The organism is Pseudoalteromonas sp. SG44-1, assembly GCF_014164315.1.
In the GTDB taxonomy this organism is placed as follows: Bacteria; Pseudomonadota; Gammaproteobacteria; order Enterobacterales; family Alteromonadaceae; genus Pseudoalteromonas; species Pseudoalteromonas rhizosphaerae.
Window position 1 is genome coordinate 1 of record NZ_JACJEW010000023.1, and the last position, 54,421, is coordinate 54,421.

Annotated in this window: 47 protein-coding genes; 19 read left to right on the plus strand and 28 right to left on the minus strand. The window is 40.3% G+C overall.

Annotated elements, in window-relative coordinates:
- Positions 1 to 624: 624 nt before the first annotated feature.
- From H5187_RS11990 to H5187_RS12005, 4 genes are read right to left on the minus strand one after another with little or no spacing between them, the layout of a single operon-like run.
- Entirely contained in the window at positions 625 to 3,027 is a 2,403-nt protein-coding gene (locus tag H5187_RS11990) for a GNAT family N-acetyltransferase (RefSeq protein ID WP_145241669.1), read from the minus strand.
- On the minus strand, positions 3,027 to 4,223 hold the full coding sequence (locus H5187_RS11995) for an MFS transporter (RefSeq protein ID WP_145241671.1): 1,197 nt from the start codon (positions 4,221 to 4,223) through the stop codon (positions 3,027 to 3,029). The genes H5187_RS11990 and H5187_RS11995 overlap by 1 nt, the downstream gene beginning before the upstream one ends.
- Positions 4,220 to 5,536, minus strand: a complete 1,317-nt coding sequence (locus H5187_RS12000; RefSeq protein WP_145241673.1) for a lysine N(6)-hydroxylase/L-ornithine N(5)-oxygenase family protein — start codon at positions 5,534 to 5,536, stop codon at positions 4,220 to 4,222. Before H5187_RS12000 ends, H5187_RS11995 begins: the two co-directional genes overlap by 4 nt.
- Positions 5,529 to 7,115, minus strand: a complete 1,587-nt coding sequence (locus tag H5187_RS12005; RefSeq protein WP_259398814.1) for an aspartate aminotransferase family protein — start codon at positions 7,113 to 7,115, stop codon at positions 5,529 to 5,531. Before H5187_RS12005 ends, H5187_RS12000 begins: the two co-directional genes overlap by 8 nt.
- Before the next feature lie 129 nt (positions 7,116 to 7,244).
- Between H5187_RS12005 and H5187_RS12010 the strand changes: the two genes are divergently transcribed.
- Complete coding sequence (locus tag H5187_RS12010; protein ID WP_182797912.1) at positions 7,245 to 9,332, plus strand: TonB-dependent siderophore receptor; 2,088 nt, start codon at positions 7,245 to 7,247, stop codon at positions 9,330 to 9,332.
- Positions 9,333 to 9,347: 15 nt separating this feature from the next.
- Positions 9,348 to 10,091, plus strand: coding sequence for a siderophore ferric iron reductase (locus H5187_RS12015; protein ID WP_182762622.1), 744 nt, complete (start codon positions 9,348 to 9,350; stop codon positions 10,089 to 10,091).
- 59 nt (positions 10,092 to 10,150) lie between these two features.
- Here H5187_RS12015 and glmU read toward each other — a convergent pair whose 3' ends face one another.
- The 21 genes from glmU to rpmH all read right to left on the minus strand — a co-directional run bounded on the left by glmU (position 10,151) and on the right by rpmH (position 29,998).
- A complete protein-coding gene (gene glmU, locus H5187_RS12020; RefSeq protein ID WP_145241677.1) occupies positions 10,151 to 11,509 on the minus strand; it encodes a bifunctional UDP-N-acetylglucosamine diphosphorylase/glucosamine-1-phosphate N-acetyltransferase GlmU in 1,359 nt (452 codons plus the stop codon).
- Between the two features lie 317 nt (positions 11,510 to 11,826).
- Positions 11,827 to 12,249 (minus strand): F0F1 ATP synthase subunit epsilon, encoded by a 423-nt coding sequence (locus H5187_RS12025; protein ID WP_145241679.1) that lies wholly within the window; start codon positions 12,247 to 12,249, stop codon positions 11,827 to 11,829.
- Positions 12,250 to 12,262: 13 nt separating this feature from the next.
- Positions 12,263 to 13,648: a F0F1 ATP synthase subunit beta gene (gene atpD / locus H5187_RS12030; protein WP_145241681.1), complete on the minus strand. Its 1,386-nt coding sequence runs from the start codon at positions 13,646 to 13,648 to the stop codon at positions 12,263 to 12,265.
- 33 nt (positions 13,649 to 13,681) lie between these two features.
- Positions 13,682 to 14,542 carry a F0F1 ATP synthase subunit gamma gene (gene atpG, locus H5187_RS12035; RefSeq protein ID WP_145241683.1) on the minus strand — a complete coding sequence of 287 codons (861 nt, stop codon included), beginning with the start codon at positions 14,540 to 14,542 and terminating at the stop codon, positions 13,682 to 13,684.
- A gap of 60 nt (positions 14,543 to 14,602) precedes the next feature.
- A complete protein-coding gene (gene atpA, locus H5187_RS12040) occupies positions 14,603 to 16,144 on the minus strand; it encodes a F0F1 ATP synthase subunit alpha (RefSeq protein WP_145241685.1) in 1,542 nt (513 codons plus the stop codon).
- Positions 16,145 to 16,158: 14 nt separating this feature from the next.
- A complete protein-coding gene (atpH, locus tag H5187_RS12045; RefSeq protein WP_145241687.1) occupies positions 16,159 to 16,692 on the minus strand; it encodes a F0F1 ATP synthase subunit delta in 534 nt (177 codons plus the stop codon).
- 15 nt (positions 16,693 to 16,707) lie between these two features.
- On the minus strand, positions 16,708 to 17,178 hold the full coding sequence (atpF, locus tag H5187_RS12050; protein WP_145241689.1) for a F0F1 ATP synthase subunit B: 471 nt from the start codon (positions 17,176 to 17,178) through the stop codon (positions 16,708 to 16,710).
- Positions 17,179 to 17,230: 52 nt separating this feature from the next.
- The gene (atpE, locus tag H5187_RS12055; RefSeq protein ID WP_009838908.1) at positions 17,231 to 17,464 is read right to left on the minus strand and encodes a F0F1 ATP synthase subunit C; all 234 of its coding nucleotides are present in this window, start codon (positions 17,462 to 17,464) and stop codon (positions 17,231 to 17,233) included.
- Positions 17,465 to 17,532: 68 nt separating this feature from the next.
- The gene (gene atpB / locus H5187_RS12060) at positions 17,533 to 18,375 is read right to left on the minus strand and encodes a F0F1 ATP synthase subunit A (protein ID WP_145241691.1); all 843 of its coding nucleotides are present in this window, start codon (positions 18,373 to 18,375) and stop codon (positions 17,533 to 17,535) included.
- 15 nt (positions 18,376 to 18,390) lie between these two features.
- On the minus strand, positions 18,391 to 18,771 hold the full coding sequence (locus H5187_RS12065) for an ATP synthase subunit I (protein ID WP_145241693.1): 381 nt from the start codon (positions 18,769 to 18,771) through the stop codon (positions 18,391 to 18,393).
- A gap of 142 nt (positions 18,772 to 18,913) precedes the next feature.
- On the minus strand, positions 18,914 to 19,831 hold the full coding sequence (locus H5187_RS12070) for a ParB/RepB/Spo0J family partition protein (RefSeq protein WP_182731923.1): 918 nt from the start codon (positions 19,829 to 19,831) through the stop codon (positions 18,914 to 18,916).
- 17 nt (positions 19,832 to 19,848) lie between these two features.
- Entirely contained in the window at positions 19,849 to 20,634 is a 786-nt protein-coding gene (locus tag H5187_RS12075) for a ParA family protein (RefSeq protein WP_145241697.1), read from the minus strand.
- 14 nt (positions 20,635 to 20,648) lie between these two features.
- Positions 20,649 to 21,269, minus strand: coding sequence for a 16S rRNA (guanine(527)-N(7))-methyltransferase RsmG (gene rsmG, locus H5187_RS12080; protein WP_182718517.1), 621 nt, complete (start codon positions 21,267 to 21,269; stop codon positions 20,649 to 20,651).
- A gap of 15 nt (positions 21,270 to 21,284) precedes the next feature.
- On the minus strand, positions 21,285 to 23,174 hold the full coding sequence (gene mnmG, locus H5187_RS12085; RefSeq protein WP_145241701.1) for a tRNA uridine-5-carboxymethylaminomethyl(34) synthesis enzyme MnmG: 1,890 nt from the start codon (positions 23,172 to 23,174) through the stop codon (positions 21,285 to 21,287).
- 428 nt (positions 23,175 to 23,602) lie between these two features.
- A complete protein-coding gene (gene mioC / locus H5187_RS12090; RefSeq protein WP_182718516.1) occupies positions 23,603 to 24,052 on the minus strand; it encodes an FMN-binding protein MioC in 450 nt (149 codons plus the stop codon).
- Positions 24,053 to 24,689: 637 nt separating this feature from the next.
- The gene (locus H5187_RS12095) at positions 24,690 to 25,478 is read right to left on the minus strand and encodes an isocitrate lyase/phosphoenolpyruvate mutase family protein (protein ID WP_182797902.1); all 789 of its coding nucleotides are present in this window, start codon (positions 25,476 to 25,478) and stop codon (positions 24,690 to 24,692) included.
- Positions 25,479 to 25,894: 416 nt separating this feature from the next.
- Positions 25,895 to 27,259 (minus strand): tRNA uridine-5-carboxymethylaminomethyl(34) synthesis GTPase MnmE, encoded by a 1,365-nt coding sequence (gene mnmE / locus H5187_RS12100; RefSeq protein WP_145241707.1) that lies wholly within the window; start codon positions 27,257 to 27,259, stop codon positions 25,895 to 25,897.
- A gap of 126 nt (positions 27,260 to 27,385) precedes the next feature.
- Entirely contained in the window at positions 27,386 to 29,020 is a 1,635-nt protein-coding gene (yidC, locus tag H5187_RS12105; protein ID WP_145241709.1) for a membrane protein insertase YidC, read from the minus strand.
- A gap of 8 nt (positions 29,021 to 29,028) precedes the next feature.
- On the minus strand, positions 29,029 to 29,304 hold the full coding sequence (gene yidD / locus H5187_RS12110; RefSeq protein ID WP_064668255.1) for a membrane protein insertion efficiency factor YidD: 276 nt from the start codon (positions 29,302 to 29,304) through the stop codon (positions 29,029 to 29,031).
- 126 nt (positions 29,305 to 29,430) lie between these two features.
- Positions 29,431 to 29,856, minus strand: a complete 426-nt coding sequence (gene rnpA, locus H5187_RS12115; protein ID WP_145241711.1) for a ribonuclease P protein component — start codon at positions 29,854 to 29,856, stop codon at positions 29,431 to 29,433.
- Between the two features lie 7 nt (positions 29,857 to 29,863).
- Positions 29,864 to 29,998 carry a 50S ribosomal protein L34 gene (rpmH, locus tag H5187_RS12120; RefSeq protein ID WP_004335215.1) on the minus strand — a complete coding sequence of 45 codons (135 nt, stop codon included), beginning with the start codon at positions 29,996 to 29,998 and terminating at the stop codon, positions 29,864 to 29,866.
- A gap of 507 nt (positions 29,999 to 30,505) precedes the next feature.
- On the opposite strand from rpmH, the gene dnaA reads away from it, so the two are divergent.
- From dnaA to H5187_RS12165, 9 genes are all read left to right on the plus strand, one after another.
- The gene (dnaA, locus tag H5187_RS12125) at positions 30,506 to 31,897 is read left to right on the plus strand and encodes a chromosomal replication initiator protein DnaA (protein WP_145241713.1); all 1,392 of its coding nucleotides are present in this window, start codon (positions 30,506 to 30,508) and stop codon (positions 31,895 to 31,897) included.
- A gap of 13 nt (positions 31,898 to 31,910) precedes the next feature.
- Positions 31,911 to 33,014, plus strand: coding sequence for a DNA polymerase III subunit beta (dnaN, locus tag H5187_RS12130; RefSeq protein ID WP_149983170.1), 1,104 nt, complete (start codon positions 31,911 to 31,913; stop codon positions 33,012 to 33,014).
- A 6-nt stretch (positions 33,015 to 33,020) separates the two neighbouring features.
- Positions 33,021 to 34,115 (plus strand): DNA replication/repair protein RecF, encoded by a 1,095-nt coding sequence (gene recF / locus H5187_RS12135; RefSeq protein WP_145241717.1) that lies wholly within the window; start codon positions 33,021 to 33,023, stop codon positions 34,113 to 34,115.
- Positions 34,116 to 34,127: 12 nt separating this feature from the next.
- Positions 34,128 to 36,554 (plus strand): DNA topoisomerase (ATP-hydrolyzing) subunit B, encoded by a 2,427-nt coding sequence (gene gyrB / locus H5187_RS12140; protein WP_182797903.1) that lies wholly within the window; start codon positions 34,128 to 34,130, stop codon positions 36,552 to 36,554.
- A 143-nt stretch (positions 36,555 to 36,697) separates the two neighbouring features.
- Positions 36,698 to 37,600, plus strand: a complete 903-nt coding sequence (gene glyQ, locus H5187_RS12145) for a glycine--tRNA ligase subunit alpha (protein ID WP_145241722.1) — start codon at positions 36,698 to 36,700, stop codon at positions 37,598 to 37,600.
- Between the two features lie 2 nt (positions 37,601 to 37,602).
- Positions 37,603 to 39,672: a glycine--tRNA ligase subunit beta gene (gene glyS / locus H5187_RS12150; protein WP_182797904.1), complete on the plus strand. Its 2,070-nt coding sequence runs from the start codon at positions 37,603 to 37,605 to the stop codon at positions 39,670 to 39,672.
- A gap of 61 nt (positions 39,673 to 39,733) precedes the next feature.
- Positions 39,734 to 40,183 (plus strand): hypothetical protein, encoded by a 450-nt coding sequence (locus H5187_RS12155; RefSeq protein ID WP_182718510.1) that lies wholly within the window; start codon positions 39,734 to 39,736, stop codon positions 40,181 to 40,183.
- Between the two features lie 202 nt (positions 40,184 to 40,385).
- Complete coding sequence (locus H5187_RS12160; protein ID WP_149983174.1) at positions 40,386 to 40,853, plus strand: DUF3015 family protein; 468 nt, start codon at positions 40,386 to 40,388, stop codon at positions 40,851 to 40,853.
- Positions 40,854 to 40,980: 127 nt separating this feature from the next.
- Positions 40,981 to 42,702 carry a DUF4105 domain-containing protein gene (locus H5187_RS12165; RefSeq protein WP_259401725.1) on the plus strand — a complete coding sequence of 574 codons (1,722 nt, stop codon included), beginning with the start codon at positions 40,981 to 40,983 and terminating at the stop codon, positions 42,700 to 42,702.
- A gap of 30 nt (positions 42,703 to 42,732) precedes the next feature.
- Here the strand turns inward: H5187_RS12165 and tusA are convergent, their stop codons facing one another.
- From tusA to fadB, 3 genes are all read right to left on the minus strand, one after another.
- Positions 42,733 to 42,972: a sulfurtransferase TusA gene (gene tusA / locus H5187_RS12170; RefSeq protein ID WP_182718508.1), complete on the minus strand. Its 240-nt coding sequence runs from the start codon at positions 42,970 to 42,972 to the stop codon at positions 42,733 to 42,735.
- Positions 42,973 to 43,175: 203 nt separating this feature from the next.
- Positions 43,176 to 44,345, minus strand: a complete 1,170-nt coding sequence (fadA, locus tag H5187_RS12175; protein ID WP_149983177.1) for an acetyl-CoA C-acyltransferase FadA — start codon at positions 44,343 to 44,345, stop codon at positions 43,176 to 43,178.
- 4 nt (positions 44,346 to 44,349) lie between these two features.
- Complete coding sequence (fadB, locus tag H5187_RS12180) at positions 44,350 to 46,509, minus strand: fatty acid oxidation complex subunit alpha FadB (RefSeq protein WP_182797906.1); 2,160 nt, start codon at positions 46,507 to 46,509, stop codon at positions 44,350 to 44,352.
- A 194-nt stretch (positions 46,510 to 46,703) separates the two neighbouring features.
- On the opposite strand from fadB, the gene H5187_RS12185 reads away from it, so the two are divergent.
- From H5187_RS12185 to H5187_RS12220, 8 genes are all read left to right on the plus strand, one after another.
- Entirely contained in the window at positions 46,704 to 48,590 is a 1,887-nt protein-coding gene (locus H5187_RS12185; RefSeq protein WP_182740623.1) for a transglycosylase SLT domain-containing protein, read from the plus strand.
- An 88-nt stretch (positions 48,591 to 48,678) separates the two neighbouring features.
- Positions 48,679 to 50,001 (plus strand): Xaa-Pro dipeptidase, encoded by a 1,323-nt coding sequence (pepQ, locus tag H5187_RS12190; RefSeq protein ID WP_182797907.1) that lies wholly within the window; start codon positions 48,679 to 48,681, stop codon positions 49,999 to 50,001.
- Between the two features lie 68 nt (positions 50,002 to 50,069).
- Positions 50,070 to 50,684 carry a YigZ family protein gene (locus tag H5187_RS12195; protein WP_182797908.1) on the plus strand — a complete coding sequence of 205 codons (615 nt, stop codon included), beginning with the start codon at positions 50,070 to 50,072 and terminating at the stop codon, positions 50,682 to 50,684.
- Between the two features lie 51 nt (positions 50,685 to 50,735).
- Complete coding sequence (locus H5187_RS12200) at positions 50,736 to 52,187, plus strand: TrkH family potassium uptake protein (protein ID WP_182718503.1); 1,452 nt, start codon at positions 50,736 to 50,738, stop codon at positions 52,185 to 52,187.
- A 54-nt stretch (positions 52,188 to 52,241) separates the two neighbouring features.
- Complete coding sequence (locus H5187_RS12205) at positions 52,242 to 52,922, plus strand: flagellar brake protein (RefSeq protein WP_182740626.1); 681 nt, start codon at positions 52,242 to 52,244, stop codon at positions 52,920 to 52,922.
- 452 nt (positions 52,923 to 53,374) lie between these two features.
- Positions 53,375 to 53,587, plus strand: a complete 213-nt coding sequence (locus H5187_RS12210) for a calmodulin (protein ID WP_182718501.1) — start codon at positions 53,375 to 53,377, stop codon at positions 53,585 to 53,587.
- A gap of 77 nt (positions 53,588 to 53,664) precedes the next feature.
- The gene (locus H5187_RS12215; RefSeq protein ID WP_145241750.1) at positions 53,665 to 53,883 is read left to right on the plus strand and encodes a calmodulin; all 219 of its coding nucleotides are present in this window, start codon (positions 53,665 to 53,667) and stop codon (positions 53,881 to 53,883) included.
- A 148-nt stretch (positions 53,884 to 54,031) separates the two neighbouring features.
- A complete protein-coding gene (locus tag H5187_RS12220; RefSeq protein ID WP_145241752.1) occupies positions 54,032 to 54,244 on the plus strand; it encodes a calmodulin in 213 nt (70 codons plus the stop codon).
- Positions 54,245 to 54,421: the final 177 nt, after the last annotated feature.

Genomic DNA, 54,421 nt, shown 5'->3' on the forward strand with positions numbered 1-54,421 from the left:
CCGCCAGCGTTCAATCTGAGCCATGATCAAACTCTTCAATTAAAAGTTTTTTGTCTTTCGACAGCTCAATGAATTCTGAATTTATTTAATATCTTTCGATATTGAATTGACTGTGCCGAAGCAACTTATAATAAGTTACTTCTGTTGGTCACTCAGTTTCAATTGAGACTCTAAATTTTTTGCTTTGCTTAGCGAACTAAGCTCGGCTGTTAGAACTCAATCTGTACGAGTGCCCACACAGATGATTGCTTTATATTGTTAAAGAACGCTGCGGTTAAAGTTAAACTTTATCTCGCTAGGGCTGCGCATATTACGCTTTCCTATTTTTTTGTCAACACTTAATTTTTAGTTTCTTTTAAAAGATTTCAAAGCTAAGTTTTACTCGACTTACTTACCGTTTGTTCAGCGCTTTTCATTGCTGCCTGCCGGGTCAGTGGATGCGCATTATAGGGATATTCTTGAGGCCGTCAACGCTTTATTTCAGTTTTATTAAATTAATTAACTATTTGCTCAAAAGGCATACAAACAAGGCGTTGCAGCGTTATTTTCGCTTAAATTTTCAGCTATGAGAGCAACCAAGCTGCGCATACAGACCTGATCCATCTCATAGCTAAATAGCAATTATTAAACTGTTGCACTGTTATCTTTTTTAATTGGATTAAATGCGGCTATCGGATTGATTAATTTTCCTTCAAATTTAAGATTTTTTGCCGGATCTGCCAAATCTATCATTTGCTGATTATTACTTAACTGTAATCGGTTTAAACACGACAAGGTAAAATCAGCACTAAATAGATCATACTTGATAAACTTATCTTTTAGTTCTGGGTGTGATTGTTGATAGCTAATTACACACTCTGCAACTTGTTGCCAAAAGTCTCGTTCTGAATAGTCGTTTTGCTGATCAAGGATATCAGCCACGAACCTAAAGAAACAATCAAACACATCTGTAAAAATTGACAACACTTTTAATTCATCGGGCACATCCACAGTTAAGCGTTGAATATTATCCGCCAGTACTAAATCTTTATTAAGAATAGCTATCTCCTCGGCAATATCTTTCATTATTGCTTTGGCTGGAATGTTGTTCTCAAGTAACAGGATCAAGTTTTCACCATGAGGCATAAAGACTAAGTCATGGGAGTAGAAACAATGAAGGAGTGGATCTAAGTATGCTTTTAGATATTTAGCAATCCATATATGAGTACCTATCTTGGCTGATTTTATCAAAGCAGGTAATAACGCTTGTCCTTGATTATCTATATGCAGCAGCGACGCCATGGTCATTAAGCGCTGATTACTCTTTATCTTTGGCATTGGGCTTTCACGCCAAAGTGCAGAAAGCATTTTTCGATATGGACTGTATTGATCGGTTGCGGCTTCTAGAGCGTGATTATAATAACCAATTGCTGCAACCTCACGCAGAATTGTAAAACCGGATCCAGCTAAGTACGGATCCTGTGATACTACTTGTGCTACCCAATCGTTAATTGCGGGAGTTGCACTCATATAATAAGGCGATAAACCACGCATGAATCCCATATTCAAAATTGACAGTGCGGTCTTTACATAGCGTTTATGCGGATGTGTTTTATTGAAAAAAGTACGAATAGACTGCTGCGGCTGATATTCATCTTCACTGTATCCTAAGCAAACCAAATGCTGATCAGCAATATCGTTAGAGAATAACGACGCGAGTTTATTAAACCACTGCCAAGGATGAACGGGGAAAAAAAAGTAATCGTCACTATTTACTCCACGCGCTAATAGCTTTTGCTTAAATGACTCTATGGTGTGCGTCGATAGCTCTTGCGTTATGAGTGTTTGATAATCTAAATCATCGGTGGTCGAAAACACCACTCTATCTTTATGCGCACCTAGCCAAACCAACTGTAAGTGCGCGCCAGTCTCTGGTGCGTATTGGCGATAATCATTGGTATCAAACCCTATTCGACCATTGTTTGCTATAAAGCAAGGATGACCTTCCGTCATCGCACTCTCTACCTGTTGAAAATCCGCAGTGGTGAGTTGCTCGGCAGTCAATGCTGGCAGCTGATGCTTATAAGCACTGCCATATAAAGTACTGGCTATTTCTTCTAAATAAGTAGGCAGCATAGCTTGGCTGATACCTAAACTATGTTGTAACTCACAAATAAAGGCGATTGAATCGAGCTCGGCTACTTGGTTATCTATTTGTTTTTCAATTGAGTCTGCTGCTATATGCCAGTGATTCAAATACCCCAGCTTGGCTTTAAAGCGATAAACAATGCTTTCTTTGTCTGTACTGAGCTCAAAATATTGCCAATCTGCATCTTCATTGGTCAATTGCGGTTTTATCAGCCGCTCATGAGCAAACTCACTCAAAGCTTTGCGAACATGTAACCTATTTACATGCCGCCATAGCTGTGGCGTTAAATGACTGACGGCTTGCTCTGGGCTCAGGGGAATGTGCTTCATAGTATTATCCTTATTTAATGCGTGATAAAAGTTATCACGCGTGCAAAATGCGAGATGTGCGGTTTTATGAGTTAACCTAACCGCAGATTGATAACGAAAGCCGGCTTTAGTATTCAAACAATGAATTTTGTTATTGCGAATATCGGGTTCAACAATAACGCGCTGATTTTTGTCATTAGCAAAAATGAAATTCATCACCAGTTGAAACACCGACCAAGTAAAGCCATGCACCTTGTTATTGCTTTGGGCAATCAGAATGTGCATGCCAATATCACCTGCTTTGACGGGGTAATGATTACCTATTTCATCTAATAGAGGGTCATATAACTCAACTAAAAAACACGCGCTATTGTTTGCGTAGCCGATATAAATATCACTATGTGCTAACAGGCTTAGATATTCTTGCTGTAACTGCTCAATGGTAAATTCCTGCATGCCCCAAAACTGCGCATGAGGCTGAGTAACCCACTGGTGAATTAACGCGAGATCTTGTGCAAGGCTAAATGGCCTTAAGCTAAGCTCTGCGATATTAGTAAACTGCTGACAAAAAACAGCTGCTGTAATGGACATTATTGAGCCCTCGTGGTCGATGCCAGATTGGCGCAAGGAGTATGGCGTCGACTTTGCTTGCTCAGTAGCCATAAACAACAAGCAGATATAGCGAGCCCACCAGCGGCGACCCAAAAAGGTATTACTAAACCAGAGCTTTTAACCAGCAAACCCGCGCAGTAAGAAGCTAAAAGTACACCTAAGCTTTGGCAAAAACTGACTTTACTAAAATCTTCAGCGTACTTGTCTGGCGTACTCACTTGGTAAAGCAGCAGATCAAGACGCACAATAATAATGAATAGCGATAGACCGAACAGGCAGCGTCCTGCGATCACTACTAAGTAAAGAGGGCTGGCTTGTAATGCAACGCCTGTAATGATCAACATAAAGACAACTAATAAGTTGATGGGGTTGCGATTTGTGTGCTGCCGCCAATGATTAAAGCACAGCGCAAGCAATGCCATAAAAGCAGGGATAGAAAACACAACACTCGCTAGGACGATACTGGAGGTGTCGCTAATACTTTGCCAATATGCCGCAAAAAAAGGCCGGATCAAAAAAGCACTAAAGTAAAAGCACAACATAACAATGCCAAGTTGATATACAGGCCAACGACTTGATGAAGTGATTGATGTTTTTGCTACTGGAGGCGACTGATTTTTACTAGGCGCTAATCTTATGAGATAGGCGCACACAAAAACCTGAGTAAAATCGCTTAGAGCCATTATTAAAAATGCGGCTTTGCCAGGAAGAGCCGATAACACAAAGCCACCAGCAAGTGCGCCAAGTATGGCGCCAAAGTGCACCACAACACTAAGCATTGCAATCGTCGCAACGTGATTTTTTTTCGCTTCCAAGCTCATTAAGTATGGATAAACCAGTAAATAGCTGGCTTTAAAAGCAAACATAGCCATGGAGGAAAACCAAAACCAATTTAAGTCGCTAGCAAAAAAGCTACTGACACTAAATACACCCGCAGCAATTTGGCTATAAACCAATAAAGGTAGCACATTAATGTATTTACTAATGAAGGCCCAAATAGGAAAACATACCATGACAACAAAGCAGCTGGCAGCAATGTAAGTGCCAACATAGGCAGGGTCACTTATATTAAATACCGCACTAAAGAAAGTAGGATAAAACGGCAATAACATTGAATCACTGAGCACTGCAAATACCGTTACCGCGATCAACAAAACTTTAAACTGCTTACTCATGCGCGAAACTGCTCTACTTCGTCGCTTAACTCATAATTGGGCGCAGCAAACTCCTGAAAAGCTATTTTACGTTCTATTGGATAATATTCATGTCCGGTGATCGCACGAATAATACAAGAGTTGCGATAACATGCCATGCCTAAATCAGGAGTCACAAAACCATGGGTGTGTTGCTCTGTATTTTGTACAAAAATACGTTGATGCTGCTTGTCTATTGAGTAATTACGAGCAACTTGATAAAGCCCCGCGTCGTCACTATCAATGCAATGACTGATCCCAGCTAAAAAGCTCGGTTGGTAAGACTGATAACCCGTTGCAAAAATAACGCTTTGGGTGTTTAGTGAATAACCTTGCTGCTGTTCAGTTTGCTCTAAGCTAAGTTCAAAACCCTGCTGGTGGCTCAGGTAGGTCATATCAATCAATGCCGAGTTTGTGTGCAAGCTTACTGGCAATTTAGCTGTTAGCCGTTTGCTATAAAGCAAATCAAAAATATTGTTGATCAATTCGCTATTAATACCTTTATAGAGATTATGCTGACGACGATTTAACTGCTGGCGTTTTTGTTCTGGTAATTGATAAAAATAATCAACGTATTCTGGTGAGGTCATTTCTAACGTTAATTTAGTGTATTCGAGCGGATAAAACCGTGAAGAACGAGTAAGCCAATTTAGTTGATAATCATGCTGATCAATCTCTTGTAATAAATCATAAAAAATCTCAGCGGCACTTTGCCCGCTACCAATAATGCTGATCGACTGTTTTTGCTGTAATTGACTTTTATTGGCTAAGTAGTTGCTAGAATGAATAACCCCCTCTTGCAACTTAAATGCTTGAGCACATTGAGGATGACGTGGCACCGGCCCGGTGCCTAACACTAAATGTTTAGCTAGATACACTTGTTCTGCTGTTTGTACTATATAAATATCTTCGTCTTGGCTGTACTCAACATGCTGAACCTCTGAATTAAAACGTATATTAGGCAGCTGCTTTGTTGCCCACTGGCAATACTGATTATATTCTTGGCGAAGTAAGAAAAAGTTTTCTCTAATATAAAAAGAATACAGTCGACCTTGCTGCTTTATATAGTTTAAAAAGCTATAAGGGCTAGTAGGGTCAGCAAGCGTTACCAAGTCAGACATAAAGGGGGTTTGTAAACTTACCTCAGGAAGCATCATGCCTGGATGCCAATTAAACTCAGCTTTTTTATCTAAAAAGAGGCTGCTGACTCCTTCAAGTGGCGCAGTTAAACATGCCAGACTTAAATTAAATGGCCCTAAACCAATACCAATAACATCATAAATGGACTTATCCATAGCTAACTTCCTCCAGTGCAAGACTTAAAGGAGCATGTTCGTTCGCTAAATCACTTGCTAAGTATTGATAACCATATTGCTTTATAAGCCTTACAACTTGCTGGATATCATTGATAGTGGTGGCACAGTTCAGTAAGGTGAACTTTAAATATTGTTTATCTGCTACCTTAGTTGCCGCGATCAACGCCTCACCTTGGCGAGATAACTGTTTACGAATATATTTATTTACGGCGTCCAATTCACTATCTGTAGCACCGCTATCGCCAACAAAACGAAATACCAGTGTACTTAACTGCGGCTGATGAATAATTTCAATATCTGCTTCAGAGGCTAATAACAAATAACCTTGTCGTGCTAAATGCATCACTTGTTCAAATGCTACACCTAAGTTTTGAGCTCCTACCGTACGCAGTGAAAACCACAACTTTAACGCATCAAAACGTCGTGTGGTTTGAATGCTCTTATTGCATAGATCTGGCGTTCCCGCTTGTTGCTGACTTAATGGGTTTAAATATTCGGCATGATAAGTAACAACTGATAGATGTTGCTTATCTTTTACAAAAAAAGCACTGCAGCTAACAGGCTGAAAAAATGACTTATGGTAATCAATAGTGACCGAATCTGCGCATTCAATACCCGCTAACTTGTGTTTATTATTGGGCGTTATTAATAAGCCCCCGCCATAAGCAGCATCAACATGAAGCCACGCACCACAGCGCTTAGCTATTTCAGCTATCTGCGTTAATGGATCGATACTACCAAAATCAGTTGTTCCAGCTGTTGCAACGATGGCCATAACGATATCGCCTTGTTGCTGACAGTCTTCGATTGCCTGATTTAAAGCGGTCATATCCATTCTAAAATATTCATCACACGGAACGCTTACAACAGCATCGTAACCAAGTCCTAAAATTGCGGCGGCTTTTTGAATACTAAAATGGCTAACTTTTGAGGTGAAAATTTTTAGTCGTTTAAAGTCGTGTGGTAAACCTTGCTGTTTATTAGTATGCCCTGCATATAACTGGCACTGAAAATCACGAGCTAACAACATCGCCATCAAATTAGATTGCGTACCACCACTGGTAAATACGCCATCAGCTAGCTCACCAAGCGCTAGTTTTGAGAGTGTCCAATCTACGATACTTTGTTCAATAAAAGTGGCACCACCACTTTGATCCCAGGTCTCTACAGCAGTATTAATCGAAGTAGCGAGCAATTCAGCAAGGATACTTTGATAAACAATCGGACAATTTAAATGCGCGAGATAGCGTGGATTATTAAAATAAACAGCATCTTTAAGATAAAGCTGAGCAACTTCTTCTAGTGCGTCCGGTATATCAAACAGCGGTTGATTAAGGTCAATACCAATAAATTTTTTAGCTAGCTCCTGCGGTAATATACCGCTAAATGGTTTTTGTTGTGTTGCGATTGTTTGCTCCAACAATTGCATAACCTGCTCAAGACCTATTTTAAAATTATCTATATTTTCCTTATTAAACATTGAATTAAGCATTGAACTTGCTTCATTAGTTGAAGCTTGCTGCTGTGAATCCGCCAGTAACACATTTAACTGAACCATGAGCACGATCACCTTTAATTGAAAACAATTGATAAATCCAAATGAGAATGTATACTAATCGCGTTTCCAATAAAGTGTCAATGGTTTAATTCTAGTAAAATTTAAGGAGTGATTGTGTTAAAAAAATCAATGTTTGGACTATCTGCAATATCATTATGTTTAATGAGTAACTATGGGTTTGCTGCAGAAAAGCCAGCCGCAGACGAAATAGAAAGTATTGAAGTATATGGAAAAAGTTATCGTTCAACAGGGACCAAATCGAGTTTGACGCCGATTGAATCGCCTATGAGTTTTGAGGTTTACGACAATAAATTACTAGAGTTACGCCAAGTAGATACCGTTAATGAAGCATTGCGCTATGTTTCTGGGATCACACCTGAAAATCGCAGTACAGTAACGATTTTTGACCAATATACGATTCGTGGTTTTGAAAGTTACCGTAATTTTTACGATGGTTTACCGCTGCAATACAACCTAGCTTATAACTTAGCTCCACAAGTAGATGCGTATGCAACACAAAGTGTCGAAATTTTAAAAGGCCCAGCATCGGTTTTATACGGATCGGCACCTCCAGGTGGCATGGTTAACCAAACAGCAAAAACGCCACAAGCATCCTCTGAGCACAATATTAGAGCCCGAATTGGTAGCAATAGCTTGGCTGAATTAGCTTTAGATAGCACAGGCGCTATTACCGACGGCGTTAATTATCGCTTTATTGCAATTGCCCGTAGCCGCGACGGCCAACAGCAAACAACCGAAGAAGAAAGAATCACCATTGCGCCCTCAGTAACTTTTGAGATAAGTGAGCAAACAAGCTTAAACCTTAACTTATATTATCAAGACGATCCTAAAATGGTGCCATCAACGCCATTACCCGCGAAAGGCACACTTTACGAAGCCAGTTACGGTAAGTTAGATGCTGATGCGTATGCTGGCGATGAAAACTGGGCTGAGTTTGCTCGTGAAGTCACTATGATCGGGTATAAATTAAATCATGAATTTTCAGATTCAATTTCGTTTTTACAAAACTTTCGTTATACCAATGCCGATGCCACGCAACAAAATAGCTATGACTTCGGCTTAGCGGATGCAGATAAAATTTTAACTCGTACTGCCTATAAAACCATTGAAGACGCTGAAGGCTTCGTGATTGATAACCAACTCGCTGTGCAATTTGGTTTAGCGAATACTAATCATCAGCTATTATTTGGCTTTGAATATCAAACCCTTGATTCTACATTTGACTATGCCGACACTTTTGGTGCAAATACGCCAACACTTGATTTATCAAATCCAGATCACAGCCAGTTTAATGCAGCTACTACAGCCGCTTTAGATAGCTATCGTCAATTTAGCCGTTTAGAGCAATCTCAACGCGGTTTTTATCTTCAAGATGAGATAAAGCTCGATGCGCTGACAGTGATTGCTGGCCTTCGTTATGATAATTACTACAGTGTTACAGATGATACGAAAAGCGGTATATCTAGTAGTCAAGAAATCGATCAAAGCGATACCACTTTTCGTATTGCAGCAATTTATACCTTTGATAATAACATTGCTCCTTATGCCAGTTACTCAGAATCATTCGAGCCCACTTCGGGGGTAGATACCTTAACTGGCAAAGCATTTAAACCAACGACCGCAGAGCAAATTGAAGTCGGGATGAAATATCACAACAATGATGCAACAACTAAAGTAACCGCGGCCTTTTTTGATTTGCGCAAACAAGATGTGGTGGTTAACACTCCAGACTTTATGAAATACACACAAAATGGTGAAGTACAATCGAAGGGTTTTGAGATCAGTGTTTATCAGCAACTCACTGACACTCTTGATGTTACTGTAAATCTAACAGATATGGATGTTGAGGTAATAGATAATCCACAAAACCCGGCATTGGAAGGTAAAACACCAATTTGGGTAGCAGAGCAACAAGCCTCAATGTGGTTAAATTACTTCTTTAACGATGCACTGGAATTTAATGGCGGTGTACGTTATGTCGGTGAAAGTCAGTTAGATGCCTTAAATTCCGATACAGTACCGGGTTATACCTTGCTTGATGCTGCCGCTAGCTATCGTTTTAACGACAGCTATAAAATCGGTTTAGCCGTGAGTAACTTAACAGACAAACGTTATGTGGGTGCTTGTTTTGATATAAATGGCTGTTGGATGGGCGCTGAGCGCAGTGTTGAGCTTAGTTTAAACGCCTCATTTTAAGTATTTAAACTCGTTATGAACGCTGAACAACTCGCCCTTAGTAAGCTGTTAAAGCTTGCTAAGGGCTACCACAGTGCTTTAAAAGTACCAGAACAATCAACAGATTGGCTCGATATACAATCGAGTTCATTGCTGGTTGCAAGGTTACACCAGTATTGGCAGCAGCAATACCCCGCTGCTGGGCGCAGTTATTGGGCAATCAAAAGCTGGGGAATGCTGTATTGGCAACCTGTCTATTTAGCGCTTATCAGCGTTCATGAACTTAATATGAGCTTTTCTTTGCAAAACTTTAAGCAACACTATCAGCAAGGTGTTATTGCAGGGCTGCAACTATCCACTATAAAAGCGCAGTACCATCAAAACCAGCAACAGGCAGTAACGGATATGGCTGCCCATTTGAAACGCTATGTTGTTAAGTTACTCACAGATTTAAACCTCGTTGCAAGGCTTAATGAGCGTTTGGCGATGCCCTTATTAGCTGACACGCTATTAGCAATACTACTACTTCATGCAAAGCGAAAGCCGCAGTTTAATATTCAAGTAATGGCAGCGCACTGGTTGCATGCTCTCGATATCTCAGAGGCGGGGGAGTTTATTATGCTTACAGCTTGCTCAGACTCATTAGCATTAACGCGAAAAACATGTTGTTTGCATTACCAAATAGGTAATGTTGCAAAGTGCGCTAATTGCCCAAAACAACCTCAGCAAATTAAAGTTCAACGGATGCAACAGGAGTTAATAGCAGTATGTTACAGCTAAATAAAAAGCAAAAAGCGAGTATAAACTCGCTTTTCTAGCTAAGGTAAACACTACTGCGCTTACTTTTTAACTGGGCGTTTCCAACCGGTTAAGTTGCGCTGTTTTGAACGTGCGATTGCTAGCTGTTCATCTTCAACGGTGCTAGTGATCACAGAACCTGCACCAACAGTTGCTGTTGCGCCAATGTTTACCGGTGCAACAAGCGATGAGTTAGAGCCAATAAAGGCATTATCACCAATAATGGTTTTGGCTTTATTTACGCCATCGTAGTTACAGGTAATAGTACCGGCACCAATATTTACTTTTTCGCCAATTTCAGCATCGCCTAAGTAAGAAAGATGATTTGCTTTAGAGCCTTTGCCTAAACGGGTTTTTTTCATCTCAACAAAGTTACCAATATGCGAGTCTTCTTCCATAATCGCACCTGGGCGCAGACGTGCATAAGGCCCCAAAGTACACTTGTCGGCTACGCTTGCATCATCAATTAAGGTATTAGCTTTAATAATTACGTTATCGCCAATCGTACAATTTTTAAGTACGCAGTTAGGGCCAATTTCAACGTTATTACCAAGAGTAACTTTACCTTCAAAAATAACGTTTACGTCAATTAATACATCTTCACCAGTTGTCACTTCGCCGCGTACATCAATGCGAGCAGGGTCGGCAAGCGTTGCACCATTAAGCATTAACTGTTCGGCTTGCCACGACTGATATGCGCGTTCAAGGCCTGCAAGTTGTACGCGGTTATTTGCACCTTCAACTTCCATTGGATGATCTGGTTGTGCTGAGCTTATCTCTACACCTTCACTGTGCGCCATTGCGACTATATCTGTGAGGTAGTATTCACCTTGCGCGTTTTCGTTAGATAAGTTGCCTAACCAGCTTTTCAGCAGTTTACCGTTTACAGCCATAATGCCAGTGTTTACTTCGTTAATAAGTAATTGCTCTGCGCTTGCATCTTTTTGCTCAACAATACCCACTAGCTTGCCATCAACACGTAACATACGGCCATAACCATTAGGGTTAGCTAAATTAACAGTAAGCACGGCTAAGCCGTTTTTAGGTGTGGCAGCGAGTAAACGCTCAAGGGTTGATTGCTTTGTCAGTGGTACGTCACCGTATAAAACCAATACAGTGTCTTCATCATTAATATGTGGGTTTGCTTGTGCCACTGCATGGCCAGTACCAAGCTGCTCAGCTTGAAGTACCCAGTTTACATCGTTGTCAGCAAGTTGTTGTTGTAATAATTCGCCGCCATGACCAAAAACTAAGTTAGTAGATGTCGCACCGAGTGCTTTAGCATTATCGATAACGTGTTGCACCATAGGTTTACCGGCAACTTTATGCAGCACCTTAGGTAGAGCAGAGCGCATACGAGTACCTTTACCCGCAGCAAGAATTACAGTAGTAAGTGACATTAAAACAATTTCCTTCTTTCTTTGTTTTATTGAAATAAATAAGCGCGTGTAAATTCAAAAAGATTACGTAAGTCACATCATGTGCACTTACTCAATGGCAATCTAGCAGTAGCCACTGAATCTAAGCTGAAATCACAACTTGCTTTGTATTAGTTATATTGTAACGGGGATCGATGAAGGATATAAGTAAAAATAATGATAAAGAGCTGTAAAAGTAGAGTTTAGAAAAATGATAGCGTTCTAATAAAATAACAATGCAGTATATTTCAAGCACAAAAAAGCCCACATAAAGTGGGCTTTTTGAAAACCAGATAGGCTTACTTTTTACGTAATTGCTGAATAACGCGTAGCTGTGCAATTGCTTCTGCAAGTTGTACTGCTGCTTGTTGATAATCTAATTCAGCGGCTGAAGAATTCGCCATTTGCGCTTCAGCTTCACGTTTAGCTGCTTCTGTTGCTTGTTCGTCAAGGTCTTCACCACGAACCGCTACATCAGCCAAAATAGTCACTATGTTCGGTTGCACTTCTAGAGTACCACCAGCAACATACATTACTTCTTCGTGACCAAATTGCTTTACTAAACGTACCATACCAGGTTTAAGGGCAGTCAATAGTGGCGCATGTCCTGGGTTTACACCTAGTTCACCTTCACTACCGCTTACTTGAATCGATTCAACCAGACCAGAGAATAACTTCCGCTCTGCGCTTACTACGTCAAGATGTACAGTCATAGCTGCCATACTACCCTCCTAATTACATGTTTTTGGCTTTTTCTTGAGCTTCTTCGATAGAGCCAACCATGTAGAACGCTTGCTCTGGCATATCATCAAATTCACCGTTTAAGATGCCTTTGAAGCCAGCAATTGTGTCTTTAAGTGACACGTATTTACCCGGTGATCCTGTGAAAACCTCTGCCACGAAGAATGGCTGAGATAGGAAACGTTGGATTTTACGTGCACGAGATACAAGTTGCTTATCTTCGTCAGAAAGCTCGTCCATACCTAGGATTGCAATGATGTCTTTAAGTTCTTTATAACGCTGAAGAACTGTCTGAACGCCACGTGCTGTATCGTAGTGCTCTTGACCAATTACTAATGGATCAAGTTGACGTGAAGATGAATCAAGTGGGTCTACCGCTGGGTAGATACCAAGTGACGCGATATCACGCGAAAGTACTACTGTTGCATCTAAGTGAGCAAACGTTGTTGCTGGAGATGGATCCGTTAAATCATCCGCAGGTACGTATACCGCTTGGATTGAAGTGATTGAACCCGTCTTAGTAGATGCGATACGCTCTTGCAGTACACCCATTTCTTCAGCAAGTGTAGGCTGGTAACCTACCGCTGATGGCATACGACCAAGAAGTGCAGATACTTCAGTACCAGCAAGTGTGTAACGGTAGATGTTATCTACGAAGAAAAGTACGTCGCGACCTTCGTCACGGAACTTTTCAGCCATAGTAAGACCTGTTAACGCTACGCGTAAACGGTTACCTGGAGGCTCATTCATCTGACCGTATACAAGCGATACTTTATCAAGTACGTTTGAATCGTTCATTTCATGGTAGAAATCGTTACCCTCACGAGTACGCTCACCAACACCGGCGAATACTGAGTAGCCGCTGTGCTCGATTGCGATGTTACGAATAAGTTCCATCATGTTTACGGTTTTACCAACACCGGCACCACCGAATAAACCAACTTTACCACCTTTAGCGAATGGACATACAAGGTCGATTACCTTGATACCAGTTTCTAAAAGTTCTACTGAACTTGATTGCTCTTCGTATGAAGGCGCTGCACGGTGAATAGACATACGGTCTTCTTCGCCGATTGGACCAGCTTCATCGATTGGCTCACCAAGTACGTTCATGATACGACCAAGCGTTGCTTTACCAACTGGAACTTGAATCGCTTCACCTGTGTTTGATACTAATGCACCACGGCGTAAACCGTCAGTAGTACCTAGTGCGATAGTACGTACCACACCGCCACCTAGCTGTTGTTGAACTTCTAGAGTCAAACCAGCTAAATCGCCATCTGTTATTTTTAACGCGTCATATACGGCTGGCACGCTGTCTTGTGAAAATTCAATATCCACAACGGCGCCGATAATTTGGACGACCTTACCTAAACTCATGTCTATTCCTCTCGTTAATCTTTGCCCGAAGCATTAAACTGCTGCTGAACCAGAACAAATCTCACTAATTTCTTGTGTGATTGCCGCTTGGCGAGCCTTGTTATAAACAAGCTGTAACTCATCCATAAGGTCGCCTGCGTTATCAGTTGCAGCTTTCATTGCAACCATACGGGCGGCCTGTTCAGAGGCAGCATTTTCAACTACACCTTGGTATACTTGAGATTCCACAAAACGAACCATTAATGTATCCAAAATTGCTTTTGGATCTGGTTCGTAAATGTAATCCCAACGGTGTGCAAGTTCTTTGCTTTCGTCTTTTGGCAAAGGCAACAACTGATCGATTGTTGGCTCTTGCTTCATGGTATTTACAAACTTGTTGTAAACCACATACAAGCGGTCTAATTTGCCTTCATTGAATGCTTCTAGCATTACTTTTACCGGACCAATTACGTCGGTAATAGAAGGCGCATCGCCTAACCCTGATTTTTTGGCAAGTACTGTTCCACCAAAACGGTTAAAGAAAGTGCCGGCTTTTGAGCCCATAACTGCGAAATCTGCAGAAACACCTTTTTCTTTCCACGCTTTGATATCTAAAGATACTTTCTTAAACTCATTAGAGTTTAAGCCACCACATAAACCACGGTCGGTAGAAATGACGATATAACCAACGCGCTTGACCTCACGCTCTTCCATATATGGATGGCGATATTCAAGGTTAGCATTAGCAACATGACCGATCACTTTGCGTAAATTTTCAGCGTACGGACGGCTTGAAGCCACTCGTTCCTGTGCCTTTTTCATTTTAGACGCAGCAACCATTTCCATAGCGCTAGTGATCTTTTGAGTATTTTTAATACTACCGATCTTGCTTTTAATCTCTTTTCCGCTGGCCATGACTCTTTCTCCGAATCAAGGTGTGCTTTAGCGAACTAAAGCGCACCATTTATAACTAAATTACCAAGTTTGCGTAGATTTAAACTTCTCTAGAAGTTCTTTAAGCTGCGCTTCGATCTCGGCATTGTAGTTACCAGTTTCATTGATTTGAGCCATAAGCTCTGCGTATGTGCTGTTTGCATAAGAAAGTAACCCAGCTTCGAAATCCATGATTTTAACGATTTCGATATCTTGAAGGTAACCTTTCTCTGCTGCAAATAACGACAAAGACATTTCAGCAACAGACATTGGCGCGTACTGTTTCTGCTTCATTAGCTCTGTTACACGCTCACCATGCTCAAGTTGAGCACGAGTTGCATCATCAAGGTCAGACGCGAACTGCGAGAACGCAGCTAATTCACGATACTGAGCTAGGGCTAGACGAATACCGCCACCTAGTTTCTTAACGATTTTAGTTTGTGCAGCACCACCAACACGCGATACCGAGATACCAGCATTTACTGCCGGACGGATACCTGAGTTGAATAAGTCAGTTTCTAAGAAGATCTGACCATCGGTGATAGAGATAACGTTAGTCGGTACGAACGCAGAAACGTCGCCGCCTTGAGTTTCAATGATTGGCAATGCCGTCAATGAACCTGTTTTACCTTTCACTTCACCATTGGTGAACTTTTCAACGTACTCAGCGTTTACACGCGATGCACGCTCAAGAAGACGAGAGTGAAGATAGAATACGTCACCTGGGTATGCTTCACGACCTGGTGGACGCTTAAGTAGCAATGAGATTTGACGGTAAGCAACTGCTTGCTTTGATAAATCATCATATACGATTAATGCGTTTTCACCACGGTCACGGAAGTATTCACCCATAGTACAGCCCGCGAACGGTGCTAAGTACTGAAGTGCCGCAGACTCAGAAGCAGATGCAACAACTACGATAGTATTTGCTAATGCACCGTGCTCTTCTAATTTACGTACTACGTTAGCAATAGTAGATGCTTTTTGACCAATCGCTACGTACACACACTTAACGCCTGTGTCTTTTTGATTGATGATTGCATCGATTGCTAGTGCAGTTTTACCTGTTTGGCGGTCACCGATCACAAGTTCACGTTGACCACGACCCACTGGGATCATCGCATCGATAGATTTATAACCAGTTTGCACTGGCTCATCTACTGATTTACGTTCGATTACACCCGGTGCAATTTTTTCTACAGGTTCAAAACCGTCGTTATCTAAAGCGCCTTTACCGTCGATAGGTGCACCTAGTGTATTTACAACACGACCAAGTAAACCAGCACCAACAGGAACTTCTAAGATACGACCAGTTGTGTATACTTTTACGCCTTCTGTAAGGTCAGCGTATGGACCCATTACTACTGCACCAATTGAGTCACGCTCAAGGTTTAGTGCGATAGCATAACGGTTGCCTGGAAGCTCAATCATTTCACCTTGCATACAGTCAGCAAGACCGTGGATGCGAATGATACCGTCAGTAACAGATACAATTGTACCTTCGTTACGAGCTTCACTTACAACTTCGAACTTCTCAATACGTTGTTTGATCAGATCAGAAATTTCAGTGGAATTAAGTTGCATGCTCTTCTTCCCAATTACGATTGTAGTGTAGTGGCTAAACGGTTTAATTTACCGCGAACAGTGCCGTCGATTACTGTGTCTCCAGCCTTAATCATAAGGCCACCAACAAGAGATTCGTCAACACTACAATTCAGCTTAACTTTGCGTGCGAAACGTTTTTCAAGTGCCGCTACCAGTGTTTCTTGCTGCGTTGCAGCAAGGGTTGTTGCAGAGGTGATGTCAACATCAATCTCTTTATCGTAATCTGCTTTAAAAGCAGAGAACAATTGTGCAACAGCTGGTAGGGCGGTCAAACGTCCATTTTCAGCCATCACCTTTACAAGGTTTTGACCGTATTCGTTGAGTTGCTCTGCACAAACAGAAATAACAATTTCTGATTGCTTATCAGCAGAGGCGCTTCCAGTTAGGAATTGAGCGACTTGTTCATTTTTCGCCACTTCTGAAGCAAAAAACAACATATCATTCCAACTCTCAACTACGCCTTTTTCAACGGCAAATTCAAAGGCCGCTTTAGCGTATGGGCGAGCGATTGTAGTCAATTCAGACATGCTCAGACCCTCCTATTAAAGCTCAGCTACAAGTTTTTCAACAATGTCGCTGTGCGCGGCTTCATTGATTTCGCGCTCTAGAATCTTCTGTGCGCCGATAACCGCTAAAGTAGCAACTTGCTTACGCAGTTCTTCTTTAACACGGTTACGCTCGGCTTCAATTTCAGAATGACCTTGAGCAATGATGTTTTCGCGCTCGTCGTGACCACGAGATGTCTCTTCGTCTACGATTTGCGTTGCACGCTTCTTAGCTTGCTCGATGATTTCAGCAGCTTGTGATTTAGCTTCTTTAAGTTCTGCAGTTGCTTTTTTACGAGCAAGTTCAAGATCTTTTTCAGCTTTATCAGAGGCCGCTAAACCATCTTCAATTTTTTTCTGGCGAGCTTCAATAGCACCGTTAAGTGGTGGCCACACAAACTTCATGCAGAACCAAACAAAAACGATAAATGCTATTAATTCGCCGAGTAGAGTAAGGTTTAAACTCACAACCACTCCTCCTTAGTCAATAGTTGATCGCGGATAAAGTATTTTTTCAATATTAAAGTGCGAACAACATGTATAGACCAATACCTACACCGATCATCGCGATAGCATCGATAAGACCCGCTACGATGAACATTTTAACTTGTAGTTGTGGTGCAAGCTCAGGTTGACGAGCAGCAGACTCAAGGAATTTACCACCTAAGTTACCAAAACCGATAGCAGTACCTAAAGCACCAAAACCGATAAGTAACGCTACAGCGATATATTTAAGACCTAGTACGATTTCCATTGTTTTCTCCGATTAATTTTCAAAGTTTAAAGTTTAAGTAAAAAAATCTTTATTGAACTGACGTCTGATTAATGATCAGTTGACGCCATGCTCAGGTATACAATTGTTAGCATCATGAAAATGAATGCTTGCAATACGATTACGAGAATGTGGAACACAGCCCATACGAAATGCAGTGGTAATTGGAATAAGCCAATCGCTGCAATCAGAATGAAGATCAATTCACCTGCGTATAAGTTACCAAATAAACGTAGTGCCAATGAGATTGGCTTAGCAAACAAGGTTACTAGCTCTAGTAACAAGTTTACTGGAATAAATAGTGCTTGAACCACTGGGTTCTTAACGTTAAACGGTTGTAATGTAAGTTCTTTAACAAAACCCATAACGCCTTTAACGCGAATCGAATAAAAGATGATAAGTGCGAATACACCTAAACCCATTGCTAACGTTAAGTTAAGATCGGTTGTAGGTACCACTTTCATATAAGTATGCGATTGACCGCTTGAAATAACATCCCAAGACTCACCACTAATCAATGCCGCAGCAGTTGGTAGGAAGTCAACAGGTATTAAATCCATTAAGTTCATCAAGAATACCCAGACAAAAATTGTCAGAGCAAGAGGGGCAATTAGTTTACTTTTACCGTGAAAGGTATCTTTCACGTTAGAGTCAACGAATTCTACGACCATCTCGATAAAGCACTGAAATTTACCAGGAACACCAAGCGTTGCTTTATTCGCAGCGCGCTTGAAGATCCATAGAAAGATCAATCCTAAACCGATAGACCATGCGAGGGTATCGACATTAAGTACCATCCACCAATTGTTAGGGTCGTCGGATAGACGCACCTGACCGTTGGTTAGGTGGTGCTTGATGTAACCCGTTAGAGTTAGCTCTTCACCTGCAGCCATGTTATATCCCAAAAGTTAATGATTAAAAAAAACTGGCGCGAACAATCCAACGAACATCACTAATATAAAACTACAAAAAAATGGCAAAAAGATTACCGGATACAGTTTAAATATCAGCGCAAACAAAAAGATTGTTAGCAAAAATTTTAATCCGTTGCCGCGTTTAAACGAGGCAAACACTTGTTTTGCTTTACTAGCACCCATATAACGGAATGCATAGATAACAAATACAAAATTAGGGAGCACCGCTACAGTGCCTCCAGCGATAGCTGAAAGGCCGGCATCTACTCCCCAACCAACAAAAATGATTACAGCAGCAACTAATGCTACAACACCCTGAAGACATATTAATTTTAATGCGGCAAGCCGATATGGCCTCGCTAACTTATTTGTCACGTTTAGTTAACCTTAGTGGCAATCTAATTGTCAGGGCATGAAAACTGGCGAAATTATACTGATTCCTACCAGTTTTGCAACTTGAGTCGGTGTATTGTGGTGCAAATTTGCGACGAATGTCTCTTTTTGGACATGATATTTATTAATGCTCGGAATTCTCTGCATTTATACGGCTTAAAATTCCATCTAACTCTTCTAAGTTAGTATACGAAATAACTAAGTTTCCTTTGCCTTTTTTGTTGTAGTTAATTTCAACTTTAGCACCCAAGTTTTCGGCTAACTGTTGTTCTAACTGTTTGACATCTGGATCTTTTTCGAAAGTTTCTTTTTTAGGGGCAGGTTCAATAATTGAACGAACTAATTTTTCTGTTTCGCGTACAGTTAAAGCCTTTGCTACAGCCAGTCGAGCAGCATCAGATTGTGCTTCACCTTCAAGGGCTAATAAACAACGCGCATGACCCATTTCAATATCGCCATGTTCCAACAATATTTTAACATCATCATTAAGGTTATTTAGTCGTAATAAATTAGTTACCGTCGTGCGTGATTTGCCTACGGCATCTGCCACTTGTTGGTGAGTTAATTCAAACTCAGTTAACAAACGGTGCAATGCAACCGCTTCTTCCATGGCATTTAGATCTTCGCGTTGAATATTTTCAATCAATGCGATGGCCACCGCAGCTTCATCAGGCACATCTTTAATGATACATGGTACTACGTCTAGCTTAGCTATTTGTGCAGCACGCCAGCGACGTTCACCAGCAATTATCTCATAACTGTTTTCTGCTACTGGACGAACTACAATTGGCTGAATAATCCCTTGCGATCGAATTGAGCTTGCTAGCTCTTCAAGCGCTTCTTCGGACATGTCTTTACGTGGCTGATATTTACCTGAGTGTAAAAACTCAATCGGTAGCTTTTGCAGTTCACTACTGGTTGGCTGAATAATTACATCCTGCTCACTCACGTTGGGTTGTTCAGTGCGGGCACTCGGTGCTGGTTTTGACGAGCTTAATAAAGCATCGAGTCCTCGGCCTAAACCGCGTTTTTTAGCAGACATGTTCTTTTTACCTCAAGTTAGGCGACGATTGGGGATATTTTTTCTTTTCTGCGTAACATTTCACCGGCAAGTGCTAAATACGCTTTAGCGCCACTTGATGCCCGGTCATAATACATTGCGGGTGCACCAAAACTCGGCGCTTCAGCTAAACGTACATTACGTGGGATCACGGTGCGGTATACTTTATCGCCAAAATGTTGTTTAAGCTGCTCAGATACATCATTGGCCAAACGATTACGCGGATCGTACATAGTACGTAAAATCCCTTCAATCTGTAGTTTTGGATTAACTAACTTGGCTAATTGCGTAATTGTGTCCATTAATGCGGTTAAGCCTTCAAGCGCATAATATTCACATTGCATAGGCACTAAAATTGAATCCGCGGCCGCCATTGCATTCACCGTAAGCATGTTCAGCGATGGTGGGCAGTCGATAAAAATAAATTCATATTGATCAGATATTTTTTCAAGGGCATTGCGAAGTCGTACTTCTCGAGCATAAAGCTCCATCAGTTTAACTTCGGCGGCGGTAACATCACCATTGGCAGCAATTAAATGATATTCACCAGAGGTTTCTTTAGTAACAACTTCTTCAATTGGTTTATCTTCGATTAATAAATCATAAATTGTTGCCACATCGCCGTATTTGTCTACGCCGCTACCCATGGTTGCATTGCCTTGCGGATCGAGATCAATAAGCAACACTTTACGTTTAGTTGCAGCCATTGATGCCGCGAGATTAACTGCTGTGGTGGTTTTACCCACACCACCTTTTTGGTTTGCTATTGCGATGACTTTTGCCACAGTATCTCTGATCCCTAGTCTTTAGAAAGAATAATTAAATGTCTTTGCGCATCTAATTTTGGTACTTCCAAGGTGATTTTTTGCTCGAACTTAACACCTGCTGGTAAAGATTCTAGCTCTTCACTTGGAAATACGCCTTTTAAGGCAATAAACTTACCTGAATGATCAATCAAGTGCGAACACCAGTCAACCATATCTTGTAAAGATGCAAAAGCACGACTCAATACACCATCTAATTTAACACTTGGTTGATAATCTTCAACTCTAGACTGCACCGGGGTTACATTTTTCAGACCTAGCTCATGTTTTACCTGCATTAAAAAACGCACGCGTTTACCTAAACTATCTAATAAAATAAATTGTGTATCAGGTAATGCAATAGCTAATACGATACCCGGAAGGCCAGGACCCGTACCAACATCAATATAATGATGACCGGGTAGGTGAGGTGCAACAACTAAGCTATCCATAATATGCTTAATCATCATATCCTCAGGTAAACGCACTGAGGTTAAATTATAAGCTTTGTTCCATTTGTTGAGTAACTCAACATATTGAACCAATTGTTGCTGTTGTTTTTCAGTTAGCGCAATATCAGTTTGCGCTAACAAAGTAGTTAATTGTTGCTGTAACACAGTATTCCTTAATGACTACGCAATTTTACGTAGTAAGCCTTGCTTCTTCAGATAAACTAATAATAGCGAAATAGCAGCAGGCGTGATACCTGAAATACGTGATGCTTGACCGATTGTATCAGGACGCGCCTCAGTTAATTTAGCAACCACTTCATTTGATAGACCCGATACGATCGAGTAATCATAATCTTTAGGCAAAATAGTTAACTCATGACGAAGTTGCTTATTGATCTCTTCTTGCTGACGAGCAATATAACCTGCGTACTTAGTGTGGATCTCAACTTGCTCTAACGCTGTTGCATGATCAAACTCAGATCCTAATCCTTCGATCGCCATTAGATCGTTATAACGGATCTCAGGGCGACGTAATAATTCTTCTAAACTTGCTTCTCGGGTTAATGGTGTTTTAAGTAAACCATTAACTTGATCAATTACAGCGTGATCTTTATGGATCCAAGTTTCTTTGATCCGTTGAGATTCTTTTGCAATGATATCCATTTTTTCATTAAATGCTTGCCAGCGCTCATCGTTAACTAAACCAAGTTCACGACCTTTTGCTGTTAAACGAATATCAGCGTTGTCTTCACGTAGTAACAAACGGTATTCAGCACGACTAGTAAACATACGGTACGGTTCTTTGGTACCTAGTGTAGTTAAATCGTCGATTAATACACCGACATAAGCTTCATCACGGCGCGGTGTCCAAGGCTCTTTACCTTGCACTTGCAATGCTGCATTCATACCGGCAATTAAGCCTTGTGCACCGGCTTCTTCATAGCCTGTAGTGCCATTGATCTGTCCAGCAAAGAACAAACCATCAATAAATTTGGTCTCTAATGATTTCTTTAAATCGCGTGGATCAAAAAAGTCGTACTCGATAGCATAGCCTGGACGGCAAATATGTGCATTTTCAAAGCCAGTGATTGATTGCACAATCTCTAATTGCACATCAAATGGCAAACTAGTTGAAATACCATTTGGATAAAGCTCATAAGATGTTAGGCCTTCAGGCTCAACAAAAATTTGATGTTTGTCTTTATCTGCAAAGCGAACAATTTTATCTTCAATAGAAGGACAGTAACGTGGACCAATCCCTTCAATAACACCTGAGTACATAGGTGAACGATGTAAATTATTGCGGATCACATCATGAGTTTTTTCATTGGTGTATGTGATGAAGCAAGAAATTTGTTGTGGATGATCTAACTGCTTACCCATAAATGAAAACACCGGTGTTATAGCATCACCAGGTTGTTGTTCCATTTTACTAAAATCAACTGTACGGGCATCAATACGTGGTGGCGTTCCAGTTTTTAAGCGATCAACACGAAATGGTAATTCACGTAAACGATTTGCTAATGCGATTGAAGGTGGATCACCAGCGCGACCACCTTTGAAGTTTTCTAAGCCAATGTGAATTTGGCCACCAAGGAAAGTGCCTACGGTTAATACCACAGAAGGTGCGCTAAAACGCAGTCCCATTTGAGTAACAACACCGGTTACTTTATTATTTTCAACAATCAGATCATCACATGATTGCTGAAAGATCTTCAGGTTATCTTGGTGTTGTAAAATATCTTGAATAGCAGCTTTATATAAAGCGCGATCTGCTTGTGCACGAGTAGCTCTTACTGCAGGTCCCTTTGAAGAATTTAAAGTACGGAATTGAATACCGCCTTTATCAATTGCTTGGGCCATTGCACCACCTAGTGCATCAATTTCTTTAACCAAATGACCTTTGCCAATACCACCAATTGCTGGGTTACATGACATCTGACCAAGGGTATCCATATTGTGAGTCAGCAGTAGGGTATTCATACCCATACGTGCAGCAGCTAACGCAGCTTCTGTACCTGCATGTCCACCACCAACAACAATAACATCAAAATTTTCGTGAAAAATCATTTCGGGATCCTACTTAATCAACCAGCAAACTTTCAAGGGGGAGCGTATTCTACCTATAAATTTACAGAAGATAAATGATTAAACTGTGGCCAAGATCTAAGTAAATGATCTCTAATAATATAAAGGATCTTTTAAAGAGATCTTTTATTACTGTTACTACTACTGAGCATGATTTCTGTTGATAAGGTTTAGTTTACTTATTAAAACATAAAGTTAGATCGGATCTAAAGGTGTTAATATGATCGGATCTAACTGATTATAAGCTCTGATCAAAAAGGCTCTTTATGCACAGGGGGTATTGGATCAGATCTTATCCAATGGATAACATAGTCTTAAAACGCAGTTAGATCATAGCTTATCCACAATCTGATCTAAATACTCAGTAAATTGTGGGTAACTTTAAATTTGGATCTAAACTGTGATCTTAATTAAATACGGTTTATTTGCTCGATCCAGCTTGGTAACCAAGCTAATGCGGTGTCTTCTGGTAGTTCTTCATCAAGAATATTCAACTCTAAGCGCTCTGCTATACATTGCGCGCCTTTACTTACTAAAAGTTGTTCTAGATTACGGCCAGCGAGGTTATAGGTATCATAACTAGTGTCACCTAAGCCAATAACACTAAACTTTAATCCTTTTAAATCATTGACTTGATTAATATCTTCAACAAAGGATAAAAGGTTCTCAGGGTAATCACCAGCACCATAAGTAGAAGTACACAATAACCAGATAGTATTTTCTTGGTTTATCTGTGAAAAGTTAGGTTGATCATGAACTTCTGTAGTGATCCCTTGAGTAACTAACTGCTCTGCTAGTTGCTCACCTACATACTCAGCAGATCCCATTTGGCTGCCTATAATGATATTAACGGAGTTCATAATTCTATTTGATCACACAACTGCTTACTTATAGGCTTATGATAACTGAGTTTACTCAGCAGTAAAGCCTTGAATGGAAGTTTGTATAAGTATTTAAAGTACGATTTTTGATGTTTCTTATTTTTAATTCGTAATTATTTGATATATATAAATAAAATAAAGTATTCCAATATGTAATCTTCTGATCAAGCTGTTGATAAAAAGTGGGAAAGCTGGGTAGTAACAACATAAGATCTTATTTTTATTTTACTAAGATATTGATTTTACGTTTTATGAGTGGTGAATTTTCGTTTCATTAAGAGTTTTAAAACGAGTGATCAGAATGTGGATAGATCGCCTGTTGATAACGATCGTTTTGGCTATAAATTAATTTATGAAATGCCAAAAAATATTTCAAGTAGGGTGCTAAATAAGTAATTAGTGGCAATTAAAGTTGATTTAGTGGGTTTATTGCTCGATTTATACTGTTTGAGCTAATAAATTGAGTACTTTTTATATGCCTCTCAGTTAAAAATGATCAAAAAAGCCCAAATTGTGGATAACAATTTGAGCTTGTGCTGATCAATTTCTAAATTAGTTACTATTTTTATCACTAATTATGATTTTAATTTTGTATAAATAGCTTTTAAAACTCCGATTAGAATAAATGATCGCTACTTTTTGTGCTATTAAAAGTACTGCTAGCGGTAAAAATATAGGCTTTTGTGGCATCAAATAGTGCATTACCAAGCGTATATCTTTGCACGCCATGTGCAAATAATGAACTGCTATTACTACTATTATCGCAAAGAAAATCACTTTTTAATGGCTGTGCCATCACGTTAAGTGGCACCTTAAGTGTCGTTGTTATTTGCTTTATTGCTGTTAAATCGGATAATCCAGGGATAAAAATACCATCAACGCCAGCATCTTGATAAGCCAAAGATCGAGTTATTACATGTTCAAGAGAATCCATATTTTGGCTGTAGCAATCAGTTCTAGCATTGATAAATAGCTGTGAAAAACCATACTTTTTAAGTGTGTTTTTAATCGCTTTAAGGATCTCTACTTGGTGTTCTAGGGAGCTTAACTGAGCTGTTTTTTTATCTGAATCCTCAATATTAATACCGACAGCACCTAATTTGGCTACGGCCAAAACATGCTGACAAATAGTGCTTACGTCATTACTGTAACCTGATTCAATATCCATGGAAACAGCAATATTAACAGCATCGATTATTGGTTTTAGCTGACTTATAAACTCCTCAAATGAGCATTGTTCGCCATCTTCTTGACCTCGAGATTGGGCCATCCCCCAACTTGTTGTGGCGATAGCAGCAAAACCAGCATCAGCTAATATACGAGCGCTTAATGGATCCCACGCATTTGGTAATAAAAATAATTGCTCTTGTTTATGTAATTGATGAAAGGTTTGGTATTTATTCATAATGATCTCAAAAGTGAATTTCATTATGACTATAAAAAGATTACGGTGACTACGCTGGCCAAATTCGGCACTGAACGTAAATTTTAAGCTCGTTGTAAAAACCTAAAAGGCAGTGATAGCGACGGATAATTTGGAGCGGTTGGTCAAGTCTGGTTATTAAATAACGACTTGTATTTTTTATTGAATACAGCTAATACCAATCGTGTAAAGTTACTGACCATTTATAGCGACAGATAAATATAGTGATAACAAGGCGTAAATTTTGACATGTAGTTGTTCTACTTGAAAAAATTATAACGCAGTTAGCGCTTTATGTAGCTCGCTAGAATGGTTAAATATTTAAGTCGATTGGTATAATAATATACTGGTTTTTGAAGGGGACTAAGAGTGCTTATATAAGCACCCTTAGTTTTTAATTATTTACCGATACAAAACGAGCTGAAAATTTTGCCAAGTAGATCGTCAGAGGTAAATTCACCGGTGATCTCGTTTAAGTAGTTTTGTGTTAAACGTAGTTCTTCAGCTAGGATCTCACCGGCAATATGCATCTCTAATTGGTCTTTGCCAGTTTGTAAATGATGAGCTGCGCTATCGAGTGCATCTAAGTGACGACGACGGGCCATAAAGCCGCCTTCGGTAGCTCCCTGAAAACCTATACATGCTTTTAAGTGAGTACGAACTAACTCTATACCATCAGCATTTTTAGCACTTAAGCTGATCACTGGATATTGCTGGTTTTCGCTCATACCTACTTCGTCACCCGATAAATCGGCTTTATTTCTGATCACGGTTACGCCCATACCGGCAGGTAGTTTGGCCATAAACTCTGGCCAAATAGCATGCGGGTCAGTGTCTTTGGTATCAGTGCCATCAAGCATAAACAACACGCGATCGGCTTGTTTTATTTCATCCCATGCGCGTTCAATGCCTATTTGCTCAACGCGATCTGGGCTTTCACGCAGGCCTGCAGTATCTATAATATGTAGCGGCATGCCATCAATGTGAATGTGTTCTCGTAGTACGTCACGGGTGGTGCCGGCAATTTCAGTAACAATAGCAGCTTCACGCCCTGCAAGTGCATTTAGTAAACTAGATTTGCCTGCGTTAGGGCGCCCAGCAATTACTACGCGCATACCTTCACGCATGATGCTGCCTTGTTTTGCTTGGTTGGTCACATTGCTTAGCTGGGTGATAATGGCATTTAGATCACCAGAGACTTTACCGTCAGATAAAAAGTCTATTTCCTCATCGGGAAAATCAATGGCCGCTTCAACGTACATACGCAAGTGAATGACTTTTTCAACTAAGGTATCAATGTGCTTAGAGAACTCGCCCTGGAGTGATTGTAAGGCGCTTTTGGCTGCTTGTTCTGAAGTGGCATTAATTAAGTCAGCAATTGCTTCTGCTTGGGTTAAGTCCATTTTGTCGTTCATAAAGGCGCGCTCAGAAAACTCGCCTGGCTTTGCTAATCGTACACCTTCAATTTGGCTAATTTCTTTAAGTAGCATATCCAGTACTACAGGACCGCCATGGCCTTGTAGTTCAAGTACATCTTCGCCAGTGAAAGAGTTTGGCCCGGCAAAATAAATAGCAATACCTTGATCAAGTTGCTCGCCAGCAAGACTGTTAAATGGCACGTAATCGGCGTAACGCACCTTAGGGCAACGACCAATAATCTGTTCGGCGACGGTTTTTACTAAACTGCCAGAAACGCGAATAATACCAACGCCACCACGACCAGGTGCGGTTGCTTGTGCTGCAATTGTGTCTTGATTGATCATGCTAATAATTTGCCAACTTAAAGAGTAATGGTATGGGCGTATTGTAACCTATGCAGTTATGACTGGCGAATAGCGGGCAATAAAAAAGGCGACCAATGGTCGCCTTAATTTAAGTAACTGAGCAAATTAGCCCCTGACTTTTATTCCTTGCTTTTCCATACCGCGATAGATGATCAGCATCTGTGCGATAGAGATAAGGTTTGATACTAACCAGTAAAGTACTAGACCAGATGGGAACCAAAGGAAGAACACTGAGAAGATAACCGGCATAAAGGTCATCATCTTTTGTTGCATCGGATCAGTTACCGTCATTGGTTGTAGCTTTTGCGTAATAAACATACTGGCACCAAATAAGATTGGTAGTACGTAGTATGGGTCTTTCGCAGATAAGTCAGTTAACCAAAAAATAAATTCAGCATGACGCAGTTCTGTTGATTCTAAGAATACATAAAATAGCGCTAAGAAAATTGGCATTTGCAGCAAAATAGGGAAACAGCCACCCATAGGGTTTACTTTCTCTTTGCGGTACATTTCCATGGTTGCTTGGCCGAATTTTTGACGGTCATCACCAAACTTTTCTTTTAATGCAGCCATTTTAGGCTGTAGGGCACGCATCTTCGCCATTGACGTATATTGCGCTTTGGTAAGTGGGTACATTGCTGATTTAACAATCACAGTAATGGCGATAATTGCCACACCCCAGTTACCTAGTATGCTATGTAGCCATTTTAATAGTATAAATAACGGCTGTGAGATAAACCATAACCAACCGTAATCGACAGTTAAATCTAAGTTCGGATGAATAGCTTCAAGTATATCCGACTCTTTAGGGCCCATATAGTAAGTTGCACCAAGAGTTGCTTGTTGGTTTGCTTGTACATTTATCGGCTCACCTTTAGCACCAATAATTGCTGCGTTGCCTTTAGCAATTAAGCTGTAAAGGGTATTTTGCTGTTCTTGCGAAGGAACCCACGCACTTACAAAGTAGTGCTGAATAAAAGCAATATAACCACCTTGCGTATTAATGCTAAGGTTTTTGTCGGCCATATCAGAAAAGCTATATTTCTCGTACTTTTCCTCAGCAGAACCATAGGCAGCACCTAAGTAGTTTTGGTCAACTAAGCTGCCTTTATCTTGTACTGTGCGTTTTACTTGCGTATACAGCTGTACTTGAATTGGCTCTGCGGTGGTGTTATTTACTGAGTATTCTAAAGCAACATCGTATTGACCTTTTTTGAATACATACGTTTTAGTAAAACTAACACCTTTGCTATCAGTAAATGTAAGTGGTACGCGAAGTTCGTCACCTGTTAAAGCAAATGTTTTTTGCTCAGAGTGATAAACCGGGCGACCTTCTGCAGATGCATCTGGGCCATTTAAGCCTATTAAACCACTTTGAGAGAAATATTGTTTACCATCAAACTCACCAAGTAACATATAAGGCGTTTCGCTGCCTTTTGTTTCTTCGTATTGCAGTAAGTCAGCTTCAACAATATCACCACCACGGGTGTCAATTTTAACTTTGAATACGTCAGTCGTAATTTCAATAACTGAACGTTTCGCGGTTGTTGCTGCAGTAGGTAATTCACCATCGGTTGATGATGGAACATAATCATCAGAGTCAGGGGAATTAGTTTGTAGTGTTTGTGTGTTGGCACTAGGATCGACTTTTGGTGCGTTGTAGTCTTTATTCCACTCTTGGAACAATAAAAACGATACAAGCATCAGGCCGATGAATAAAAACGTGCGTTGCGATTCCATAACAGCTCTTATTTCTCGTGTTGGTGGTTAATATGGGTTAATTTTTCAGGTACGGGATCATCCCCACCTGAATGTAAAGGATGACATTTTAATATGCGTTTAACCGCTAACCAACTCCCTTTTACAGATCCATGCAAATTAATTGCTTGAATAGCATAACTAGAGCAGGTTGGATTAAAGCGACAATGCGGACCTAACAGCGGACTAATCCACTTTTGATAACCACGAATTAATAACACTAAACAGCGCTTAGGAAAAGCAACAAGTGGTTTTAGTAACCTCATGATGTTCAAGCCTCTGCGTAATATTTAGTGAATGGATACCATGAATTTAAACGCCCAAAATGGAATTTTAAATGCATGATTAAAAGGTGAGCTAAAGATACCTTAATTAACCATGTAATTCTATTGCTATTGGCTCTGTTTATTGGATTTAGCCGATTTGTTGGGGCGTTTTTTAAACGGCGGTGGTTTTGGTGCACCAGGTTTACAGCGTTCGTTAATCTTGCGCCATAATTTAGTGAGTTGTTTAGTTAGCTCTTCATTTGACTGTTCATCAATACCACTTTTAACCATCAGCACAATATCGACATTATCAATAGTGTGTTGGTTTAAACGAAAACTTTCGCGAGCAAGACGTTTAATACGGTTTCGTTGGCAAGCTTTTTTAACCCGTTTTTTAGCGACAGTGAGTCCTAAGCGAGGTTTTGCTTGGTCATTGGGTTTTGCTAATAAGGTAAAGAAAGGAGTTGCGGCCCGAGCGGGTTCATTAAAGATGCGAGAGTAATGCGAGGGAGTTAACAGACGTAACTCCCTGCCAAAGTTAAAGTCTTCCACTTATATATTAAGCAGAAAGAACTTTGCGGCCTTTAGCGCGGCGACGAGCTAATACTTTACGGCCATTTACAGTTGCCATGCGAGCACGGAAACCGTGTGCACGTTTGCGTTTTAAAACGCTAGGTTGAAAAGTTCTTTTCATAACAATTCCATCCGATCGGTTAAAGGTTAAAACATCCTATGCAGGTCGCGATCCTGGCACAGGTGCCATTGCGAGCGCGAGATATTATCGATGAAGTGCCTTAAAGTCAACCATAATCGCATTTATAATAGAGGGGTGATAATAGATCTGTTGGCAGGATCTGCTAGGATCCTTATATTAAAGAAGTTTTCCACAGGCTCTGTATAAAAAGTGCATAAAAGCTTGGGGTAAGTAAAATAGATCACATAATTTGATCGCGATCCAAGCCCTTTTTTGCTATGATCATACTTTGAAGTTAAAAATAATTGCTATTAAAAATCAACGTCTTGCTTGTTTTTTTTAGCCAGATCATATTTTTCAAAAAAATCAATCTTGTACTTGTGGATAAAGTGCATTCATAATACTCGGTCTTGGGTTAATAAATTGCCTAAATAATAGTAATAAATGTATGATTTCCGGCCACTAAAGATGACCGGGAATAAATACTAAGTCTTTGGGAGTTTAACTGTGTATCTGTCGGTTTGGCAAAGTTGTTTATATGTATTGCAAGATGAACTGCCTTCGCAGCAGTTCAGTATGTGGGTAAGACCACTACAAGCAGAAAGTACCGAAGATACCCTGACGATTTATGCACCTAATCGCTTTGTGCTTGATTGGGTAAGAGAAAAGTACTTAAACCGAATTAATGAATTACTTGTTGAGATTTGTAAGGATGAAGCGCCAGAGTTACGCTTTGATGTAGGTAGCAAGCCAATCCACAATGCGCAAGTGATCGCGCCTGCAACAACTGGCTCTGCGACCCCGATGAATCAGCCGGCAGCAAAGCAGCAACCAAAAGCAGCTAAAGCTGTGGTTGAGCCTGCTCCTAAGTCTGGTTACAAATCAAACATTAAAGAAAACTACACCTTTGATAGTTTTGTTGAAGGTAAATCTAACCAGTTAGCAAAAGCTGCTGCGACGCAAGTTGCGGATAATCCTGGTGCTGCCTTTAACCCGGTATTTATATATGGTGGAACGGGTTTAGGTAAAACGCATTTATTACATGCGGTTGGCAATGGTATTATGGCAAATAAGCCAGATGCAAAAATTGTTTATATGCACTCAGAACGCTTTGTGCAAGATATGGTTAAAGCCCTGCAAAATAATGCTATTGAAGAATTTAAGCGTTATTACCGCAGTGTTGATGCTTTAATGATCGATGATATTCAGTTTTTTGCTAACAAAGAACGTTCACAAGAAGAATTCTTTCATACTTTCAATGCATTACTTGAAGGTAACCAACAAATTATTTTAACCTCAGATCGTTATCCAAAAGAGATTGAAGGGGTTGAAGATCGCCTTAAATCACGTTTTGGTTGGGGTTTAACCATCGCGATTGAGCCGCCAGAGCTTGAAACGCGAGTGGCTATTTTGATGAAAAAAGCCCAGCAGAGTAAAATTAATTTACCTCACGAAGTGGCCTTTTTTATCGCTAAAAAATTACGTTCAAATGTGCGTGAGTTAGAGGGCGCGCTTAATCGTGTGATTGCTAATGCAAACTTTACTGGTCGACCAATTTCGATCGATTTTGTAAAAGAAGCATTACGTGACTTACTCGCTTTGCAGGACAAACTGGTCACGATAGACAATATTCAACGTACGGTTGCTGAATATTATCGTATTCGCGTCTCAGACCTGCTATCTAAGCGCCGCAGCCGCTCTATCGCAAGACCTCGTCAAGTTGCTATGGCATTGTCTAAAGAACTTACCAATCACAGCTTACCTGAAATTGGTGATGCCTTTGGTGGCCGCGACCACACTACAGTATTGCATGCGTGCAGAAAGATTAAATCACTACGTGATGAAAGCCACGAAGTGAAAGAAGATTATCAAAACCTAATAAGAACATTGTCATCTTAGGGCTGACTTTATTATGCAAATAACTATATCAAGAGAACAATTTTTAAAACCTTTGGTGCAAGTATCTGGCGCAATTGAGCGCAAGCATACCTTGCCTATCTTATCTAACGTTTTGTTAGAGGTTGAAAATGGCGAACTTTCAATGACAGGCACAGACCTTGAAATTGAACTTGTCGCAAAGGTTTTTGTTGGCGATGATACCGCTGATGCAAAATTGACTTTGCCAGCTAAAAAATTACTCGATATTTGTAAAAGTCTGCCAGACGGTTCAGATTTAACGTTGAGCAGTCAAGATCACCAACTATTACTGACCAGTGGAAAAAGCCGCTTTTCATTAACTACACTCGCTGCGGAAGACTTTCCTAATCTTGAGCAGTGGGATGGTGAAGTTGAATTTCAACTAACGCGCTTAGAACTGCGAAAGTTACTTGAAAGCACCCACTTTTCGATGGCCAATCAAGACGTACGCTATTACTTAAATGGTATGTCGTTTGAAGTAGATAATACTGATATAAAAACAGTGGCTACTGATGGTCACCGTTTAGCAATTGCGCAAAAACAATTAACGCAATCGTTAAACACTCAACGTCAGCTAATAATTCCGCGTAAAGGCGTACAAGAAATTATGCGTCTAATGGTTGCTGATGATGAGTTGGTGACAATTCAATTTGGTGCAAATCATATTCGTATTTTAGATACAGAGTTTACTTTTACGAGTAAATTAGTTGATGGGCGTTTTCCTGATTACCGCCGAGTATTGCCACGTGGTGGTGATAAAGTTATTACCGCAAATCGTGAATGGTTACGCAGTGCGTTTCAACGGGTATCTATTTTATCGAACGAGAAGTTTAGAGGTGTACGGTTAAACTTATCGAACGGACTATTAAAAATTACCGCCAACAACCCAGAGCAAGAGCAAGCTGAGGAAGTGGTTGAAGTGAGCTATCAAGGTGATGACTTAGAAATTGGCTTTAACGTATCGTATGTTTTAGATGTATTAAATACATTAAAAACAGAAGACGTTTTATTTACGCTTGCTGATTCAAATAGTAGTGCATTGATAGAAGGTGCTGGCGATGAAGAAGCCATGTACGTTGTTATGCCAATGCGCTTATAAGGCACTATGAGTTTAAGTCATTTGAGCCTCAATAATTTTCGGAATATTGAGGCACTCACTGTAGAGCCAGTGAATGGTATTAACATAATTTATGGTGAAAATGGCAGTGGCAAAACCAGCCTTCTTGAGGCTATTTATTACCTTTCTCATGGCAAGTCTTTCCGTACCCCAAAACACAAAAGTATCATTACGCACCATAAAGAAAAATTCACCATTCATGGTCGTAAATCACTTTATAACTTATCAATTCCAATCGGTATTAGTAAGACTTTAAGTGGTGAGACCGAATTAAAAATACAGGGTAAGTCTAGTCGTCGAGTGTCTGAACTTGCCCAGTTAATGCCAGTACAAGTGATCACCCCTGAAAGCTATTCGTTGTTTTTTGGAGGTCCAAAAGAACGCCGAAAATTTTTAGATTTAGGATTGTTCCACGTGGAACAAGACTTTTTTTATTTGTGGCAATCTTTCAATAAAGTATTAAAGCAACGTAATGCATTATTGAAAAGTAAGCCTAAGAATTATTTTGATCAAATCAAGTTTTGGGATAAAGAATTTGTTAGACTGGCAGACCAAATAAATAATTTACGAATTGCGTATATAAGTAGGTTTAAGCAGCAATTTTTTGATAAAATGTGTGCAGAATTAACGCTTATACGCGATTTAGAAATAAGTTTTTATGCTGGTTGGAAAGAAAATGAATCTCTAGCCGACGCTCTCGAACAAAGCTTTGAGCGTGATAGTCGCCAAGGTTTTACAAATAAAGGGCCGCATAAAGCTGATTTCAGTTTTAGTGTCGCTGGCAATAGTGTGGAAAACACCTTTTCACGCGGTCAATTGAAACTATTGCTTTATGCGTTAAAAGTAACGCAAAATAGTTTGATTGAGTCAGAGACAGAAAAGCAATCAATATTGCTAATAGATGATCTACCTTCAGAGTTAGGGGAAGATACGAAAGAGAAAGTAGGACAGTTGTTGTCGCACTGTAGCTCTCAAATATTTATCTCTACAATTCAATCTGAAAGTATTTCTGCTGTGGTGGAACCCATGCAACGAGAACTACAAATGTTCCACGTGAAACATGGCAACCTAATAACAAGATAAGTGGGATTAACCATGTCTGAGAATTACGATTCGTCGAGTATTAAAGTACTAAAAGGATTAGACGCAGTAAGAAAGCGTCCTGGAATGTATATAGGGGACACCGATGATGGCACAGGCTTACACCATATGGTGTTTGAGGTCGTTGATAACTCTATCGATGAAGCCTTAGCAGGTCACTGTGATGACATCTATGTCACAATTCATTTAGATGGTTCTGTCTCTGTTCGAGATAACGGCCGTGGTATTCCAACTTCAATTCATGAAGAAGAAGGCGTATCAGCAGCTGAAGTAATTATGACAGTACTACATGCTGGTGGTAAGTTTGATGATAACTCATATAAAGTATCAGGCGGCTTACACGGTGTTGGTGTTTCAGTAGTAAATGCGCTTTCAGAAAAATTAAAGCTAACAGTTCGCCGTGAAGGCAAGCTACATGAGCAATTTTACACTATGGGGGTTCCTGATGCGCCACTAGCTGTAATTGGCGAATCAGAAACCACAGGTACTGAACTTCGTTTTTGGCCAAGTGGTGAGACTTTCACAAACTTAGATTTCCATTACGATATTTTAGCTAAGCGCTTACGCGAGTTGTCATTCCTGAATTCAGGTGTGAGTATTATTTTAAATGATGAACGCGAAGAAAATAAAACTGACCACTTTAAATATGAAGGGGGTATTCGTGCCTTCGTTGAGTATTTAAACCGTAATAAAACACCTATTCATAAAGGTGTATTCCACTTTACTCATGAACGTGAAGAAGATGGTATTAGCGTTGAAGTATCAATGCAGTGGAATGATGCTTACCAAGAAAACATTTACTGTTTTACAAACAACATTCCACAACGGGATGGTGGTACTCACTTAGCCGGTTTTAGATCTGCGCTAACTCGTACACTTAACAACTATATGGAAAAAGAAGGCTTTAACAAAAAAGCTAAAACAACCAGTAATGCAACAGGCGATGATGCCCGTGAAGGCTTAACTGCAGTTGTTAGTGTTAAAGTTCCTGATCCTAAGTTCTCATCACAAACCAAAGATAAGCTAGTTTCAAGCGAAGTTAAATCAGCTGTAGAACAAGCAATGGCTGAGAAATTCACTGAATTCTTATTAGAAAATCCAGTAGATGCAAAAATAGTTGTTGGTAAAATCATTGATGCTTCTCGTGCTCGTGAAGCGGCGCGTAAAGCCCGTGAAATGACTCGTCGTAAAGGCGCAATGGACTTAGCAGGTTTACCTGGTAAGTTAGCGGATTGCCAAGAAAAAGATCCAGCCCTGTCTGAACTATATATAGTGGAAGGGGACTCTGCTGGCGGATCAGCTAAGCAGGGTCGTAACCGTAAGAATCAAGCGATTCTTCCGCTTAAAGGTAAAATACTAAACGTAGAGAAAGCGCGTTTTGATAAGATGTTATCTTCACAAGAAGTTGCCACGTTAATTACAGCCCTTGGTTGTGGTATTGGTCGCGATGAGTATAACCCTGAAAAATTACGCTATCACCGCATCATTATCATGACCGATGCTGACGTCGATGGTTCGCACATTCGTACGTTACTATTGACCTTTTTCTACCGTCAAATGCCAGAAATCGTTGAACGTGGTTATATCTATATTGCTCAACCACCACTTTATAAAGTGAAAAAAGGTAAACAAGAGCGCTATATTAAAGATGATCCAGCACTTGTCGAATACCTAACTTCATTAGCATTAAATGGTGCTGCACTTTATACCGGTGCTGATACATCTGCACTTGAAGGTGAAGCTTTAGAGGCTATTGTTCATGATTATCAAAACACCGTTAAAGTTATTGAGCGCTTAAAACGTAAATACCCGAATACGGTTATGGAACGTTTGATCTATCAAACAGAACTAAACGAAACTGATTTAGCCGATGAAGCTAAAGTAATCGAGTGGACCAAAACGTTAGTCGATGACTTAGTCGCACGTGATGAAGATGCAACTATCTTCGCTGCTGCAACAGAGCATGATACTGAGCGTAACTTATATTACCCAGTTATCAATATTCGCCAACACGGTGTTGATAAGGCACACGTACTGAGCCATGATTTTATCTCTTCACGTGATTATAAACGCATCGCAGTAACTGGTACTAACATTGCCAATATCTTAAGTGAAGGTGCTTATATTCAACGTGGAGAGAAGACACTAGCTGTTGATAACTTTGTGGATGCATTGGAATGGTTGATCGCAGAATCTAAGCGTGGGCTATATATCCAGCGCTATAAAGGACTAGGTGAGATGAATCCAAGTCAGCTGTGGGAAACTACCATGGATCCTTCAGCGCGTCGCATGTTACAAGTAACCATTGAAGATGCTGTTGGTGCAGACCAATTATTCGCAACCTTGATGGGTGACCAAGTTGAGCCGCGTCGTGAGTTCATAGAAACGAATGCACTACGTGTAGTTAACTTAGACGTATAATTAAATTATAGTAATTACAAAAAAGGAGCCTTAGGCTCCTTTTTTATTTTCTCAATTGCACAAACTGCTTAAAACATGACTACGCACAAGGTATACTGAAGGTAATTTTCACGCTACATCACAGCAGATACTAAAAGCCAAATATGCAAAAATATGACGTTAAAACCTTTCAAGGTTTGATCCTGGCTTTACAGGATTACTGGGCACAGCAAGGCTGTGTCATTATTCAGCCACTTGATATGGAAGTTGGTGCAGGCACATTTCATCCGCAAACATTTTTAAAGTCTATTGGTCCTGAACCAATGTCGAGCGCGTATGTGCAACCATGTCGTCGTCCTACCGATGGCCGTTATGGTGAGAATCCAAATCGCCTGCAACATTACTACCAGTTCCAAGTCGTATTAAAACCATCACCAGATAACATCCAGGAGCTATATTTAGGCTCATTAGCGGCTGTTGGCATTGATACCCTTACTGACGAAGTACGCTTCGTTGAAGACAACTGGGAATCACCTACGCTAGGCGCATGGGGTCTTGGTTGGGAGATCTGGTTAAACGGTATGGAAGTAACCCAGTTTACCTACTTCCAACAAGTAGGGGGCTTAGAGTGCTCTCCTGTTACAGGTGAGATCACTTATGGTCTTGAGCGTTTAGCTATGTACATTCAAGGCGTAGATAGCATCTACGATCTAGTATGGGCTGATGGCCCAATGGGCCGTGTTACTTACGGTGATGTATTCCATCAGAACGAAGTTGAGCAATCAACTTATAACTTTGAGCATGCAAATGTTGACGATTTATTTGCCCAGTTTGATAAATGCGAAGCTGAGAGCCAAAAGCTAATTGAAGCAAGCTTACCATTACCTGCTTATGAGCAAGTAATGAAAGCATCACACGCATTTAACTTATTGGATGCACGTCATGCTATTTCGGTGACAGAGCGCCAGCGTTATATCTTGCGCGTTCGTGCATTATCTAAAGCGTGTGCACAAAGTTATTATGACAAACGCGAAGCGCTTGGTTTCCCGTTGTGTAAGGATAAGTAAGCATGTCAGCACAAAATTTATTAGTAGAAATTGGCACCGAAGAGTTGCCACCAAAATCATTGCGTAAACTTGCCGAAGCATTTGCTGCAAATCTAGCTGCAGAGCTTGAGAGCCTAGAGCTTAATCACCAAGGCGTAAGCTGGTATGCATCTCCTCGTCGTTTAGGTTTACAAGTAACAGCACTTGAAGCTCAGCAACAAGACAAAGAAGTAGAAAAACGTGGCCCTGCAACGAAGGCTGCATTTGATGCCGATGGCAAGCCGACCAAAGCTGCAATGGGTTGGGCTCGTGGTTGTGGTATTGAAGTAAGTGAAGCGCAAACACTCGAGACCGATAAAGGTGCATGGTTGTTACACATTGCTAAAGTAGCAGGCAAAGAAACCACAGCCTTGATGGCTGATGCGGTAAATAAAGCGTTAGCTAAACTTCCGATTCCTAAACCAATGCGTTGGGGGGCGAATAAAACACAATTTATTCGTCCTGTTCATACCGCAACTATTTTGTTTGGCGATCAGCTAATTGAAGGCGAAGTCCTTGGTAAAGCAGTGGGTAACCAACTGCAAGGCCATCGTTTTCATCATCCAGAAAAAATCACAATCAAACACGCTGATGATGTTTTTGAGGTGCTTAAGTCTGCACATGTTGTTGCTGATTACCAGCAGCGTAAAGCACAAATTCGTAGCCAAATCGAAGCTGCAGCAACAGCCGTTAATGCAGTAGTAGCTATGGATGAAGATTTACTTGAAGAAGTAACTTCATTGGTTGAATGGCCAGTAACTCTTACTGCAACATTTGAAGAAGCGTTTTTAGATGTACCAGCCGAAGCGCTGATCTACACTATGAAAGACGATCAAAAATACTTCCCATTACTTGATCAAGACGGCAAGCTACTTAATAAGTTTTTGTTTGTTTCAAACATCGAAAGTAAAAACCCAAGCGTAGTTATTGCTGGTAACGAGAAAGTAGTGCGCCCGCGTTTAGCTGACGCGCAGTTCTTCTTTGAAACAGATAAAAAGAAAACTCTTGAAAGCCGGTTAGAGTCACTTAATAGCGTATTGTTCCAACAGCAATTGGGTACGCTTAAAGATAAGTCAGAGCGTATTAGTGAACTTGCTGGTTACATTGCTGAGCAATTAGGTGCCGATAAAACACTTGCTAAGCGTGCTGGTTTATTAAGTAAAACCGATCTAATGACCGAAATGGTGATGGAGTTTACTGACGTACAAGGTGTGATGGGGATGCACTATGCACGCCATGACGGTGAAGCCGAAGATGTTGCCATTGCCCAAAACGAGCAATACATGCCGCGTTTTGCCGGTGATAATTTACCTACAAACTTAATTAGCTGCGCAGTAGCGATTGCCGATAAGTTCGATACACTAGTAGGTATTTTTGGTATTGGCCAAGCACCAAAGGGTGATAAAGATCCATTTGCGCTTCGTCGTGCTGCCATTGGTGCGCTGCGTATCATGGTAGAAAAAGAACTACCACTTGATATTTTAGATCTAGTCGCAAAATCACAAACCCTGTTTGGCGATAAGCTAACTAACTTAAATGTATCAGCCGATGTATTTGAATTTATGCTAGGGCGCTTCCGCGCTTGGTATCAAGACGAAGGCATTGAAGTAGACGTTATTCAAGCAGTACTAGTGCGTCGCCCAACTAAGCCTGTTGATTTTGACCGTCGTGTTAAAGCGGTTAGTCACTTCCGTACATTAGACGCCGCAGAAGCGCTTGCAGCAGCTAATAAACGGGTAAGTAATATTCTGGCTAAAAATGATATTACAACGCAAGGCACTGTTGACGAGAGCTTATTAAACGATGATGCCGAAAAGGCATTAGCGGCACAAGTTGCTAAGTTTGCCACTGAATTAGCGCCGTTATACGCCGCTGGCGACTATCAAGAAGCGCTTGCCCAGCTTGCTGGTATTCGTGAAAGTGTTGATAACTTCTTCGACAACGTGATGGTAATGGCAGACGATGAAGCCGTTAAGCAAAACCGTTTAGCATTACTAAGTCAACTGAGTGGTCTATTTTTAGATATTGCTGATATTTCTGTATTACAGAAATAAATTCAGCTTCGCTTAAAAAGCCAGCAGCTATGCTGGCTTTTTAGTATTAGAGGGAATACCTATGAAACGTATATTAACAGTGGCTCTAGTTACTTTATTGAGTGCTTGTTCGAGCCAAATACAAATGCCAGATCTTAGCGATGTACTGCCAGGCCAAGAACTTGACCGTACAATGTACCTCCGCGGCGACTTCAATTTATGGGATGCAGAAAAGCAATATGAATTTACTCAAGTCGCGCCTGCGCTTTATCAAGCACAAGTAAAGTTTTCAACACCGGGTAAAGTGTATGAATTTAAAATTGCCGATATGGATTGGAGCGCAGGTTATAATTGCGGATTCAGTGAACAAGATCCAACCGGTCAATCACTGACGTTAGGGCAAAGCGTCAAAGCAGATTGCAATACTACCTATAATTACTTTAGCTTCACTCCTGCAATTAAAGGCAGCTACATCGTTAGTATCGATTATCATAATAACGATCAGCCAAAAGTAACAATAACCAAGAAGTGAGAGTAGAGATTTAGGTTTGAGTACACTGATTATATTTACAAAAGTAATTACATCCTGTTAATATTGTTATTGATTTTTTGCGTTAATCGTAGTCAATCATTTTTGAGTATTATATCAAAACTTCTTTTAAATCTATAAAGAGCTCGATATCACTATACTCTGCTCGTTTATATGAATAAAAAAAATTAAAATAGGATTACAGATGTTAAAAACTACAGTAACAGCAGTTGTTTTAGCGGGGGCTTTTATAGCTGCTCCATTACAGGCTAAAGAGGGCGTTAACCCTTGGCAGGATTGTGGTATCGGCGCAATGATATTCCCAGAGAATGGAACCGCAGCAGCAATTTCAAATATTATTTGGGATTTAGGTACTACAGCAGTATCTTCAAATATATCATCTGTAGGTAGCTGTGAAGGCGCAGGTGCAAAAACAGCTCTATTTATTCAACAAACATTCCCTGTACTTGAGCAAGAAATTGCTGAAGGTGAAGGTGAGTATGTTACTGCAATGTTAAATGTGCGTGGTTGTGACGCTAGTTCTCATGGTCAAATTGTAAATGCTATCCGTAGCGATTTTGCGACTAAACCTGCACAAGACCCTCAAGCATTATATGCAATTGTTGAAAGCAAAGTGACAACACAGTTTGCAGCTACTTGCCCAGTTATTTAACTGTTAATAGAGTAGGTGTCAGCACCTACTCATACTTATGACTACAATCAAATACTTACCAGCACTAGCACTGTTTGCTACGTTTTCATCTTATTCATCTAGCTCACTTTCCGAGCATCCAACCTGGTTGAAATTAGGGCATTATAAAAACGCATCAGCTCCTCAAAGTTATATTGAGAGTGATTCATTTTTTATCTCAAAAAATGGCAAAAATAACCCTTCATCCGAGTTAAAAGCAACGATTGATGCATTTAATAAAGACGCACAAATGCAATGCAAATATCCTGCTAGATATCAGTGGTTACTATCACAAGGGCTTGAATTCTCAGAGCCAAAGGTTGAATGCATCGAACTTATAGAGTGGAGAGATAAACAACCGATTCACTCTGTAAGTTTAGTCTTTGCTTCAGGGTATATGAGTAATCCGGCTTCGCTTTATGGTCATATGCTTTTAAAGCTAAATAGATCAACGCCAGAGCACAATAAGTTACTAGATTACAGCTTAAATTATGGCGCACTAGTTCCTGATAATGAAAACGGTTTGGTCTATATTACGAAAGGGTTATTTGGCGGTTACGAGGCCGGTTTTTCAGATCAACTATTTTACCGTCATCAACATAACTATGGTGAAATAGAGCTGAGAGATATATGGGAATATAAGCTTAACTTTAGCCAAGAAGACGTCCTCTTTTTAACTAATCATTTATGGGAAATTATGGGGGCTAAGTATTCTTACTATTTTGCGGATGAAAACTGTGCATTTCATATCGCAAGGGTTGTTGAATTAATTATAGGGGAGCAGTTAACGAATGAGCTTTCGCCTTGGGTTATTCCTGCGACTATTTTTTCTCGCTTAAATAGTGCTCAATATAATAACGAAAAGCTAGTAAAACAGATTGAGTTTACTCCTTCAAGAAGTAGTGTTTTTCATCAATATGAAAACAATCTTTCAGCGAAAGACTCCAAGCTGGCTTTAGCTATTTATCATTCGCAAAATATACTTTTTGAGCCGACATTTACAAATCTAGATGTGGTAACTAAAAAACGAATTATTGAAACTCTTTTTGAGTTTGTTCAGTTGCAACAAATAAAAAAATATGATGTTGAACACATTGAAAAGTTAAAAAAAGCTCTTATTAAAGCTCGTTTAGTCCTACCTCCAGGTAAAGAAACCTCTTTTATTAATTATGATAAACATGCACCGCATTCAGCTCAGAAACCCTCAAATATATCTATTTCTTCAACTGTGTATAAAAATGAACAAAGCCTAAATTTAGGTTTCAGATTGAGTTATTTTGATTCATTAGCTTCTGATATTGCCAGAGTTCCTTACTCTAATTTAGAGATGTTGGATGTTGAAGTTGCTTTATTTGATTCGCAGTTATATCTAGAAAAATTACATCTTTTAGATCTAGAATCATTTAACCCAGCCTATAGCCAGTGGCCAAATGAAGGCGGTTGGGCATGGCAGATAAATGTAGGTTATGAAAGAAATCGCAGCCAGTGCTTTAGTTGCTCAAGTACATTTGCCATGGCAGGAGTTGGAAAGTCATGGTTATTAAATGCTAATCAGTCGCTAGTTTACGGTATGATTAATGGTTATGCTGGTGAATTACAAAGCACCCAACAATGGCTGGATACTTCAATAGAGCTAGGATTTTTAACGACTGTAACTTCTAATTTAAAACTAAGAACATCAATTGAGAAGTTTTATCACCAACAGTTAAGCGGTATTGCAACTAACATCGAGCTATCAGTGCCTATCAATCAAGATTTCGATATACGATTTGGTTATAAACATGCAACAGAGTTTCAGTGGCAGCTGAAATTAAACTTTTACTGGGATTAATGAATGTTTTAATTATGGTTAATTATTGATTTATAGCCCTTTTTTCACTAAATATCGATACGGTACTGCATCCACTTCCTTTTCTAACAATGTGTGATCCATAAAGCGGCAGAAACTGGGGATATCACGGGTGGTGGATGGGTCGTCGGCAATAATTAATAAAGTTTCGCCATTTTCCATTTTACGTACCGCGCTTCTGATCATCATTACAGGCTCCGGACAGCGTAGGCCAATGGCATCTAATTGGTGATCGGGATTCTCAAAACTCATTGCATAACCTTTACTGTTTATTTAGCGCTTAACGATTAGTTTAAGGCTGCTAGTTTAACGACCTCAGCCTGATAAATAAAGTCACTTCACTTGTGCTTATAAAGCGACATAACTTAGCTGCAAAAAATTAATTATAAAAAAGCCGCGTCGATTTATAAATCGACGCGGCTTTTTATCACCAAGGTATTACTTAATACATTTTATTAATCTTGCACACGTTCAAATACCGTTGCGATGCCTTGGCCTAAACCAATACACATAGTGGCTAAACCATAGCGTGCATTTTTATCTTCCATCAAGTGGATTAACGAGGTGCTAATACGTGAGCCAGAACAACCCAAAGGATGACCCAGAGCGATAGCGCCGCCGTTTAAATTCACTTTTTCATCAACTACATCAGCAAGACCTAGGTCTTTTAATACTGGTAGTGATTGTGCTGCGAATGCTTCGTTAAGCTCAGCAACATCGATATCATCAATAGTGATACCGGCTTGTGCTAATGCTTTTTTACTTGCTGGTACTGGGCCGTAACCCATGATTGATGGATCGCAACCTGCAACCGCCATGGCTTTAACACGTGCACGAATTGGTAAGCCTAGAGCTTTGGCTTTTTCTTCGCTCATTACTAACATAGCAGATGCGCCGTCAGAAAGAGCTGAAGACGTACCGGCAGTGACTGAGCCAGATGCAGGGTTAAATACTGGGCGAAGCTGTGATAAGCCTTCTACAGTTGTTTCTGGACGAATTACTTCGTCATCTTCAACTAAAATCAGTGAACCATCTGCGTCATGACCTTCCATTGCGAGGATTTCGCGGCGGAAACGTCCTTCAACCGTTGCTGCATGAGCTCGTTGATGTGAGCGGTATGCAAATTGGTCTTGCTGCTCACGGGTAATACCGTGAATAGTTGCAAGGTACTCTGCGGTTAAGCCCATTGAGCCAGATGCTTGTGCAATTGAAGTTGCTAAGCCTGGGTGAAAGTCGTTACCGTGGGTCATTGGCACATGACCCATGTGCTCAACACCACCAATGATGTAGGTATCACCAGCGCCAGTCATGATTGCGCGAGCAGCATCGTGTAATGCTTGCATTGATGATCCACATAAGCGGTTTACTGTTACCGCTGGCACTGTGTGAGGAATGCCGGCAAGTAATGCGGCATTTCGAGCAACGTTAAAACCTTGCTCTAAAGTTTGTTGTACACAACCCCAATAGATATCGTCAATCGATGCTGGATCAACGGCTGGGTTGCGATCAAGTAAGCCCTTCATTAAGTGGGCGCTTAAATCTTCGGCACGCTTATGTTTAAATACACCGTTTTTTGAACGGCCCATTGGCGTGCGGATACAATCTACAATTACTGGAGTATTCATGGTCTTATCCTTCCACCTTATAGAAAATACGGCCTTCTTCAGCCCATTTGCGAGTTTGTTCAGATACTTGGTAAATCGCACCTAGATGAGCGTATTTGTCAGCTGTTGCAACAAAGTTAGCTAGTCCAGTTTGATCTAAGTAACGGAACGCGCCGCCTCTAAATGGAGGGAAACCAATACCATAAATAAGTGCCATATCAGCTTCTTGTGGAGAAGCAACAATGTTTTCTTGTAAACACAGTAGCACTTCGTTGATCATTGGTATCATACAACGGTCGATAATTTCTTGTTTATCAAACTCTTTCGGTGCATCAGTGATTGCACTAAGTAGCTCAACTGCTTGTGGATCTTGAGCTTTTTTCAAGCGACCGCGACGATCCGGAGCATACTGGTAGAAACCCGCCTTGTTCTTTTGACCAAAACGCTTTTCGTTAGCGAATATTGTTACCGGATCTTTTTCGGCACGTGACATGCGCTCAGGGAAACCATCTGCCATCACGCCAGTACAGTGGTAAGCCGTATCAATACCAACAACATCAAGTAAGTATGCAGGACCCATAGGCCAGCCAAATACGTTTTCCATTACTTTATCTACTTTGGCAAAATCAGCGCCTTCAACAACTAATTTACTAAAGCCGGCAAAGTATGGGAATAATACACGGTTTACAAAGAATCCTGGGCAATCGTTAACAACGATAGGTGATTTACCTAACTTTAAGGCGTAATCAACAACAGTGTTAATAGTTTGCTCTGAGGTTTTCTCACCGCGAATAATTTCTACCAGTGGCATTTTTGGTACTGGGTTAAAGAAGTGCATACCACAGAAATTTTCAGGTTTTTCAAGAGCCGTGGCTAATTCATCAATACGAATAGTTGATGTGTTAGACGTTAGGATAGTGCCTGCAGGCATGTCTTTTTCAAGACCTGCTAAAACGGCTTGTTTAACTTTAGGATTTTCAACAACTGCTTCAACAATGATATCAGCGCTTTGTAAATCGCTATCATTAAGAGTTGGTTTGATTTTACCTAACGTTGCTACCATTTTGTCCATCGCCATATGGCCGCGTTGAACTTTTTGACCTAATAGCTTAGATGCTTCACCCATACCTAAATCAAGCGCATCCTGTTGGATGTCTTTCATTATAATAGGTGTTCCTTTATAAGCTGACTGGTAAGCGATACCGCCACCCATAATGCCAGCACCAAGTACTGCAGCTTGTTTAATTACTACATCACTGGTTTTAGCTTGCTTGCGCGCTTTCCCCTTGATGTATTGATCTGCTAAGAAAATACCCGTTTGGGCTGCCGCTTCTGGGGTGCGTGCTAATTTAGCAAAGTTGGCATTTTCAATTGCCATTGCTTCGGCGCGTTCACAGTTTGCTGCTGCTTTAATAGTGCGAACTGCCATAATAGGAGCAGGATAGTGGCCTTTGGTTTTACCCATAACCATACCTTCAGCCATTGCAAAGCTCATACCTTGCTCAACACGGTTCAATTTAAGTGGTTGTAATTTTACTTGTCGCTTAGCTTGCCAATCTAGTTTTCCAGAGATTGCTAATTCAAGTGTTGAAATTCCTGACTCTATAAGTTTGTCAGTACTAACTACTGCGTCAACAGCACCTACTTTTAAAGCATCAGCTGCGCGGTTTTCGGCACCAGAGGTGATCCAAAGCATCGCATTATCAGCACCAACAATGCGTGGTAAGCGAACTGTGCCGCCAAATCCAGGCATGATGCCAAGTTTTACTTCTGGTAGGCCAATTTTAGCATCAGTGCTAGCAACACGATAATCGGTAGCGAGTACCCACTCACAACCACCACCAAGTGCTAAGCCATTTATAGCGCTTAAAGTTGGGAATGGTAAATCTTCTAGCGCGTCAAAAACATCAGTGGCATCTTTGATCCACGTTACTAATTCAGCTTCTGGTTTAGTAAAGGTAGGTAAAAATTCGAAAATATCGGCGCCAATAATAAAGTGTTCTTTATCACTGGTAAAAATCATGCCTTTGATATCACTGTTTGCGGCTAATTCTTTTAATGCAGAGGCGCAATCTTTCAAGGTTTGCTGAGACAAAGTGTTTACAGAACCTGCAACACAAAATTTGAACTCGGCGATATTATCCTTGATGAAAGCAACTTCAAAGGAATCGCTTTTATATAACATTATTATTCTCCCTAGTTAGTGAACTAAGACTGGTACGATGAGTTTGCATTTCAATCAGTGTGCTTGCTTTAAATTAAAAATGCAACGAAAAATTTACTGTGGTGTCTTACTACTGGTTAAAATATAGCTTGTTTGGTGCTAAGGTGTAGGCGAAGTGTTTGTCTTTTATTTACCTTTGAATATTTAAGGTCATCATGAAAAAACAATTTTTAAGTGTAACGGCAGCAGCATTATTATTTCCTTTATTTTCTGCCTACGCTAATACGGAGCATGACGCATTTTTAGATGCTGAAAAAAAAGTCAAATATGCTAGTTATCAAGAGTTTAAGGAAGTCGTTGCACAGCTAGACCATCCATTAAAGCCTTATGTAGAGCAACTCTATTGGCAGCGCCATCCTGATATTGAGCATCAATCTGAAATAGAGCGTTATTTAACTATTTATCAAAGTACGCCTTTAGAGTGGCCGGTGCGCAAAGCATGGCTGCAGAATTTACAAAAGCAAAACCGCAAAGCTGCTTTTATTAATAATTATCGCGAGACTACAAATAGTGAGCTGACTTGCACTTACCTGCAGTATCAGCTTGATTTAGGGGCGCCGGAACAAGCGATAATGAGTCAAGTAACAAATTTATGGACTGTCGGGAAATCACAGCCAGAAGAATGCGATTCACTATTTAATGTTTGGCGTAAAAAAGGTTATATGAGCCAAGAGCAAATATGGCAACGCATTACGTTATCGGCACAAGGTGGCTCGCAAAGCTTACTGCCATACTTAAAAACCTTATTACCGAAAAATGAGCAATACTTGGCTGACTTTTACCGAAAAGTTCGCAGTGATCCCAGTGCAGTAGCAGGAATGTACCGCTATAAGCATAAAACAGTTAAAGAAAGTGAAATTGCACACTATGGAATTAAACGCTTAATTTGGCGAGATAAAACCTTGGCGCTTAAGGCATGGGAAAAGTTAGACAAAATGTTTAACTATTCTGACGAGCAAAAGGCTGATGTTTATTATAGTTTTGCTTTATCGCTGGCATCAAGTGGCCACCCTGAGGCGCGTTTTTGGTTGAGTAAAGTGCCCAAAGATCGCCAAGATCGTAAATTAATGCAATGGCAGTTAGGCAATATGCTAAAAACCCAAGATTGGTCGGGCATTGTGGCGTTTTTTACAGGTAAAGAAAATCTTAGTCTGGGTCAGCAATATTGGTTAGCGTATAGTTTAGAACAACGAGGTGATACACAGCGTGCTAAAGCTATTTGGCAAATAGTCGCAAAAGAGCGTGATTATTATGGATTTTTGGCTGCTGCGCGGTTGGGTTTACCTATTGAGCTCAATAATCAACCATTGTTAGTGAGCGACAAATTAATGCATGAGGTGGCTAATGCCCCTGGTTTTAAACGTGCTAAAGCGATGTATGAACTTGAGCGGTTTACTTCTGCTCGTCGCGAATGGAATTATTTAACAAGCACTTCTAGCGATGAAGAAAAGCTCGCGGCTTCAAAACTCGCAGCAGAATTAGATTGGTACGACAGTACTATTTATACTTTAGCGCAAATTAAGGCATGGGATTATGTAGAGTTACGTTTCCCATTTGCTTTTCAAGATTTATTTGAACGTTATAGTAAACGTAATCATATAGATGTTACTTGGAGCATTGCTATTTCGCGCCGTGAAAGCTCTTTTGCACCTGATGCACGTTCTCATGCTAATGCGCGTGGCTTAATGCAGCTATTACCAAGTACAGCAAAGTATGTAAATAAAAGTACTGTTTCAGGAAACCGTTTAAGTCAACCTAAGACCAATATACGTTTAGGTACAGAGTATTTAGAATACTTAAAAAAGAAAAACCATGGCAACGAAATACTAGCTACAGCCTCGTATAACGCCGGTTACCATAGAATCAGAAAGTGGCTACCAGATGAAGCCATGCCTGCTGAATTATGGATTGAGCTTATCCCGTATCGTGAAACTCGGGAGTACGTAAAAAATGTATTTGCATATCGTCAGGTTTATCACACGCGTTTAGGGCGCGAAGGAAATATATTGGCACCAATATTGGATATGAAGATGGGTGGCTAAGGCACAAGTGCTTTAGCGCATCTGCATTGGGGTTAAACAGGGTCTATGTTAGACTTGAAATAAGTTAAATTTAACAGATGGGTTTTCTATGGATAAATTAGCCGTTTTATATGCCGAACATATTGCAACACTGCAGCAGCGTACTCGTACTATTATTGAACGTGAAGGATTAGAAGGTTTAGTGATCCATTCTGGACAAGCTAAACGTCAGTTTTTAGACGATATGTATTATCCGTTTAAAGTTAACCCGCATTTTAAAGCTTGGTTACCGGTCATCGATAATCCACATTGTTGGATTGTTGTAAATGGCAGTGATAAGCCAAAACTAATTTTTTATCGCCCAGTCGACTTTTGGCACAAAGTGCCAGATGAGCCACGAGATTTTTGGGCTGATTACTTTGATATCGAGCTATTATTACAGCCTGATCAAGTTGAAAAACTATTACCGTACGATAAAGCGAAGTACGCTTATATCGGAGAATACCTAGAAGTAGCCCAAGCGCTAGGCTTTAGCATTATGAATCCAGAGCCGGTGCTCAATTACTTTAATTACCACCGCGCTTATAAAACTCAATACGAACTTGAATGCTTACGCCAAGCTAACCGTATTGCGGTTGATGGCCATAAAGCGGCGCGTGATACCTTTTTTAACGGTGGCTCTGAATTTGATATTCAGCAAGCGTATTTAATGGCTACTCGCCAAAGCGAAAACGAAATGCCGTATGGCAATATTGTTGCGCTTAACGAAAATTGCGCTATTTTGCACTACACTCATTTTGAGCCTCAAGCCCCAAAGGCACATCATTCGTTCTTAATTGATGCTGGCGCTAACTTTCATGGTTATGCTGCAGATATAACTCGTACTTATGATTTTAAAAAGTCGGGCGAGTTTGCCGAATTAATTGCCGCAATGACACAACACCAAATTGCATTGGGTAAAGCATTGAAACCAGGCTTGTTATACGGTGAACTGCACTTAGATTGCCATCAACGTATTGCTCAGGTGCTTAGTGATTTTAATATTGTTAAGTTACCAGCTGCTGAGATCGTTGAGCGCGGTATTACGTCGACTTTCTTCCCGCATGGACTTGGTCATCATCTTGGTTTACAAGTACATGATATGGGTGGTTTTATGGCTGATGAAAAGGGTACACATCAAGCCCCACCTGAAGGTCATCCATTCTTGCGTTGCACGCGCTTGATTGAGAAAAACCAAGTATTCACGATTGAACCTGGTTTGTACTTTATCGATTCATTACTTGGCGATTTAGCGCAAACTGACAATAAACAGTTTATTAACTGGGAAAAGGTTGAAGCGTTTAAATCATTTGGTGGTATTCGTATCGAGGACAATATTATTGTTCACGAAGATAGCTTAGAAAATATGACCCGTAATTTATCGTTAGATTAATTATCAGGTGTTAAAAGTTGGGGCCATATGGCCCCATTTTTTGCTTCATTATTTGGGTTTATCAAAGAATGTCAGAATATAAGCACCCAGCTGCAACCGTTTTTCATCAAGAAGAAATAAAAAAAAGCACCTTTATTGTGCATATAGCTCATACGCCAGATTTAGTCTCGGCAAAAGCGTTTATCCGTGAGATTGAAAGTAAATACAGTGATGCTCGTCATAACTGTTGGGCGCATGTTGCAGGCAATCCAGGTGGTAGTCATGTGTATGGTTTCTCTGATGATGGTGAGCCAAATGGTACGGCAGGAAAGCCTATGCTTAATGTGTTAATGGGCTCTGGGCTTGGAGAAGTCACCGCGGTAGTTACTCGTTACTTTGGCGGTATAAAATTAGGCACTGGCGGATTAGTCAGAGCATATGGTGGCTCGCTAAATAATGCCTTGGCACATTTAACAACCACATTAAAAGTTCCTAGTGTTGAGCTGGTGGGCTGTAGTGATTACAGCGCACAAGGAGCGATAGAGCAGTTACTAAAAACGCAATTTCAAGTACTTAACATAGAAAAGCAATTTACTGCTAATATTGAATGGGTTATCACTATAGATAGCCGCCAAGCCACACAAGCCATAAAAGATATTTATGATTTGAGTCATGGCGCGGTTGAGTTAAGTATTAAAGAGTAAGACAATAGCATTCACGCACTAATCATTACTTAATAAAAAAGCGATAGCTCAATGCAATTTCGTACCATCATAAAAATTCTCGGCCAATTGGTTGTACTGTTTAGTATCACTATGGTGCCGCCGGCAATTGTATCGCTCATTTATAAAGATGGTGGTGGTGTGCCATTTGTCCTCGCATTTATATTCAGTGTCATTATTGGCTTAATTGCTTACTACCCTAACCGTCATGAGCATGGGGATTTGAAAGCACGCGAAGGCTTTTTAATTGTGGTGCTATTTTGGTTAGTGCTAGGGGCGTTCGCATCCTTACCGCTGATTTTTTTACAAGAACCTAATTTATCTTTAGCGGATGCGGTATTTGAAGCGTTCTCAGGTTTAACGACTACAGGGGCAACTGTGCTCACGGGCATTGAGTATCTTCCTAAATCGGTATTATTTTATCGTCAGCAATTACAATGGTTTGGCGGTATGGGGATAATCGTACTTGCGGTTGCGATACTACCAATGCTTGGTGTGGGTGGTATGCAGCTGTATCGAGCTGAAATTCCCGGGCCTGTTAAAGACTCCAAAATGACGCCACGTATTGCCGATACCGCAAAACATCTTTGGTATATTTATGTGTCGTTAACTACGGCGTGTACTTTGGCATATTGGGCTGCCGGAATGAATTGGTTTGATGCCATTTGTCATTCATTTTCTACAGTTGCAATAGGCGGATTCTCTACTTACGATGCTTCTATGGGACACTTTGACAGTCCATTAATCAACTTTATTTGCGTGATATTTCTAATCATCGCTGCCGTTAATTTCACCTTGCATTACGCGGCTGTTTCGAGTCGAAATCTCAGGGTGTATATCCGCGACCCTGAGTTTAAAGTGTTTTTGTTTATTCAACTAGCGCTGGTGATTGTGTGTTTTACGGTACTGTCGTCCAATAATATATATGCAAACGGTGACGAAACGCTCGATCAGGCATTATTTCAAGCGGTATCAATTAGTACTACTGCGGGTTTTGCCACCGATAATTTTTCAGCATGGCCGTTGTTCTTGCCTATTTTACTGATATTTTCGAGCTTTATTGGTGGTTGTGCGGGTTCAACCGGCGGCGGTATGAAAGTAGTTCGGGTGTTTTTACTTTATCTGCAAGGAATACGTGAGCTTAATCGGTTAGTGCATCCTCGTGCTATTTACTCTATTAAACTTGGTCGTAAGGCATTACCAGATAAAGTAGTTGAAGCCGTATGGGGATTTTTCTCTGCTTATGCGTTGGTATTTGTCATTATTATGTTAGCGTTAATGGGCACCGGTATGGATAACATAACGGCGTTCTCAGCCACCGCAGCTTGCTTAAATAACCTCGGCCCTGGTTTGGGGGATGTTGCATCGCATTATGGCGCTATTAGTGATGGCGCTAAATGGCTATTAACCATTGCGATGGTGTTTGGGCGATTAGAGATATTCACCTTATTAGTGTTGTTTACACCGACCTTCTGGCGTGGTTAATTTGTATAAAAGCGATTACTTGTACAAGATGATTTATTTGTAGTTGGAAAGGAAATGGCAAAAACAAGACAACAATTAAACTTAGAAAACCTTGCCTATATTAGTGCTGGTAGCATTGTTGATGTCGAAATCTTAACACCCACAGCCAGCAAACGAGTTAAAACTGAATTTGTTGGTTTATTGCATGAGCGTTTTGTGATCTTAAATTACCCCTCAGCAAAGCGTTTAGGTAACGCGGGGGAATATTTAAAAGATGGTGTTGTGGTGATCGTCAGAGCGGTGCTTGAAAGCGGTGGTGGGCAAGTTATAGCATTTCGTCAGCAGGTTATGTCAGTGTCGTCGCACCCGGCACGGCTTATTTATTTAAACTTCCCAACTGAAGTGCAATTATTTAGTTTACGATCACAAACTCGTATTCCCACATTATTAGCTGCAAAAATAAAGTTTAATGACGAACGCGAGATGCAAGGAGTTATTAAAGATATCTCAGTAACTGGGGTGATGTTTGATGTAAAAAGCAAAGCTGATCTCAGTGAATTAAAGAATACTCAGTGTCATATTATGCTCGATAAAAATAATAAAGGTGTTACTGAGTTTAGCGGACAAATATGCAGTGTTAAAAGCCATGCCACTAGCGCGCAATTTGGTATTCAACTAACGGCAAGTGAAGACGAGATGAAAACTTTCATGAAAGACCACTTTATTGACCTTTCAGTGCTTGAGCCGCTGGTGTAAATTTGTGCATATTCGCTATTTTGCGACAAAATAGCGGATATACCGTAACCTACCTTAAAGAACTCTAAATTTATTTTTATTGTCATTAATTATCAGTAACATAGATTTTTTATTTATTTCAGTTGCTAGTTTTCAGCTGGTTAATTTCAGCGCCTGTCACTTTTCTTGCCTATAAAAATATAAATACGAACACTGTAAGTACGGATCTGTGTCTTTTCTATTAAACCTAATCAATTGATTTTTATAAACTATATTTTATAGGTGGTTTACGTGTTGCTAAAAAGCAACAAAAAACACCGTGAATAGCCAGTCAAAAGTGAAGTTTATTTTTAACAATTTGATTTTAAAGGTTTTTTAAAATGTGGCACCGAAGTTGTAATAGTCTAGTTGTACAGAACGAAAATGTGATTAGCACATCGTTCGAAACCATAAACATTGAAGGAATATTTATTATGAACACATTAAATAAAACGTTGGCACTTATTGCTCTAGCATCTTCTTCAGCCGCATTTGCTGCAACAGACTTTGACACATTAGATGTTGATGGTAATGGCGCAATTAGCCAAAGTGAAGCTTCAGTTGATGCTGAGCTTATGAGCCAATTTGCAGAGCTTGATAGCGACGGTAACGGCGAACTTTCAAAAGCAGAGTTTTCAAAAGCTTAATGTCGCTTTTTGACAGGGAAAAATGAAAAGGACTTCGTAACACACTATTAATCATCTCAGGTGAAAGGAGATAACCAATGAACATACTAAATAAAGCGATAGTACTTATTGCATTAACCTCTTCATCAGCAGCATTTGCCTTTGAGGCGTTAGACTTCGATACCCTTGATGTTGATGAAAATGGTGTGATCAGTCAAGTTGAAGCCGCAGAAGATGCTGAGCTTTTAAATAGATTTGCAGAGCGTGATACTGACCAAAACGGTGAGTTATCAAAAGAAGAGTTTTCAAAAGCTTAATAATTTAATACTGAGTTTATCCTGAGTTGCCAAAGACAACCTAAGTGGGCAAGGAACCCATGATAAAGGATAACAAGGAAGACTTTACTCGCATTGAAAACCAGTATTGAGACAAATTTTTTGATAGTACATTGAAGGAATATTAATTATGAACACATTAAATAAAACATTAGCACTTATCGCACTGGCATCTTCATCAGCGGCGTTTGCTGCTACCGATTTTGATACGCTAGATGTTGATGGGAATGGAGCTCTGAGCCAGCAAGAAGCATCAATGGGTGGTATTACATCTACAACATTTGCAGAGCTTGATACTGACCAAAACGGTGAGTTATCAAAAGAAGAGTTTTCAAAAGCTTAATAACCTAATACTGAGTTTATCCTGAGTTGCCAAAGACAACCTAAGTGGGCAGGGAACCCATGATAAAGGATAACAAGGAAGACTTTACTCGCATTGAAAACCAGTATTGAGACAAATTTTTTGATAGTACATTGAAGGAATATTAATTATGAACACATTAAATAAAACATTAGCACT

Coding starts and splice junctions, on each gene's coding strand:
- H5187_RS11990 (WP_145241669.1), bottom strand. CDS start 3,027: ATGTCCATTACAGCAGCTGTTTTTTGTCAGCAGTTTACTAATATCGCA.
- H5187_RS11995 (WP_145241671.1), bottom strand. CDS start 4,223: ATGAGTAAGCAGTTTAAAGTTTTGTTGATCGCGGTAACGGTATTTGCA.
- H5187_RS12000 (WP_145241673.1), bottom strand. CDS start 5,536: ATGGATAAGTCCATTTATGATGTTATTGGTATTGGTTTAGGGCCATTT.
- H5187_RS12005 (WP_259398814.1), bottom strand. CDS start 7,115: ATGGTTCAGTTAAATGTGTTACTGGCGGATTCACAGCAGCAAGCTTCA.
- H5187_RS12010 (WP_182797912.1), top strand. CDS start 7,245: ATGTTTGGACTATCTGCAATATCATTATGTTTAATGAGTAACTATGGG.
- H5187_RS12015 (WP_182762622.1), top strand. CDS start 9,348: ATGAACGCTGAACAACTCGCCCTTAGTAAGCTGTTAAAGCTTGCTAAG.
- glmU (WP_145241677.1), bottom strand. CDS start 11,509: ATGTCACTTACTACTGTAATTCTTGCTGCGGGTAAAGGTACTCGTATG.
- H5187_RS12025 (WP_145241679.1), bottom strand. CDS start 12,249: ATGGCAGCTATGACTGTACATCTTGACGTAGTAAGCGCAGAGCGGAAG.
- atpD (WP_145241681.1), bottom strand. CDS start 13,648: ATGAGTTTAGGTAAGGTCGTCCAAATTATCGGCGCCGTTGTGGATATT.
- atpG (WP_145241683.1), bottom strand. CDS start 14,542: ATGGCCAGCGGAAAAGAGATTAAAAGCAAGATCGGTAGTATTAAAAAT.
- atpA (WP_145241685.1), bottom strand. CDS start 16,144: ATGCAACTTAATTCCACTGAAATTTCTGATCTGATCAAACAACGTATT.
- atpH (WP_145241687.1), bottom strand. CDS start 16,692: ATGTCTGAATTGACTACAATCGCTCGCCCATACGCTAAAGCGGCCTTT.
- atpE (WP_009838908.1), bottom strand. CDS start 17,464: ATGGAAATCGTACTAGGTCTTAAATATATCGCTGTAGCGTTACTTATC.
- atpB (WP_145241691.1), bottom strand. CDS start 18,375: ATGGCTGCAGGTGAAGAGCTAACTCTAACGGGTTACATCAAGCACCAC.
- H5187_RS12070 (WP_182731923.1), bottom strand. CDS start 19,831: ATGTCTGCTAAAAAACGCGGTTTAGGCCGAGGACTCGATGCTTTATTA.
- mnmG (WP_145241701.1), bottom strand. CDS start 23,174: ATGATTTTTCACGAAAATTTTGATGTTATTGTTGTTGGTGGTGGACAT.
- mioC (WP_182718516.1), bottom strand. CDS start 24,052: ATGAACTCCGTTAATATCATTATAGGCAGCCAAATGGGATCTGCTGAG.
- H5187_RS12095 (WP_182797902.1), bottom strand. CDS start 25,478: ATGAATAAATACCAAACCTTTCATCAATTACATAAACAAGAGCAATTA.
- mnmE (WP_145241707.1), bottom strand. CDS start 27,259: ATGATCAATCAAGACACAATTGCAGCACAAGCAACCGCACCTGGTCGT.
- yidC (WP_145241709.1), bottom strand. CDS start 29,020: ATGGAATCGCAACGCACGTTTTTATTCATCGGCCTGATGCTTGTATCG.
- yidD (WP_064668255.1), bottom strand. CDS start 29,304: ATGAGGTTACTAAAACCACTTGTTGCTTTTCCTAAGCGCTGTTTAGTG.
- rpmH (WP_004335215.1), bottom strand. CDS start 29,998: ATGAAAAGAACTTTTCAACCTAGCGTTTTAAAACGCAAACGTGCACAC.
- dnaN (WP_149983170.1), top strand. CDS start 31,911: ATGCAAATAACTATATCAAGAGAACAATTTTTAAAACCTTTGGTGCAA.
- recF (WP_145241717.1), top strand. CDS start 33,021: ATGAGTTTAAGTCATTTGAGCCTCAATAATTTTCGGAATATTGAGGCA.
- gyrB (WP_182797903.1), top strand. CDS start 34,128: ATGTCTGAGAATTACGATTCGTCGAGTATTAAAGTACTAAAAGGATTA.
- glyQ (WP_145241722.1), top strand. CDS start 36,698: ATGCAAAAATATGACGTTAAAACCTTTCAAGGTTTGATCCTGGCTTTA.
- glyS (WP_182797904.1), top strand. CDS start 37,603: ATGTCAGCACAAAATTTATTAGTAGAAATTGGCACCGAAGAGTTGCCA.
- H5187_RS12155 (WP_182718510.1), top strand. CDS start 39,734: ATGAAACGTATATTAACAGTGGCTCTAGTTACTTTATTGAGTGCTTGT.
- H5187_RS12160 (WP_149983174.1), top strand. CDS start 40,386: ATGTTAAAAACTACAGTAACAGCAGTTGTTTTAGCGGGGGCTTTTATA.
- tusA (WP_182718508.1), bottom strand. CDS start 42,972: ATGAGTTTTGAGAATCCCGATCACCAATTAGATGCCATTGGCCTACGC.
- fadA (WP_149983177.1), bottom strand. CDS start 44,345: ATGAATACTCCAGTAATTGTAGATTGTATCCGCACGCCAATGGGCCGT.
- fadB (WP_182797906.1), bottom strand. CDS start 46,509: ATGTTATATAAAAGCGATTCCTTTGAAGTTGCTTTCATCAAGGATAAT.
- H5187_RS12185 (WP_182740623.1), top strand. CDS start 46,704: ATGAAAAAACAATTTTTAAGTGTAACGGCAGCAGCATTATTATTTCCT.
- pepQ (WP_182797907.1), top strand. CDS start 48,679: ATGGATAAATTAGCCGTTTTATATGCCGAACATATTGCAACACTGCAG.
- H5187_RS12195 (WP_182797908.1), top strand. CDS start 50,070: ATGTCAGAATATAAGCACCCAGCTGCAACCGTTTTTCATCAAGAAGAA.
- H5187_RS12200 (WP_182718503.1), top strand. CDS start 50,736: ATGCAATTTCGTACCATCATAAAAATTCTCGGCCAATTGGTTGTACTG.
- H5187_RS12205 (WP_182740626.1), top strand. CDS start 52,242: ATGGCAAAAACAAGACAACAATTAAACTTAGAAAACCTTGCCTATATT.
- H5187_RS12210 (WP_182718501.1), top strand. CDS start 53,375: ATGAACACATTAAATAAAACGTTGGCACTTATTGCTCTAGCATCTTCT.
- H5187_RS12215 (WP_145241750.1), top strand. CDS start 53,665: ATGAACATACTAAATAAAGCGATAGTACTTATTGCATTAACCTCTTCA.
- H5187_RS12220 (WP_145241752.1), top strand. CDS start 54,032: ATGAACACATTAAATAAAACATTAGCACTTATCGCACTGGCATCTTCA.